This is a genomic window from Cellvibrio sp. ATLC23, from assembly GCF_057196725.1.
Window position 1 is genome coordinate 57,672 of the sequence record NZ_JBXUOS010000012.1, and the last position, 57,671, is coordinate 115,342.

General features: G+C 50.2%; 55 protein-coding genes (1 of these 55 only partly in view). 29 read left to right on the plus strand and 26 right to left on the minus strand.

The genetic code is table 11. The features are described from left to right. The first annotated feature begins 298 nt into the window (after nt 1-298). The 7 genes from AC2CG4_RS17030 (at nt 299) to AC2CG4_RS17060 (ending at nt 9,844) form a co-directional block, all read left to right on the plus strand. Nucleotides 299-961, plus strand: coding sequence for an SDR family oxidoreductase (locus tag AC2CG4_RS17030; RefSeq protein WP_484487412.1), 663 nt, complete (start codon nt 299-301; stop codon nt 959-961). A gap of 151 nt (nt 962-1,112) precedes the next feature. Next, nucleotides 1,113-2,108, plus strand: coding sequence for a Gfo/Idh/MocA family protein (locus tag AC2CG4_RS17035; protein WP_484487413.1), 996 nt, complete (start codon nt 1,113-1,115; stop codon nt 2,106-2,108). Between the two features lie 71 nt (nt 2,109-2,179). Continuing rightward, a complete protein-coding gene (locus AC2CG4_RS17040; RefSeq protein ID WP_484487414.1) occupies nt 2,180-4,414 on the plus strand; it encodes a DUF3857 domain-containing protein in 2,235 nt (744 codons plus the stop codon). 11 nt (nt 4,415-4,425) lie between these two features. After that, complete coding sequence (locus tag AC2CG4_RS17045; protein WP_484487415.1) at nt 4,426-5,844, plus strand: tetratricopeptide repeat protein; 1,419 nt, start codon at nt 4,426-4,428, stop codon at nt 5,842-5,844. Between the two features lie 40 nt (nt 5,845-5,884). Further along, a complete protein-coding gene (locus AC2CG4_RS17050) occupies nt 5,885-7,195 on the plus strand; it encodes an NAD(P)/FAD-dependent oxidoreductase (protein WP_484487416.1) in 1,311 nt (436 codons plus the stop codon). An 87-nt stretch (nt 7,196-7,282) separates the two neighbouring features. After that, entirely contained in the window at nt 7,283-8,227 is a 945-nt protein-coding gene (locus AC2CG4_RS17055; protein WP_484487417.1) for a prolipoprotein diacylglyceryl transferase, read from the plus strand. Between the two features lie 222 nt (nt 8,228-8,449). After that, the gene (locus AC2CG4_RS17060; protein ID WP_484487418.1) at nt 8,450-9,844 is read left to right on the plus strand and encodes a sensor domain-containing diguanylate cyclase; all 1,395 of its coding nucleotides are present in this window, start codon (nt 8,450-8,452) and stop codon (nt 9,842-9,844) included. A gap of 7 nt (nt 9,845-9,851) precedes the next feature. On the opposite strand, the gene AC2CG4_RS17065 is transcribed toward AC2CG4_RS17060, so the two are convergent. The 4 genes from AC2CG4_RS17065 to AC2CG4_RS17080 form a co-directional block, all read right to left on the minus strand. After that, nucleotides 9,852-10,370 carry a GNAT family N-acetyltransferase gene (locus AC2CG4_RS17065; protein ID WP_484487419.1) on the minus strand — a complete coding sequence of 173 codons (519 nt, stop codon included), beginning with the start codon at nt 10,368-10,370 and terminating at the stop codon, nt 9,852-9,854. Nucleotides 10,371-10,532: 162 nt separating this feature from the next. After that, nucleotides 10,533-11,567, minus strand: a complete 1,035-nt coding sequence (lipA, locus tag AC2CG4_RS17070) for a lipoyl synthase (RefSeq protein ID WP_484487420.1) — start codon at nt 11,565-11,567, stop codon at nt 10,533-10,535. 110 nt (nt 11,568-11,677) lie between these two features. Beyond that, on the minus strand, nt 11,678-12,298 hold the full coding sequence (lipB, locus tag AC2CG4_RS17075) for a lipoyl(octanoyl) transferase LipB (protein ID WP_484487499.1): 621 nt from the start codon (nt 12,296-12,298) through the stop codon (nt 11,678-11,680). A gap of 73 nt (nt 12,299-12,371) precedes the next feature. Next, entirely contained in the window at nt 12,372-12,644 is a 273-nt protein-coding gene (locus AC2CG4_RS17080) for an HP0495 family protein (protein WP_484487421.1), read from the minus strand. Nucleotides 12,645-12,848: 204 nt separating this feature from the next. Between AC2CG4_RS17080 and AC2CG4_RS17085 the strand changes: the two genes are divergently transcribed. From AC2CG4_RS17085 to AC2CG4_RS17110, 6 genes are all read left to right on the plus strand, one after another. Continuing rightward, the gene (locus AC2CG4_RS17085; protein WP_484487422.1) at nt 12,849-13,526 is read left to right on the plus strand and encodes an RDD family protein; all 678 of its coding nucleotides are present in this window, start codon (nt 12,849-12,851) and stop codon (nt 13,524-13,526) included. 7 nt (nt 13,527-13,533) lie between these two features. After that, on the plus strand, nt 13,534-14,523 hold the full coding sequence (locus AC2CG4_RS17090) for a stage II sporulation protein M (protein ID WP_484487423.1): 990 nt from the start codon (nt 13,534-13,536) through the stop codon (nt 14,521-14,523). Beyond that, nucleotides 14,520-16,139 carry a DUF4129 domain-containing protein gene (locus tag AC2CG4_RS17095; protein WP_484487424.1) on the plus strand — a complete coding sequence of 540 codons (1,620 nt, stop codon included), beginning with the start codon at nt 14,520-14,522 and terminating at the stop codon, nt 16,137-16,139. Before AC2CG4_RS17090 ends, AC2CG4_RS17095 begins: the two co-directional genes overlap by 4 nt. Continuing rightward, entirely contained in the window at nt 16,136-17,572 is a 1,437-nt protein-coding gene (locus AC2CG4_RS17100) for a DUF4350 domain-containing protein (RefSeq protein WP_484487425.1), read from the plus strand. Before AC2CG4_RS17095 ends, AC2CG4_RS17100 begins: the two co-directional genes overlap by 4 nt. Continuing rightward, entirely contained in the window at nt 17,565-18,593 is a 1,029-nt protein-coding gene (locus AC2CG4_RS17105; protein ID WP_484487426.1) for an AAA family ATPase, read from the plus strand. Before AC2CG4_RS17100 ends, AC2CG4_RS17105 begins: the two co-directional genes overlap by 8 nt. A gap of 157 nt (nt 18,594-18,750) precedes the next feature. After that, nucleotides 18,751-20,097, plus strand: coding sequence for a DUF58 domain-containing protein (locus tag AC2CG4_RS17110; protein ID WP_484487427.1), 1,347 nt, complete (start codon nt 18,751-18,753; stop codon nt 20,095-20,097). A gap of 64 nt (nt 20,098-20,161) precedes the next feature. Here AC2CG4_RS17110 and AC2CG4_RS17115 read toward each other — a convergent pair whose 3' ends face one another. The 10 genes from AC2CG4_RS17115 to AC2CG4_RS17160 all read right to left on the minus strand — a co-directional run bounded on the left by AC2CG4_RS17115 (nt 20,162) and on the right by AC2CG4_RS17160 (nt 30,399). Then, nucleotides 20,162-20,881, minus strand: coding sequence for a DUF805 domain-containing protein (locus AC2CG4_RS17115; protein WP_484487428.1), 720 nt, complete (start codon nt 20,879-20,881; stop codon nt 20,162-20,164). A gap of 89 nt (nt 20,882-20,970) precedes the next feature. Then, nucleotides 20,971-22,185, minus strand: a complete 1,215-nt coding sequence (locus AC2CG4_RS17120; RefSeq protein ID WP_484487429.1) for a D-alanyl-D-alanine carboxypeptidase family protein — start codon at nt 22,183-22,185, stop codon at nt 20,971-20,973. Nucleotides 22,186-22,297: 112 nt separating this feature from the next. Beyond that, nucleotides 22,298-23,203, minus strand: a complete 906-nt coding sequence (locus AC2CG4_RS17125; RefSeq protein WP_484487430.1) for a septal ring lytic transglycosylase RlpA family protein — start codon at nt 23,201-23,203, stop codon at nt 22,298-22,300. Then, nucleotides 23,203-24,243, minus strand: a complete 1,041-nt coding sequence (gene mltB, locus AC2CG4_RS17130) for a lytic murein transglycosylase B (protein WP_484487431.1) — start codon at nt 24,241-24,243, stop codon at nt 23,203-23,205. Before mltB ends, AC2CG4_RS17125 begins: the two co-directional genes overlap by 1 nt. A gap of 19 nt (nt 24,244-24,262) precedes the next feature. Continuing rightward, on the minus strand, nt 24,263-25,417 hold the full coding sequence (gene rodA, locus AC2CG4_RS17135; RefSeq protein WP_484487432.1) for a rod shape-determining protein RodA: 1,155 nt from the start codon (nt 25,415-25,417) through the stop codon (nt 24,263-24,265). Beyond that, the gene (gene mrdA / locus AC2CG4_RS17140; RefSeq protein ID WP_484487433.1) at nt 25,410-27,440 is read right to left on the minus strand and encodes a penicillin-binding protein 2; all 2,031 of its coding nucleotides are present in this window, start codon (nt 27,438-27,440) and stop codon (nt 25,410-25,412) included. The genes rodA and mrdA overlap by 8 nt, the downstream gene beginning before the upstream one ends. A 71-nt stretch (nt 27,441-27,511) precedes the next feature. Continuing rightward, entirely contained in the window at nt 27,512-27,988 is a 477-nt protein-coding gene (gene rlmH / locus AC2CG4_RS17145; RefSeq protein WP_484487434.1) for a 23S rRNA (pseudouridine(1915)-N(3))-methyltransferase RlmH, read from the minus strand. Between the two features lie 27 nt (nt 27,989-28,015). After that, nucleotides 28,016-28,348 (minus strand): ribosome silencing factor, encoded by a 333-nt coding sequence (rsfS, locus tag AC2CG4_RS17150; RefSeq protein WP_484487435.1) that lies wholly within the window; start codon nt 28,346-28,348, stop codon nt 28,016-28,018. A 75-nt stretch (nt 28,349-28,423) separates the two neighbouring features. After that, on the minus strand, nt 28,424-29,059 hold the full coding sequence (gene nadD, locus AC2CG4_RS17155; protein ID WP_484487436.1) for a nicotinate-nucleotide adenylyltransferase: 636 nt from the start codon (nt 29,057-29,059) through the stop codon (nt 28,424-28,426). A gap of 86 nt (nt 29,060-29,145) precedes the next feature. Further along, entirely contained in the window at nt 29,146-30,399 is a 1,254-nt protein-coding gene (locus AC2CG4_RS17160) for a glutamate-5-semialdehyde dehydrogenase (RefSeq protein ID WP_484487500.1), read from the minus strand. 283 nt (nt 30,400-30,682) lie between these two features. On the opposite strand from AC2CG4_RS17160, the gene AC2CG4_RS17165 reads away from it, so the two are divergent. The 5 genes from AC2CG4_RS17165 to AC2CG4_RS17185 all read left to right on the plus strand — a co-directional run bounded on the left by AC2CG4_RS17165 (nt 30,683) and on the right by AC2CG4_RS17185 (nt 35,081). Beyond that, on the plus strand, nt 30,683-31,243 hold the full coding sequence (locus AC2CG4_RS17165; RefSeq protein WP_484487437.1) for a glycine zipper 2TM domain-containing protein: 561 nt from the start codon (nt 30,683-30,685) through the stop codon (nt 31,241-31,243). 114 nt (nt 31,244-31,357) lie between these two features. Beyond that, nucleotides 31,358-31,723, plus strand: a complete 366-nt coding sequence (locus AC2CG4_RS17170) for a PepSY domain-containing protein (RefSeq protein WP_484487438.1) — start codon at nt 31,358-31,360, stop codon at nt 31,721-31,723. Nucleotides 31,724-31,795: 72 nt separating this feature from the next. Next, nucleotides 31,796-32,473, plus strand: coding sequence for a response regulator transcription factor (locus tag AC2CG4_RS17175; RefSeq protein WP_484487439.1), 678 nt, complete (start codon nt 31,796-31,798; stop codon nt 32,471-32,473). Further along, nucleotides 32,460-33,866: an ATP-binding protein gene (locus AC2CG4_RS17180; protein WP_484487440.1), complete on the plus strand. Its 1,407-nt coding sequence runs from the start codon at nt 32,460-32,462 to the stop codon at nt 33,864-33,866. The genes AC2CG4_RS17175 and AC2CG4_RS17180 overlap by 14 nt, the downstream gene beginning before the upstream one ends. Before the next feature lie 117 nt (nt 33,867-33,983). Beyond that, nucleotides 33,984-35,081, plus strand: coding sequence for a DegV family protein (locus AC2CG4_RS17185; protein ID WP_484487441.1), 1,098 nt, complete (start codon nt 33,984-33,986; stop codon nt 35,079-35,081). Nucleotides 35,082-35,141: 60 nt separating this feature from the next. Here AC2CG4_RS17185 and panD read toward each other — a convergent pair whose 3' ends face one another. Continuing rightward, entirely contained in the window at nt 35,142-35,522 is a 381-nt protein-coding gene (gene panD / locus AC2CG4_RS17190) for an aspartate 1-decarboxylase (RefSeq protein ID WP_484487442.1), read from the minus strand. Between the two features lie 55 nt (nt 35,523-35,577). After that, a complete protein-coding gene (gene panC / locus AC2CG4_RS17195) occupies nt 35,578-36,429 on the minus strand; it encodes a pantoate--beta-alanine ligase (protein ID WP_484487443.1) in 852 nt (283 codons plus the stop codon). 185 nt (nt 36,430-36,614) lie between these two features. On the opposite strand from panC, the gene AC2CG4_RS17200 reads away from it, so the two are divergent. After that, nucleotides 36,615-36,869 carry a type II toxin-antitoxin system Phd/YefM family antitoxin gene (locus AC2CG4_RS17200; RefSeq protein WP_484487444.1) on the plus strand — a complete coding sequence of 85 codons (255 nt, stop codon included), beginning with the start codon at nt 36,615-36,617 and terminating at the stop codon, nt 36,867-36,869. Further along, a complete protein-coding gene (locus AC2CG4_RS17205) occupies nt 36,862-37,128 on the plus strand; it encodes a Txe/YoeB family addiction module toxin (RefSeq protein WP_062062486.1) in 267 nt (88 codons plus the stop codon). Before AC2CG4_RS17200 ends, AC2CG4_RS17205 begins: the two co-directional genes overlap by 8 nt. On the opposite strand, the gene AC2CG4_RS17210 is transcribed toward AC2CG4_RS17205, so the two are convergent. From AC2CG4_RS17210 to rpsF, 5 genes are all read right to left on the minus strand, one after another. Beyond that, nucleotides 37,125-37,634, minus strand: a complete 510-nt coding sequence (locus AC2CG4_RS17210) for an MOSC domain-containing protein (RefSeq protein ID WP_484487445.1) — start codon at nt 37,632-37,634, stop codon at nt 37,125-37,127. The genes AC2CG4_RS17205 and AC2CG4_RS17210 overlap by 4 nt on opposite strands. Next, nucleotides 37,627-39,036: a replicative DNA helicase gene (gene dnaB / locus AC2CG4_RS17215; protein ID WP_484487446.1), complete on the minus strand. Its 1,410-nt coding sequence runs from the start codon at nt 39,034-39,036 to the stop codon at nt 37,627-37,629. The genes AC2CG4_RS17210 and dnaB overlap by 8 nt, the downstream gene beginning before the upstream one ends. A 161-nt stretch (nt 39,037-39,197) precedes the next feature. Then, on the minus strand, nt 39,198-39,644 hold the full coding sequence (gene rplI / locus AC2CG4_RS17220; RefSeq protein WP_062062498.1) for a 50S ribosomal protein L9: 447 nt from the start codon (nt 39,642-39,644) through the stop codon (nt 39,198-39,200). Nucleotides 39,645-39,656: 12 nt separating this feature from the next. Beyond that, a complete protein-coding gene (gene rpsR, locus AC2CG4_RS17225; protein WP_012488562.1) occupies nt 39,657-39,884 on the minus strand; it encodes a 30S ribosomal protein S18 in 228 nt (75 codons plus the stop codon). A 2-nt stretch (nt 39,885-39,886) separates the two neighbouring features. Beyond that, nucleotides 39,887-40,324, minus strand: coding sequence for a 30S ribosomal protein S6 (rpsF, locus tag AC2CG4_RS17230; protein ID WP_062062501.1), 438 nt, complete (start codon nt 40,322-40,324; stop codon nt 39,887-39,889). A gap of 305 nt (nt 40,325-40,629) precedes the next feature. Here rpsF and AC2CG4_RS17235 point away from each other — a divergent pair, with 305 nt between their 5' ends. Further along, entirely contained in the window at nt 40,630-42,435 is a 1,806-nt protein-coding gene (locus tag AC2CG4_RS17235; protein ID WP_484487447.1) for a carbohydrate-binding protein, read from the plus strand. Between the two features lie 65 nt (nt 42,436-42,500). Here the strand turns inward: AC2CG4_RS17235 and AC2CG4_RS17240 are convergent, their stop codons facing one another. After that, entirely contained in the window at nt 42,501-43,697 is a 1,197-nt protein-coding gene (locus tag AC2CG4_RS17240) for an AraC family transcriptional regulator (protein WP_484487448.1), read from the minus strand. Between the two features lie 287 nt (nt 43,698-43,984). Here AC2CG4_RS17240 and AC2CG4_RS17245 point away from each other — a divergent pair, with 287 nt between their 5' ends. The 6 genes from AC2CG4_RS17245 (at nt 43,985) to AC2CG4_RS17270 (ending at nt 53,376) form a co-directional block, all read left to right on the plus strand. Further along, nucleotides 43,985-47,212: a galactose-binding domain-containing protein gene (locus AC2CG4_RS17245; protein WP_484487449.1), complete on the plus strand. Its 3,228-nt coding sequence runs from the start codon at nt 43,985-43,987 to the stop codon at nt 47,210-47,212. Between the two features lie 264 nt (nt 47,213-47,476). Further along, nucleotides 47,477-51,070: a discoidin domain-containing protein gene (locus tag AC2CG4_RS17250; RefSeq protein ID WP_484487450.1), complete on the plus strand. Its 3,594-nt coding sequence runs from the start codon at nt 47,477-47,479 to the stop codon at nt 51,068-51,070. A 129-nt stretch (nt 51,071-51,199) separates the two neighbouring features. Then, complete coding sequence (locus AC2CG4_RS17255; protein ID WP_484487451.1) at nt 51,200-51,859, plus strand: PEP-CTERM sorting domain-containing protein; 660 nt, start codon at nt 51,200-51,202, stop codon at nt 51,857-51,859. Between the two features lie 58 nt (nt 51,860-51,917). Further along, complete coding sequence (locus AC2CG4_RS17260; RefSeq protein WP_484487452.1) at nt 51,918-52,664, plus strand: hypothetical protein; 747 nt, start codon at nt 51,918-51,920, stop codon at nt 52,662-52,664. 2 nt (nt 52,665-52,666) lie between these two features. Beyond that, nucleotides 52,667-53,044 carry a GFA family protein gene (locus AC2CG4_RS17265; RefSeq protein ID WP_484487453.1) on the plus strand — a complete coding sequence of 126 codons (378 nt, stop codon included), beginning with the start codon at nt 52,667-52,669 and terminating at the stop codon, nt 53,042-53,044. 2 nt (nt 53,045-53,046) lie between these two features. Then, a complete protein-coding gene (locus AC2CG4_RS17270; protein WP_484487454.1) occupies nt 53,047-53,376 on the plus strand; it encodes a hypothetical protein in 330 nt (109 codons plus the stop codon). 55 nt (nt 53,377-53,431) lie between these two features. On the opposite strand, the gene AC2CG4_RS17275 is transcribed toward AC2CG4_RS17270, so the two are convergent. Continuing rightward, nucleotides 53,432-53,626: a hypothetical protein gene (locus tag AC2CG4_RS17275; RefSeq protein ID WP_484487455.1), complete on the minus strand. Its 195-nt coding sequence runs from the start codon at nt 53,624-53,626 to the stop codon at nt 53,432-53,434. Nucleotides 53,627-53,852: 226 nt separating this feature from the next. Between AC2CG4_RS17275 and AC2CG4_RS17280 the strand changes: the two genes are divergently transcribed. Together AC2CG4_RS17280 and AC2CG4_RS17285 are read left to right on the plus strand one after the other, a co-directional pair. After that, complete coding sequence (locus tag AC2CG4_RS17280; protein ID WP_484487456.1) at nt 53,853-54,443, plus strand: transglutaminase-like domain-containing protein; 591 nt, start codon at nt 53,853-53,855, stop codon at nt 54,441-54,443. Between the two features lie 40 nt (nt 54,444-54,483). After that, complete coding sequence (locus tag AC2CG4_RS17285; RefSeq protein ID WP_484487457.1) at nt 54,484-54,969, plus strand: arsinothricin resistance N-acetyltransferase ArsN1 family B; 486 nt, start codon at nt 54,484-54,486, stop codon at nt 54,967-54,969. 4 nt (nt 54,970-54,973) lie between these two features. Here the strand turns inward: AC2CG4_RS17285 and AC2CG4_RS17290 are convergent, their stop codons facing one another. From AC2CG4_RS17290 to AC2CG4_RS17300, 3 genes are all read right to left on the minus strand, one after another. Then, nucleotides 54,974-56,101, minus strand: coding sequence for a helix-turn-helix domain-containing protein (locus AC2CG4_RS17290; protein WP_062062541.1), 1,128 nt, complete (start codon nt 56,099-56,101; stop codon nt 54,974-54,976). A gap of 117 nt (nt 56,102-56,218) precedes the next feature. Further along, nucleotides 56,219-56,398, minus strand: a complete 180-nt coding sequence (locus AC2CG4_RS17295) for a DUF3012 domain-containing protein (protein ID WP_484487458.1) — start codon at nt 56,396-56,398, stop codon at nt 56,219-56,221. Nucleotides 56,399-56,633: 235 nt separating this feature from the next. After that, a protein-coding gene (locus AC2CG4_RS17300) for a chitinase (RefSeq protein ID WP_484487459.1) crosses the window boundary here: on the minus strand, nt 56,634-57,671 show its 3' portion. Its footprint extends 615 nt past the window's final position; only the last 1,038 of its 1,653 coding nucleotides appear in the window; its start codon lies beyond the right edge, outside the window; it ends in the stop codon at nt 56,634-56,636.

Genomic DNA, 57,671 nt, shown 5'->3' on the forward strand with positions numbered 1-57,671 from the left:
AGGATTTACTTGTACAAGTAGTAACGCACTTACCTTGATTGATCATCGCAGCTGAGCGACGACACGCCCACCATCTAATCCAAACTTATATCGCCTTTTTATGTTCAGTAATTTGCCCCTGCCAATTAGTCGCTGGCGATAAAGGTAGCCAAACGCCTAATACCACCACCGACTAACACAAGGCGCACGAGCACAGCTGGTTAAACTCACGGTAAAAAATTGGCCGGAAATGATCACAAATCAGTTACGCTCTCGTGCATGAGCAACAGGCGCAATTTACAAGAGGAGCAAACACACTATGAAAACTGCACTTATCACCGGCGCGAACCGCGGCATTGGCTTGGCTTTATGCAAAACCTATCTGGCGCAGGGCTGGAATGTGATTGGCGTGTGCCGCACGGCATCGCCAGAATTGACTGAGTCGGGCGCGCGCGTGATTGCGGGTGTCGATGTGACCGATGCGCAGGCGCTTGCGCGTTTGGCAGATACGCTGAGTGAACGACCCATTGATCTACTAATCAATAACGCCGGTATTTTTCAACATGAAGCCTTGGGCAGTATTGATTACCAATCGATCCAACAACAATTTTTGATCAATGCCGAAGCGCCTTTGCGAGTGACTGAAGCCCTGCTCGGCAACTTGGCGGCAGGGGCAAAAATTGCGTTTATCACCAGCCGTATGGGTTCAATTGCCGATAATACCTCCGGCGGTTATTACGGTTACCGTATGTCCAAGGCCGCGCTCAATGCAGCCGCTATGTCGCTCGCGCGGGATTTAAAACCGCGCGGCATCGCGGTGGCGATTCTGCATCCGGGTTATGTGCAAACGGCGATGGTGAATTTTGGTGGTGATATTTCTGCCGATGAATCTGCCCAGCGCCTAAGCAAACGTATCGAAGGTTTAACGCTAGAGAACAGCGGCACTTTCTGGCATTCGAATGGCGAGACCCTGCCTTGGTAAGACGATGCTGCTAAAGCTGCGTTAAACCCTGTTTTTTCCGTATTTACCCCCTATGCGGCTCACCTCACGAGCCGCGCTTGCGCTACACTGAACCCCACTGCATTACCATTACAGCCAACACTATATTTCAGCTCTGCTCACAGGAACTCCTATGCAAAAACTCCGCTGGGGGGTGCTCAGCACCGCCAAAATCGGCCGCGAAAAAGTCATTCCCGCTCTGCAAAAATCTGCTCACAATCAGGTACTGGCGATTTGTTCACGCACTGAGCAAAGTGCGCGCGCTACTGCCGATAGCTTGGGCATTGAACGCGCTTACGGCAGTTATGAAGAACTTCTGGCCGATCCGGATATAGATGCGATTTACAATCCACTACCCAATCACCTGCATGTCGACTGGTCAATAAAAGCACTGCAAGCGGGCAAACATGTACTCTGCGAAAAACCGCTCGGCTTGAATACTGCCGATGCACAGCGTCTGGTCGATGCCGCGCGCGCTTATCCGCAGCTAAAAATGATGGAGGCATTTATGTATCGCTTTCATCCGCAATGGCAACTCGCCAAACAATTAATTGATGAAGGCCGCATTGGCAAATTGCACTCAGTGCATTCGCATTTTTCTTACAACAATCGCGATGCCGATAATATTCGCAACAAGGTAGATATGGGCGGCGGTGCATTGTTGGATATCGGCTGCTACTCAATCTCATTGTCGCGCTGGTTATTTAACGAAGAGCCAATGCAAGTGCTCGGTCAGATCACACCAATGCCCGGCGAAGAAGTGGATTGCCTTACCTCAGCGATTATGGAATTTTCCGCCGGTAGCGCCAGTTTTACCGCAGCCACGAAAATTGAACCAGTGCAATATGTAGAAGCAATCGGCGACGAAGGCAGCCTCTACCTTGAGCGCCCGTTTTACAACGATAGCGAAGAACTGGTGCAGCGCATTCGCATTACTCGCAACCGCGTGCAAGAAATCATTGAAGTGCCCGATAGCAATCATTACGGTGCGATGGGCGATGCGTTTGCGCTGAGTATTTTTAATAACACAGCGACTCCAACCCCACTGACCGATGCCATCGCCAATATGCAAGTCATTGATGCGATCTTTACCAGCGCCGCGCAGCGCCAGTGGATCAAACCTGAATAAACACTGCCGTCATAGCAATAACAAAAATTCGCTGCTATGTATTAAAAACCTATACGTCTTGGAGAGAATGCGTGTCAGATTTTTTAAGCAAATTACGTTGCCTGGGCTATTGGTTAGCGCTCAGCCTGTTAATAGCAAGTACACAGGCGTGGGCTGATGATAAAAAAACTGAACGCATTGCTCCCGCTTTAAAAACACTGGTGCGCAATTTCAAAGCGGACAACAACAGCGAAGCGCAAATTATTCTGCGCAAAACCCAGGTGCAGATCGACGAGCAATTAATGAGTCACGCCACTGCCTATGTGGCGATCTACATCAACAGCGATGAAGCAGTGCGCGACTACAGCCAGATCAGCGTGAGCTTTAACAGTTTTTATGAAGATATCGCACTGGAATTTGCCAATGTGCGCACGCCGGATGGCAAGATGGATAGCATCAAAGCGGACGCCACGCAAATTCAAAGCCCCACCGACGAAAACTTTTATCACGACCGCAAGGAGTTATTATTTTCGCTGCCCAACGTGCGCAAGGGTTCGATTATCGAATTTCAATATCGTTACGTTGATACCAAAAAAATGGTGCCCGACCAATGGTTCGACAGTTTCAGTTTCCACTGGTGGGAAGATCGCGCTGCCGGGCAAGGCTCGCGTGCAGACAGCATAGCGACCAGCGAATTACAGATCACCGCACCGGCGGCTATCACGCTGGTGAGTAGCGACACATCGCGCTACAACATCACGCAGCAACGCAGCACTAAAGGCGCACAGCAAATATTGACCTGGACGGGGAAAAATCTCGCCAAAATTGAACTGCAAAATGCCATGCCGCGCGAACACGATTACGCGCCCTATCTGCGCGTTGCCACTACCCCCAACTGGAACGATGTAGCGCGCTGGGCTGAGAGTTTGGTAGAGCCGCATCTGGTAAGCGATGCAAAACTCAACGCGTTAATTGCCAATATAAACAAAACTGCACTGACGCCTGAACAAAAAATCAAAGCAGTTTATCGCGCGATTCAAGATCGCGTGCGTTATGTATTTGCTCACGTAGGACGCGGTGGATATGAACCACACGATGCATTTGAAGTACTTAAAAATGGTTACGGCGACTGCAAAGACCAAACCGTATTGGCAGTAATGTTATTGCGCGAATTGGGCATAACCGCCAACCCGGCATTAATTGTTACACGAGGGCGCGGCCTACCCGATATGCAAGTACCGGGTGTGAGTTTTGACCATATGATTGTGCATATACCGGCACAACAGGGGCTGCAAGAAATGTGGATGGACACTACGGGCGAAACGAGTTTATACCCCGGTTTTTCGGTTGGTATAGAAGGTCAGCCTGCTCTGATTGTGAATAAAAACACTCAGGAAATTAGCATACTTCCCTCACGCGCAGCCAAAGAACATTTTGCCGAACTCGAACTGGTATTTGATAAGTTTACTGGCCGCGACGCGCAAGCCAGTTTCAAATTACATTTCGGTGGATTGTATGAGCAACGCTTGCGTAGCATGTGGCAGTATGCCAACGAGCGCGATAAATATTTTCGCGAATTGATTGGGCAAATTTATAACTCTGCCGAAGTAAGCGAATTAACCGCCAGTAATGCCGACAATTTATGGCTACCCTTTACCCTGAGTGGTCGGTTTACTTTTACCAATGTATGGGGCGGCAAACAAGAGCCAATCAATTACAGCTTTAGCATCACTCAACTCACCAATTTATTTGCCGATTTACGCAACCTGCACACAGCGCAAGACCGAAAACAACCTTATGTGATTGATCCGGGTTACAGCCTGCGTTCGCGCATAGTATTTACCAGCCCCGATAGCGATCACCATTTGCGCCTAAAAACCCAGGGTGAGAATATCGATAATGCCTATTACACCCTAACCCAGACTGGCAAACAGGAAAATAATCGCTACATCATCACTCAGGATCTCAGTGTTAAAGCGGTGAAGGTTCCGCTAAAAGACTATGGAAATTTCTATCAGAAAACCAATGAGCTGATTGAATCTAATGATTGGACTTTGAGTTATGAATACAACAAAACCGCCGCTGAATTAATCGCCTTGGAAAGCAATGGCAAAACCGATGTCGCCAGCTTAATTGCACTCACCAAACTGCATATTAAAAATGGCGCCTATGAAAAATCCCTTGCAACTGCGCAACAGGCAGTAAAAGCCTCACCCAAAAAAGCAGAAGCTTACTATGTATTAGGCTTAGCCCAAGGTTACAACCAACTGCTGCCAGAATCGGATGCGTCATTTAAAAAAGCAGAAGCCTTAGGCTACAAACTCTGAGGCGATAAATAATGTCACTCAAACGATTACAGTTAATCAGCGCAGCTTTACTGGCAGCAGTGCTACTAGGCGGCTGCAGCCAGCAGCCGCACATCAGTCAGACTCCGGCAAACAACAGTAGCGGGATTCAGGATAAAAGCGCATTAACAGAAATTGCAGCGCTGGAACAACAACTTAAACAAGCACCGAACAATGCCGAGCTGTATTACAAACTCGGCCTTGCTTATATTGTTGACGCGGAAAAAAATAAATCACCGCACAGCCGTGAACTGGCAATAAAAAATCTTCGCCATGTATTAACCTTGGTGCCGGGTAACCCCGCCACACTTAAGTTGCTCTACAATATTTATTACGAAGATATAGTTGCGGGCGATAAACAGGCGTTTACCAGCGCCAGTCATATTTTTAACCAACTCTCCAGCGCGACCAAGACAGAAGTGAATGCACCCTCGCTAGCGGTGTTTCTGCAGCGCTATCTTGCGCAACAAAAAACAGGCAACAAAAATCGCGCAGAGCTCTACCGCGCGCTGCTTGCGGCGATAAATGAACAACCGTCTAGCGATAAAGCTTACATCCAGCTCGCCAAAATGTATCGCGAAGAAAATTATTTTCCTCTAGCTCTCGCCACCCTCAAACTCGGCGCCGAACAAATAGCCAACTCCGGCGATTTATACCAAGCCATAGGCAATACCTATGAAGCCCGCGCCGAGGCCAGCGGCTGCAGCTACGAGCAAACAGCCTATCTGGGTGATGCCATTCAGTTCTATCAACAGGCAGTACCACTCGCCCCCGAAAGTGCGGAACTGCATTTCGCCTTAGCGCGTTTGTATTTGGATAAAAATCTTTATCAGCTAGCGTTGCATGAATCCAGCATTTTGGTTGAACTGGAACCCAGCGCGGAGAATATCGCTTTTAGTGCACAAAACTTCTCCATGCTGGGCAAGGAGCAAACTGCACACAAACTACTGGAGCAGGCACAGGCTCAAGGCCTCAGTGCCAGTGATTCTGCTTATCACGAAATTTACATGAACTCAGGCGAGTGGATGAAGGCAGCGCGGAGTTTTACTGACTATTTACAAGCGCAAAAAAATATTAGCGTTTATGCTTTTATCAAAGCCGATATTATTGGTCAACATGCCGATGTAGACTTCTCCACGTTGATAGCGCAGAAAAAAATGACCGTTAACAGCGAATGGGAAGGCGCTATTTATGCGTTCTGGACGGGCAAAATGACGCGCGCGCAATTTGAACGGCTGGCAACTAATCGCTGCGAGCGCACCGAATTCTTTTTCTATACCGGCTACCGCGATTACCGCGCCGGGCACACAGCTGCAGCACAGCAACAATTTTCTGCCGCCATCGAGCAAAACACCTATCGTTTTATCGAGCGGCCACTAGCGCAATATTTTTTAACTGCGCTTGGGCACTAGGGCGCCGTAACAATTTTCTACTTTAAACGCAGGTATAAACATGCAAACCACATTAACCAAACCGCGTATTGTTGTTGTCGGCGGCGGCGCCGGTGGCCTTGAATTGGCCACTAAACTTGGCGATAAGCTGGGCCGAAAAAACAAAGCAGAAATTACCTTGATCGACCGCAACACCACCCATTTGTGGAAGCCACTACTGCATGAAATTGCAGTGGGCACCATGGACGAAGACGTAGATGCAGTGAGTTATCGCGGGCACGCCAACGCGCACCACTTTTTCTTTCGCGTGGGCAGTATGATCGATCTCGACCGCGAAACTCGCGAAGTCGTATTAGCGCCGATGCAAGATGAAGACGGCGTAGAATTTTTGCCCTCTACGCGTATTCCTTACGATTATTTAATTCTTGCGCTCGGTTCTATCTCCAATGACTTTAATACCCCCGGCATTAAAGACCACTGCATATTTCTCGATAGCCCCAGCCAAGCCCATCGCTTTCATACCAAATTGCTCAACCGCTTTTTGCGCATTCAACGCTTAACCGGTGCAGAAGATTATGTGCGCATCGCGATTGTCGGCGCCGGCGCAACCGGAGTAGAACTCTCTGCTGAACTGCATCACGCAGTACATGAAATTCACAATTATGGTTTTAATGCAATTTCTAACGATCACTTGAAAGTAACAATCGTTGAAGCAGGCCCCAGAATTTTACCTGCGTTACCCGAGCGTATTTCCGCTGCCGCACACAGTGAGCTGACTAAAATTGGGGTTGATATCAAACTCAACACCATGATCACTTCCGCCACTAAGGAAGGTCTTCACACCAAAGACGGACAATTGATTGAAGCTGATTTAATGGTCTGGGCCGCAGGTATTAAAGTGCCGGATTTTATGGCAAATCTCGCGGGACTCGAAAGCAATCGCATCAACCAATTACACGTAAATGAATTTTTACAAACCACCCGCGATGCCACAATTTTTGCAATCGGCGATTGCGCCCAGTTCACCAATCCCGATGGCTCTCGCGTACCACCACGCGCACAATCTGCACATCAAATGGCAAGTGCGTGTTATAAAAATATTGTTGCACTACTCAACAACAAACCATTGAAAGCCTATAAGTACACAGATTACGGCTCACTGGTTTCACTCGCCAGCTATTCCACCGTCGGCAACCTAATGGGCAACCTCAGCAGCGGAAGCGTATTTATCGAAGGCCGCCTCGCGCGCATGGTGTATATTTCGCTTTATCGCATGCACCAAATCGCTATTCACGGTTTTGTTAAAACCGGATTGGTAATGGTCGGCGGCAGATTAAATAAATGGTTGCGTCCACGATTGAAGTTGCATTGATTTAAATCCTCCCCCTTTTTTCAAAGGGGGGATTCGCTTTTACCCAAACTAAAATTTTATCTCGGGCTCTGCCCGAAATTTATCGATATGGAAATTAACCCAATGTCCTACCCCTACCTCAGCGACTTAATCAATCATCTATTTGGAACCAACATCCAACTCCCCATTGCCATGTTCGGTGCATTCGTTGCGCTGGCCATTATTACCGCCGCATGGGTAGGCAAAAAAGAAGTTATCCGCTTCGAACAACTAGGCAAGCTTCCTAGAGTAGTCACCTCAGGCATTAACCCCATTGCCACGCACTTATTAATATCTGACCTTGCAACGATATGCGCGATATTCGGTGTAATTGGCGCACGCATTTTTCATCTGCTCGAATATCCGCGCGAATTCCTCCAAGATCCAGTCGCGATGATTTTTTCACGGGATGGCTTTTCAATTTACGGCGGACTTATTTTAGGAGCTATCGCAGGTGCAGTATTTTTAAAGAAGCGCGCAGTACCTATTATCCCAATGTTGGATGCTTTAGCACCGTCCATTATTTTAGGCTACGGTATTGGACGCATGGGCTGTCAGATATCTGGCGACGGTGATTGGGGCACTGTTGCCAACATGGCAATGAAGCCCAGCTGGCTACCCGATTGGTTCTGGGCGCAAACTTACGAAAACAATGCTGTCGGCAGCGTTATCCCAGCCCCCGGAGTCTATCCAACACCGTTTTATGAAGCGCTTGCTGCATTGTTAATATTTGCGTTTTTGTGGAGCATCCGCAAAACCCAGTACAAAACTGGCTTTCTTTTTTTTGTGTATCTTTTGCTGAGTGGTTTTGAACGTTTACTGATAGAGAAAATTCGCATCAACAGCGAATATCAGATTTGGGGATTAAGCTTTACCCAAGCAGAGTTTATTTCTACAGTACTGATTGCCACGGGGGTTATTGGGATAACAAAAACGACCAAAGTACAACTGGCAGCGAAAACATTCTTTTTAATTGTTATCTCGGCGGCTTTAACGGCCTGTATGTTTACCTAAGTGCATTTTTTAAGCGCAAGAAGCAGTTATAGATATTAGCTACTAAAAAAATTTTTTAAATTCTGATATCACACCAACACTGCCGACAGCACTGCATCACTCTATTTTAATTCTATAAATTAACCATCCGCTCACTATGAAACTGGCGTATTTTGATCATTATCACTAATCTTATAGTGTCGCATAAAAACACATAGCTGCAGTCTTCACGAGCATCTCCTTATGAATGGCATAGACGCAATCAGCCTACAAACACTGCTTGAAAATGCCCATATAGGTGTTGTGATACACCGCTGGGATACTTCTATTGTTTACGCCAATCCCACTGCGTTAAAACTGCTGCGTCTCACTCATGACCAAATTATTGGCCGGGATGTCATGGATCCGCAATGGCGCTTTGTTGATGATGGCAACCGGGTGTTGCACCACAATGAATTTCCCGTAAACAAAGTTAAACGCTTTAGAAGCCCCGTGGCCAATGAGGTGATGGGTGTTTTGGATAGTCACCGAAAAAAAGCCACCTGGTTTTTAGTCAATGCTTATATGGATACAGCGAACAAACTCGAAGATAGTTTTATCATCGTCACTTTTAATGATATCACTGAAAGCAAACATCTCTTTTCTTACGAGAACATTCTGCAAAACAGTCAGGATATTGTGATAGTTACCGAAGCCGATGATATAGATTCACCTACCGGCCCTAAAATTATTTACGTCAACGCAGCATTTGAAAAACTCACTGGCTACAGCGCGCAGGAAGCCATAGGTGAAACACCGCGCATCTTACAAGGCAAACATACCGATCCAGAAACTCTGGCGCGTATACGCACCGCTCTTGCCGAGAAAAAATCCATCCGTGAAAAAATTTTAAATTACAGTAAAACCGGTCACCCTTATTGGCTCGACATGAATATTTTCCCGCTGACCAATCGCTATGGCGAAATCACTCATTTTGCCGCAATAGAGCGCGACATTACCGAGCAGATGTATCACGCTGATCAGTTGGAAAAACGCAACAAAGATTTAAAACTACTAAAAGATAATCTCGAACAACTGGTATCACAGCGCACCGATGAATTGCGTATGGCCAACCAACAACTGGAACGTTTGGCTTTCAACGATAGCCTCACTAGCCTGCCCAATAGGCGCAGTTTTAATGACCACGCAGAAAAACAAATATTTCGCGCTCAGCGCAATAAATTTTTCTTACTGACCGGCATTTTGGATTTAGATAATTTTAAAAATATTAATGACACCTACGGCCATAGCGCCGGCGACCAGGTATTGATTAGCTGCGCAGAGTGCATCATGCAGTTTTTCCGACAGGAGGATATTTACGGGCGTATTGGCGGCGAAGAATTTGCATTTAGTATTATTATAGGCAACCCAAACGATGCAGAACTTATCTGCAATCGATTACTCGCCAGCCTAAGCGAAAAAAATGTCCCACTCGACAACCATCAACATTTAACTATCACTGCCAGTATTGGTTACAGCTTGGCTTCGCCTAATAGTGAAATATGTTTTGAAGAAGAAATGAAACGCGCTGATCAAGCGCTGTATCAAGCTAAAAATAATGGCCGCAATCAGGCAGTAGAATTTTTTACTGAAGAGTGAAATGGGATCAGCCAGCTAATCCCACTCGCATCACATTCACCTGGCGCCCACCGAGTTTGGTGCGGCGTACAATTTCCCAGCCGCGCTTTTGGTAGTAGTCTGTATAGTCGGTTGCGGAAAGCCAAAGCTCGTCCAAATCCAAATTCTGTGCGTATTTTTTTGCAGCATTAATTAACGCGTTGCCAACTCCTTGGTGGCGCAAATTTTCCATTACAAATAAATTACTTAACCAAACCGGACTGGGGCTGGCGACTTTGGGCATGCGTTCGCTGCTGCGATAGGTGTAATTAACAAGGCTTACGCAGCCGATGACTTGTTTGTTGTGCAGTGCAATTAAGGTTTTGGGGATAGCATTGCGCTGCACGTGCAACACCAAACGCTGTTGGCGCAGTGCGATGGAGGATTTCAAACCCTGCCGCTCGCATTCTTGATGATGCCATTGCGCAACCTGCGCAAAAAACTCCGGTTTTTGTTCCAGAAAAAAAATATCGGTGGCGATAACACTGGTGGGACTGAATAGATTCACGATGACTCGGCGCAACAAAAGTGTGAACTAACTAAAATGTAAACTAACTATAGCTTCGAAAGCTTAAAGATACGAAATCAGTAACGTTAGGCAGGTGACAGCGGCAGAGACAAAAAACTCCCGACTAGCGGGAGTTTTTGCTGCACAGTTCAAAGTAATAGATCAGACGTTTTTTGTTTCGCCAAACCATTTCACATCTTCGCCGTGGGCTTGTTTATCTGCGTGATACGAAGATCGGACCAGCGGGCCACAAGCAGCGTGTTTGAAACCCATTTCTTCGGCGAGTTTGGTGTACTCGGCAAATTCATCCGGGTGCACGTAGCGCTCAACGGGTAAGTGATCTTTTGACGGCTGCAAATATTGGCCGATGGTTAACATATCGATATCGTGATCGCGCATGTGCTGCATCACTTCGATAATTTCTTCTTTGGTTTCACCCAAGCCCACCATCAAACCCGATTTGGTTAATACATCGGGGCGACGCGCTTTATATTGCTTGAGCAGTTCGAGTGACCAAGCATAGTTGGCACCGGGGCGCGCTTGGCGATATAAACGCGAGACAGTTTCCATATTGTGATTGAACACATCGGGCGCTTCTTTTTCCAGAATATCCAACGCTATGTCCATACGGCCACGGAAATCCGGCACCAAAACTTCTACCTGTAATTTAGGGCTGAGTTCACGCGCTTCGCGAATACAATCAGCAAAATGTTGCGCACCGCCATCGCGCAGATCATCGCGGTCCACCGAGGTGATGACCACGTATTTCAAACGCATCTCGGCAATCGCTTCGGCGAGTTTGCGCGGCTCGTGTTCGTCGAGTGGGTTGGGTTTGCCGTGGCCTACATCGCAGAAGGGGCAGCGACGAGTGCAGATATCACCCATGATCATAAAGGTCGCGGTGCCACCGCTAAAACATTCACCCAAGTTCGGGCAGTTGGCTTCTTCGCACACCGACGATAATTTGTTTTTGCGCAGAATGGTTTTGATGCGATCCACTTCTGGCGATGCGGGAATACGCACGCGAATCCAGTCCGGCTTGCGCTGTACTTCTTCGCGGTCAGTGGCAATCACTTTGACCGGGATGCGCTCGACTTTGTCGGCATCGCGCAGTTTTTCACCCTGTTTGTAACGCTCGGTACGTTTGACCGGTTGCAGCTCGGGAACAAAGGTAGATACAGGTGGCAGATCAGACATAAAAAACTCTTTGCTGTTTCGACCTCATTGGAGGCACAGAGGGAGTCGGGTGAGGGATTGTGCGACCGTGCGCCACCATGGATGGTGGTGCCGAGCCTCCAGGGATGGATTTACGGCGTGTCGCACAAGCCCTCACCCGGCTCCCGACCAGATTCGATGGCGCGCATTGTACAGGTTTCATAAGCCAATTTCCGCGCAAATTCCGTAACAAGTTGATCTTGAACCTGCGCAAGACTTGGGGGATTGGGCATAAGGTCGCGCATTTGAGTCATCCTCAAGCCCTGATAACCACAGGGGTTGATCCGCCCAAAGGGCGCCAAATCCATGACCACATTCAACGCCAATCCGTGAAAACTGCAGCCGCGCCGCACCCGCAGGCCGAGTGAGGCGATCTTATCGCCATTAACATAAACCCCCGGGGCATCGGGTTTGGCGGCGGAATCTATGCCGTAATGGGCGAGCGTAGCGACAATAGTTTGCTCAATCGCCGTTACCAACTCGCGCACGCCGATCTTTAACCGGCGCAAATCCAGCAGTGGATAGGCCACCAGCTGACCTGGGCCGTGGTAAGTTACTTGCCCACCGCGATCCGTTTGCACCACAGGGATATCGCCGGGGAACAGCAGGTGCTCCGCCTTGCCCGCCTGCCCTTGGGTGAATACTGGCGGATGCTCCACCAACCACAGCTGATCAGCCGTTTCCGGCGTGCGCTGATTGGTGAAGTCGGTCATCGCCTGCCAGCTGGTTTGATAATCCTGCACGCCGAGGTTGATCACCTCCAGCGCAAGTGCCGCACGACTCAAGCTACATCACCATTTTGATGCGTTTGTGAATGCGCAGGTCTTCATGGATGGATTTTAACTGGGGTTCACCGGTCGCCGTAATCCACACTGTCAGCGACTGAAAGCGGCCTTTGCTGCTTTCGTTGATAGTGATGCGGGTTTGATCAAACCCAGGCGCATGGCGCTCCATCACCTCAATAACCAACTCATGCAATTCTTGCCCCGCCTCACCCAAGACTTTGATCGGGTAGTTTTCGCAGGGGAATTCAATTTTAGGGGGCTGTTGTTCGGACATAGTTAAAACCATTTTGAAGAGGGGCGAATTATACGGGTAGATGGGGACAAAATCCCGCATCGCAAGCTACAAACAGGGGTGATTAGCTATTCAGAAGCGGCCATATCCGCTATTCTCGCGACTTGTTTCCGCGCACAAAAAAACAATTTAAGCGACACAACCTAAAATAACATTAGATTCGCCGCTACATAAGGACAGCTGGATTTGTTACTCGATACCCGCCAATCGCTCGAAACCCCGGAAGGCGCCCTACTCCCGCTCACCCCTGCTGGCTTTGGCGTGCGTGTGCTGGCGCAGATGCTGGACATTCTGATCCGCTATGGAATAGTCATAGTCATATTTATCGTGCTCTCGCTACTGGGCAAGATGGGCACTGGCATCGCGCTGATTCTCGCGTTTTTACTCGAATGGTTTTACCCCGTCTATTTTGAAGTCAGTCGCCAAGGGCGCACGCCCGGTAAAAAGTGGATGGGCATCCGCGTAGTCAATGACGATGGCACACCCATTACCTTTGGCCCGTCTCTGCTGCGCAACCTTTTACGTTTTGTCGATTTCCTCCCCATGCTCTACCTCACCGGTATTATTGCCAGCTTGTGCAATCGCCAGTTCAAACGCTTGGGCGATTTGGCCGCCGGCAGCATGGTGATTTACGAGGCGCCGCCTGCGCTCGAACCCAGCTTTGAAGTGCGTGGCCAATTACCGGTTCCCGCCGATTTCTCTACCGACGAACAGCGCGCGTTACTCGCGTTTGCGGAGCGCAGTCAATATTTATCGGCCGAGCGTCAAAGTGAATTGGCGACGATTCTGTTGCCCGTTATCGGCAGCAAAGATCCGGTGATCGCCATCAAACAAATGGCCAACACCATGGTCGGCAAGCAGTAGGCATAGGATGAAACAAGGACAATTCGAACAACTCTACCAACCACTCTGGCATGTCATGGAGCTGGAAATTATCGAGTTGGAAAAACCCGATGGCCGCCTCAAGGGCAGTGAGTTGGCGAGTTTTGCCAGCCGCTATCGCCGTCTGTGCCATTTTCATGCACTCGCCAAAGATCGCCATTACTCCAGCCATTTGGTCGATAAACTCGGCGATCTAGTGGTGCGCGGCCACCAACAGTTGTATCGCCGCAAACAACCGTTTATGCAGCAGTTCACCAGTTTTATTGTGGCGGGATTTCCGCGCTTGGTGCGCGAGCAGCAACGTTATATTTGGTGGGCGACTGCGCTGCTGTATGTGCCCGGACTGCTGATGTTTTTAGCGATTTTGTGGCAGCCGGATTTGGTCTATACCGTCACCGCGCCCGAACAAGTAAGTTCATTTGAAAGCATGTACGACCCGGAAAACCGAACGCTTGGCAGCGCGCGCGAATCCGATACCAATGTGGAGATGTTTGGTTTTTACATCAGCAACAATATCAGCGTTGCCTTTCGCACTTTTGCTTCGGGAATTTTGTTTGGTGTCGGCTCGATTTTTTTTCTCGTCTACAACGGCTTGCTGATGGGCGCCGTCGCCGGGCATTTAACTAACGCAGAATTTACTCAAACTTTTTTTACCTTTGTGGTCGGGCACGGCAGTTTTGAATTAACTGCCATTTGCATCGCCGGTGCTGCAGGTTTAAAACTCGGCCACGCACTGCTCGCGCCGGGCAATCTCACCCGCAAAGAATCATTGCGGCGCGCTGGCGTTATCGCGATCAAACTCGTCTACGGCGTCATCATCATGCTGGTGATTGCCGCATTTATTGAAGCCTTTTGGTCATCCAACAATATTCTTATGCCCTGGCAAAAATATTTAGTGGGCGGATTTTTGTGGGCGGTAGTAATTGGTTATTTGGTGTTTAGCGGGCGCGGGCTGCGCGGTGAGCGAGGCCAAAGATGAATCTGGATCAGGTCACCATCGAAATTCGCCCGCGCAGTGCCTGGGAGGCGGTAGATTTAGGTTTGTTAATGGCCAAACGCTGGTGGCTGCCGATGATGAAAATCTGGCTGTTGGTTAGCTTTCCTTTTTTTGCCATGACACTGCTGCTGCCCGGCAATTGGTTTTGGGCAGGTGTGATTTTTATCTGGTGGTTAAAACCGGTGCTGGAGAGGCCACTCTTACACATCCTCAGCCACGCCGTATTTAACGCGCTACCGAATACACGCAGCACATTTAAATTATTTCCATCGCTTGCACTGAAACAAATTTTTGCCAGCCTGACCTGGAGAAGATTAAGCCCAACCCGCTGCATGGATTTACCCGTGTTACAACTGGAAGGATTAAGTGGCGCACGCCGTCAGGATCGTTTAGGCGTATTGCACCGGGAAGATTCATCGCCCGCCAGCTGGTTCACGTTTATGGGTTTTGCGCTGGAAGTATGTTTATGGGTCGGCATGATCAGTTTTATCTGGGCATTCATTCCGCGCGAAATTGATATCGAATGGGCCAATCTTTTTTTTGATCAGGAGTCAGCGCAACTTCACCGGCTGCAATTATTGATTTGGTATTGCGCACTCAGCCTCACCGCTCCGTTTTATGTCGCCTGCGGTTTTGCACTTTATTTAAATCGCCGTATTACCTTGGAAGCATGGGATATAGATATTGCTTTCCGCCGCATCGTCAATAAACGCAGCAGCACCAATTTACTCTCTGCTTTTATGTTGGCACTCACGCTTGGATTGACTGTGTTTGCCAGCGATGCCCAGCGCAATGTTTATGCAGAAGATCAACTTCCTACCATGGAAAATTCTAGCGCGGCAGAAGCGTACAGCGGCGAGGCGATTATCGACCAACCACTGGGTGAATACACTGAGTTGGATCGCCACCAGACACAGGAGTCTATTAAAGCCGTTCTGCAACAATCCGAATTTAGCCGCAAAGAAATGCAGCGCACACTGAAATTCGATGAACCAGAAGAAGAGGAAGACGAAGATGTCTCCAACTTCTGGAAAAAACTGTTTAAATTTTTGGATAACTTCGAAGGTTTTGTCACCGCAGCCAGTCTGTTGGAAATTCTGTTGTGGATCGGTGTCGCGGCGCTGATCGGTTTTGTTTTTTATCGCTATCGCCATTGGTTGGCGGCGCAGTTTGTACGCATCACCCCAACACCCGCCCCCAAAGCCAAACCAGTCACCTTGTTTGGTATGGATGTCACCCGCGAATCTCTGCCGGAAGATATCAGCGGCAACGCGCTGCGTTTATTAAACGCAGGCGATGTACGCGCGGCGCTCGCCCTGCTCTATCGCGCCAGTTTATTTCATATGATTTACAGCGGTGTCGATATTCACGATGGCCACACCGAACAAGAATGTGCGGAATTAATGCACCAACATTTTGCCAGCAATAGCGCAGCCCAAACCCGTGTCGCCTATTTTGCGGCACTGACCCGCGAGTGGCAGCGCTTAGCCTATGGCCATTTATTACCCAGCGCAGAAAAAGCGCAGCACCTGTGTGCCAATTGGAATAGTTGCTGGCTGCAACAAGGCCACAGCGCAGCACAAGGAGCGGCGCAGTGAGTAATAAAGCGAACAGTAAAATAAAATCCTTAACATCTGTGCAGCGTGGATTAATCATCAGCGCGCTAATCGCACTGGTAATCGGGCTGGGCTACTGGTGGTACACCACATTGGTGTGGGAAGAAAAAGAAATAGATTTGGGCTATTCCAAAGAGGCACGCCAAAATGATTTTCTCGCCGCTGAAATTTTTCTGCGCAAACAGGGCGTGCAAGCCACCACGGTAAAAAATCTGAGCCTACTCGACAAACATTCCTGGCGCAACCTTAAACTCGGCGCACAGGATACGCTGGTCATTATCAACGGCAACAAAACACTCACTCAGGAGCGTTACGATTCACTGTACGAGTGGGTCGAAAATGGCGGCACCCTTATCACCTCAACACAAAACCCGTTTATCGGCACCCACACCAGCGAAGAAGATTTACTGCTGAATGATTTTAATATCGAGCTGCCACCAGAAGAAAAGGATGCTGACACTCGCAATCTTCTAAAAAAACTGGCCGATGGTTTTGACGAAGAAGATAAGGATAAAAATGAAGATCCTGATGAAAAAACGGGCAGCGATAAAAACCAAATCGACAAACAAAAAAAAACCAAAAAAAAGAAACTAAAGAAAGAGGAGAAACCGGAAAATTATTATCGCTGCGCATTAAAAGAAACGCCCACACCCATCACCTTTGCCAGCGAGGAGCAGCCACTCAACTTCGATTTCAGTCGCGGCCGTCAATTTATCTATTACGATTACGTCGCACGCGATAATGCTACTGATGAAGATTCAGAAAGTGATACAGATGAAAGCGAATCAGAAGATGATGGTTACTACGATGAAACACACGAGCACTTACTCTATTTCGATATAGGTGAAGGCTCGGTCACGATTATGAGTGACAATCATATTTGGTCCAACCAACGCATCGACTGCCATGATCATGCCTATGGACTTTGGCGACTCATTAACCCCGAAGGCCGGGTATGGTTTTTAATTAATCAGGATGCACCATCGCTTGCCAGCATTTTATGGCGCAATGCCAGTTACGGGGTAAGTGCCGGCATCATCGCATTGATTTTATGGCTCTGGGCCAACAGCCTGCGCTTTGGCCCTGTATTAGTAGTTGAACAAACCGGGCGCCGCAGTTTGGCCGAACATATTTATGCCAGCGCTATGTTGCTCTGGCGCAAACAGCAGCACCCGCAATTATTAAATTTATTGCGCAAAGAAATTCTTGATCGTTTGGATGAACAGCATCCCAATTTAAATCAGCCATCGGGCGATCAGCGCTTGGAATTTTTACAACAATTAACCGGCATCACCCAAACCGATATTAAACAAGCACTTTTCGCCGACGGACTGCATCATCCCCAGGAATTTGCCGCAGCGATTGCACATTTGCAAACCATTAGAAAGCAGCTTTCAGGAGTCAACTATGACTGAGCTAACCAACAACAACGACAGCATTGAAATCAATAAAACAACGGACGCCGATGAAAGTTTGCAAAACCGGTTGCAGCAGGCAAGCACCGTTGCCAATAATTTATTGAATGAAATTAAAAAAGTATTGATCGGTCAGGATGCAGTGATCGAGCAGGTATTAATTGCGCTAATCGCACGCGGCCACGTATTAATTGAAGGTGTACCCGGGTTGGGTAAAACCCTGTTAGTGCGCAGCCTCGCCAAATGTTTTGGTGGGCAATTTTCGCGCGTGCAGTTCACCCCCGATTTAATGCCGAGCGATGTCACTGGCCACGCCATGTTTAATATGGCCAAACAAGAATTTGAAATTCGCAAAGGCCCTGCATTCACCAATTTATTGCTCGCCGATGAGATCAACCGCGCACCCGCCAAAACCCAAGCGGCATTGTTAGAAGTAATGCAAGAAGGGCAAATCACCATTGAAGGCGAATCGTTCAAAACCGGCGATCCCTTTATGGTACTGGCGACACAAAACCCCATCGAACAGGAAGGTACTTACCCGCTGCCGGAAGCAGAGCTTGACCGTTTTATGCTGAAGGTGATTATTGATTATCCGAGCGAGAGCGATGAGCAATTAATGTTGCGCCAAGTCTGCTCACAAGCTCAAGGCGGTTTTGGTTTGGAACATATCCTTACCCTATTAAAACCAGCCCACGTGTTAAGCCTGCAAAAGATTGCTGAACAAATCACGGTGGATGAACAAATTTTGCAATACGTAGTGAAACTGGTGCGCGCCACGCGCAGCTGGTCGGGTATTTCCCGTGGCGCTGGCCCGCGCGCGTGTATCGCCTTGCTCTCCGCCGCACGCGCTTATGCGCTGCTCAATAACAATTCGTTTGTCACACCAGACGATGTGAAAAAAATGTTTATCCCGGCACTGCGCCACCGGATTTTGTTATCACCGGAATTGGCGATTGAAGGTATTGCTGCCGAGCGGATCTTGCACAATATTTTGTTGCAGGTTGAAGCACCGAGACATTGATATCCATCAACCATCTCGCCCCCAGCGGAGTTTGGGCACGAGAAAAATTAAAAACTGGACTCCCGCTACACGAGAGTGACGACGGATATATTAAGTAGGGAGTCGTCATCCTCGCGCAGCGGGGATCCATAACAACACACAAGTGATTCACACAAGCATGAAACGACAATGGATTCCCAGCACCCGTTTGATCATTGCCTTTGCGCTGCTCGCCGCGCTGGTGTTTATCAACGCCTTTAGTGCTCATTATTTTAACTGGAGCGCGGCGGCTTATTTGCCGCAGGCGATATTCATTGCCCTGGTGGTTATCGCTCTGCTGGATTGGCTCTTATCGCGCCGCTTACCACCTGTGGAAATTACCCGCGAATTACCGGGTAATCTCGCGGTTGATAAGTGGACCGAGGTAAAACTGCGAATTCGCCATCAATTTACCGAACCACTTAAGATCAGTATTTTTGATGGTGTACCGAGCAATGCCAATTATGATCAGCTGCCGCTGCAAATTGAATTGCAACCCAACCAAATCAGCAGCAGCCACTATTCATTGCGCCCACTGGTGCGCGGCAGCTTGCAACTCAATAAAACCCACATTCAATTTTCCAGCCCGCTGAAATTATGGAATATTCGCTACTGGGCAGGCGACCTAACTGAAGCCAAAGTGTTTCCGGATTTTGTGGCGATTGCCAACTACGCCATTTTGGCAACAGAAAACCATACCAGCCAAATTGGCATCAAGAAAAAACAGCGGCGCGGTGCGGGCATGGAGTTTCATCAGCTACGAGAATATCGCCAAGGAGATAGTTTGCGTCAATTGGATTGGAAAGCGACATCGCGTCGCCAAAAATTAATTGCGCGGGATTATCAAGACGAACGCGACCAACAAATTGTATTGATGATCGACAGCGGCCGCCGCATGCGTACCAAAGACGATGAACTCAGCCATTTTGATCACGCCCTCAACTCCATGTTATTGGTGAGCTACATCGCGCTGCGTCAGGGCGATAACGTCAGTCTGATGAGTTTTGGCGGCGAAGCCAATAATAAACACCGCTGGATTCCACCGCAAAAAGGGGTGGAGCGAGTCAAAGTATTGCTCAATGGTATTTATGATCTGCACGCAAACCAATCCACTGCCGATTATATTTCTGCCGCCGAAAAACTTGCGATCTTACAGCCCAAACGTTCGCTGATCATTTTAGTCACCAATTCACGCGATGAAGACAACAGCGAACTATTGCTCGCCGTCAATCTGTTAAAAAAACGCCATTTGGTAATGGTCGCCAATATCCGCGAACAAATCCTCGATCAACTCAACGACACCCCGGTGCACACCTTTGATGACTCACTAAACTACGCCGGTGTCCGCCGCTTTCTGCATGAGCGCCGCGAATCCCATCGCAAATTAATCGCCTCCGGTGTATATGCCATTGACTGTACCGCGAATGAATTGGCCGTGCGCATTTCCAATGCCTATTTGGAAATTAAAAGTGCGGGAGTTTTGTAATTTAAATAAAGGGCAAAAAAATAAGGCAGCCGAAGCTGCCTTATGGATGTGATTCAGAGAGAACTTATTGCAGCGTTTCTGAATCAGCATCCTCGATCACATCCGCTTCTAGCGCAGCGTCATCTTCGATAATTTCTTCTGGCGTTTCATAAGAAATGCCATCTTCCAGGGCCTCATCACTATACATAGTATCTTCAACTGCACCATCTTCTGTATATTCTGTAGGATAAGCATCTGTATCCTGCGAGTTGTAAGAGGAGTCAAAACCTTGAGCGCGAGTCACATAATCTTGGTAGGCCGGCAATGCAATGGCAGCGAGAATACCGATAATTGCAACCAATACGGGCATAGACAGCGCTAGCACCCAATGCCAGGTTTTATTCGGCGGGGTTTGCAAACCATAATTGTTGCGCCCTTCAGTTCCCTTAAAGAATATTAAAATCACCAACAAATAAATGTTGGCAAACGGAATCAGGCATAACAGTGACAGCCAACCGGTTTTATTCAAATCATGCAAACGCTGAATCATCAGAATAAAACTAAAAACGATCATTGCGATATAAGCGATAGCGGCGAGTACAATCCCCACAACACTCGACACTAATGAAGCAACCAAACCAATCACGAGAAATACACCCAGCATCGCGAAGGTGAACAGCATGGAATGCGCCCAATAGCGCAGGCGGTTAATACGGGAAGCGGGAGAGAAAAATTTGATCTCGCCAACAGCTTGATCATCGGTCGTCAATTGACCTTCTGGGGTTTGGTAGGGATTAGTAGACACACATTACTCCTTAAATTGTTATAGTAAATGTTCCGGCTATTACTCTGAGCACTGCAACAGGGCAATAGCCAGTGGTTTGATTCTAACGATCAACTAAATAAATTGCGAAAAAATAGTTTCAAGTTATCGAGTAAACGGGCAAAAAATCCGGCTTCTTCTACTGCCTGTAACGCGACAATAGGTGTGTTCACTAATAACTGGCCATCCAACTCCACTGTAAGATTACCTAACTCCTGACCTACAGCAATCGGCGCTTTAATTACTTCATTGATATGCATATTGGCTTGTAGTGACTGCTCGCGACCTTTAGGTAAGGTAAGCACAATATTATTGGGAATACCCAGCGTAACCTCTTGCGTGGTACCCGCCCATACCCGCGCTGTACTCACTTGTTGCCCGGCTTGATACAGCGGAGTGGTTTGGAAATAGCGGAAACCGTAGGCCAATAGTTTTTGTGTTTCTGCCGCGCGAGCGCTTTCACTGGCAGTGCCCATTACCACCGCAATAAAACGGGTATTTTCACGTTTGGATGACGCCACCAAACAATAGCCAGCTTCTTCTGTGTGACCGGTTTTTAAGCCATCGACAGTCTCGTCGCGGTTCAACAATAAATTGCGATTAGGCTGACGGATATTGTTATAGAAAAAATATTTTTCCGCGTACAGCGGATAATGCGAGGGGTGATCATTGATAATCGCACGCGCAAGCACCGCTAAATCTTTTGCCGTAGTTAAATGCCCTTCTGCAGGCCAGCCAGTAGAGTTTTCAAAGTGTGTATTGGTCATACCTAACTGCGCAGCTTTTTGATTCATTGCATCGACAAATGCATCCTCATTACCCGAAACATATTCTGCGAGGGCAACGGACGCATCGTTACCTGATTGAATGATCACACCGCGCAACAAATCAATAACGGAAACTTGTGTACCCTCTCTGATATACATGCGCGAACCGCCCATCTTCCAGGCCTTTACGCTGATATTTACCATGGCGTCTTCAGTAATGCGCCCTTTCTCAATTTCATCGACCACCAAATAACTGGTCATCATTTTAGTCAGACTGGCAGGTGGCAGACGCTCTTCGGAATTATTTTCAGCAACAATATTGCCGGTAGTGGCATCAACTAAAATAAAACCAGTTGCGGCTAACTGTGGCGCTGCAGGAATAACTATGGGTTTTTGTTCGACAACTTGGCCAGGCGTAGGAGTGGGCAACACAGCGGAGGGAATGGGAGCTCCCGATTGCTGGGCAAAGGTTAAACCGGAACTGGCCAGCAACATGCAGGCAAATAATTTTTTAATCATGGCGATTAACACTCTGTAAAACGAAATGAAAAAGGAAGTTTGAATAGGCGAATTGTAACAATAAAGTAGCGGCGTGAATCAAACTTGAACCTGAGCCGCTACTAGTATTAGGCTACTGATACACCACGTGCGCTTGAAAAATTTTAATGCGTGTCAATTGATCCCGCGCATTCTGTAAACTTTTTGCATCTTTAAACGGGCCGACACGGACACGATGCACTTGTTTAGGTTGTGCAACCGAATGAATAGTGACCGGATAAGTCAAATTACTGCCCACACTTGCCGCAAATTGTTGTGCTGATGTTTTTTGGCTAAACGCGCCGACTTGCAAATAAGTACCCTCAGGCAATGCAGACTCAACATGCACAGGTGTTTTGTTATCGGCGCGGCGCGGAATAGGTGCAGCATCACCAGGCAATGCAATTTCAACTTCAACCCGACCCGTTCCGGTTTTGTGAATGCCAATGCGCTGTGCAGCGGCGTAACTCAAATCAACAATGCGCCCTTGATGGAATGGACCGCGATCATTGATGCGTACTACGACACTTTTACCGTTATCCAAATTTGTCACCCGCACATAGGATGGAATGGGCAAGGTTTTATGCGCGCCAGTCATGGCATACATATCGTAACGTTCACCGTTAGAGGTATTGTGTCCGTTAAATTTATTACCGTACCAGGAAGCGTAGCCGCGCTCGCGATAGGCGCTTTCATCCTCAATCAAGTAATAGGTTTTGCCCAGCACCGTGTAGGGATTTTTATTGCCAGCACGGGTGCGCGTTTCATAGCGTGGTACTGCATCGGGCACGTGGGATAAATCTATATCTTCGCTGGGACCAAAATCTTTATCATGTGAATAGCGACCATCATTTGGATTGTAGGGTGCATTGGGTTTAGTTGATGTCGCTGGCTTTTGTTTAGTGCCCGAACAAGCCGCTAAAAAAATACAACAGATAAATACCAACAGGATATTTATTTTTTGCACTCTGGGCACAGTGGCTCGGGCGATGAATAGCATTAGTGCACAGCTCCGGCTATTTTTTTAGTGTTTTTTTGCATTGCCTGTTTGATTTCCAAGCTCAAATCGTACACCGCCATGGCGTACATAGGACTGCGATTGTAACGGGTGATGGTATAAAAATTTTGCAAGCCGAGCCAATATTCCAAACCATTGACACCGTCAAACTCAATTGGAATCACCGGCGTGCGGTTAGCAATATTTTTAGTGGGAGCAACACCGTTTTTTTTCCAATCACTCACATTCATAGTGGGTTGCACTACTGTATTGAATGACTCGTTAGCCAGAAGTGTCGCACGCGACTTGGTTAACTTTGCCGGCACTACAACCGGCTTACCGGTTTGCCAGCCGTGTCGTTTAAAATAATTGGCCACACTGCCAATCGCATCGGTTGGGTTGTTCCAGATGTCGGTAAAACCATCGCCACTGAAATCTACCGCGTAATTGCGATAGCTAGAAGGCATAAATTGCCCGTAGCCCATTGCGCCTGCGTAAGAGCCCTTAAACTCCAACGGATTATGTTTTTGTTCGCGGGTGAGAATAAAATAATTCACCAATTCCGAGCGAAAAAACGGCGCGCGCGGCGGGTAATCAAACGCCAATGTGCTCAGTGCATCGATCACATACCAGCTGCCGGTATTTTTGCCGTAGTTGGTTTCTACACCGATAATCGCCACAATAATTTCTGCCGGTACACCGTACTCTTTTTCTGCACGCGCCAGTACAGCGCGATGTTCATTCCAAAACGCAACACCATTGGTAATGCGCATGGGCACGATAAAAATGGGGCGATACTCTTTCCAAGTTTTGGATTTTTCTGCCGGGCGCGCGATTGCATCCAGAATCGGTTGGCGTTTTTGCGCTTTGCTTAGGATCTGATTGACGTATTCGGCGCTAAATCCGTGCTGTTGCACCATTTCATCGACAAAGGCACCTGCCAACGGATGCTGACTGTAATCGGCTGCCGCAACAAAACTGAAACTCAAACCTGCAATAACACCCAAGCAGCGCTTGGAAAAACTGTGACAAAAAGACAGCATAAAACCTCATTGTTAAACGTTAAGCTTGGGGTGTCATTACCCGCTTTTTCTCGGTGGAGATGGCCATTAATAAACCAAAACCCGCAAACAGCGCGACAATGGCCGTACCGCCCTGACTAATTAATGGCAAGGGTACACCGACCACTGGCAGCATGCCGGATACCATCCCCATATTGACGAAGACGTAAACAAAAAAAGTGGAGCTCACGGCCGCCGCAAGTAAACGCCCAAAACTATTCTGCGAATTTACCGCAATCATTAACCCGCGAATAATCAGCATGGCGTAGATCGTCAGCAACAAGATGACGCCAAGCAAACCGAATTCTTCTGACATCACCGCAATAATAAAATCTGTATGGCCTTCCGGGAGAAAATCCAAGCGCGATTGGGTACCTTCCATCCAACCCTTACCTGACAGGCCGCCCGAGCCGATTGCAGTTTTGGACTGGATAATGTTCCAGCCAGTTCCCAATGGATCTTGCGTGGGGTCAAGCATGGTCAATACACGCTGGCGCTGATAATCGTGCAGCATAAAATGCCAAATCGGCCAGAGACTGGCGGCAAAGATAGCTACGGCAGCAGCGATGTACCGCCAGAGCAACCCCGAAAAAAATAGCACCATAAGACCTGATGTGGCCACCAAAATAGAGGTGCCCAAATCGGGCTGCTCGATAATCAGGGCGGTAGGCAAACCAATCAGCCCGAGCACCACAATAACTTGAGTAAAACGCGGCGGCAAAAAACCGCGACTGAGATAAGCGGCGACGGTAATCGGCATCGCCAGCTTCATCACTTCCGATGGCTGGAAGCGGAAACTGCCAATTTGCAGCCAGCGCTGCGCGCCCATGGAAATTTCACCAAACACTGTTACTGCCACGAGCAGTAACACTCCGCCAACATAAGCAAAGGGCGCCATGCGCCGCATAAACTCCACTGGAATCTGTGCCACGACAAACATAGTGATATAGGCAATCATAAAAAAGCCAGCTTGTTTCTCTACACTCGGCAAATGATGGCCGCTGGCACTGTAAAGCACCGTCAGGCCAATCACCGTGAGCAGCATCAATAACAGCAGCAAGAAAAAGTCGATATGCAATCGCTCGGCAAGGCGTGCGCGACGGCTGAACGCACTCGCCGCTTCCGGCATCCGCCGCAGGAAATCCTGTTTACTCATTACCGGCTCCTGACCTAGTGGTAGTGGCTGCCGATGAAGACGCTGCTGCTTTTGCAGCTTCTCCTGCCTCTTTGGCTAAGCGCACGGCTTTGCGTTCGGCGATATAGTTGTTGGCACGTTTGATAATCGCGGCGTGATGGAAACCCACCGGCGGGACAAATTCATCGGCAGCGAGGTAGTAACCCAGAATATGCGCATCCATTATTGCCCGCGCCACGGGTGCTGCCTGGCTCGATCCACCTTCAGCATTTTCCAGCATGATTGCAACTGCAATTTGTGGCGCCTCAATGGGTGCAAAAGCGACAAACAAAGCGTGATCGCGATGGCGCTCTTTCAGCGCCGCGGAGTTGTATTTGGCATTTTGCGCAATGGCCACAACCTGTGCGGTACCCGATTTACCCGCCATGCGGTATTCGGAACGATCTGATGCTTTGCGTGCCGTTCCGCGCGCACCGTGCATTACCTCTTCCATACCGCCGATAACCGCATCCCAGTATTCCGGCTTGGTATCAAACACTTCCTCAACAATCGGCTCGTGAATTTTATCGCCAATTTTCTGGATAAATTGTGGCCGGTAGCGGGTGCCACGGTTGGCAATGGTGCTGGTCATCACTGCCAGTTGCATAGGTGTTGCCAGCATATTGCCCTGACCAATGGAAATATTGACCGTATCGCCCGGGTACCAGGCCTCGCGTCTCGCGGCGCGCTTCCATTCGCGCGATGGCCAAATACCTTTGCGCTCATGGGGGATATCAATGCCGGTGAGTATGCCCATGCCAAAGAAATGACCATATTGGCTGATCTTATCGATCCCCATACGATTGCCCAGATCCCAGAAATAGGTATCGCAGGATTGGGAAATAGCGACTTTCAGGTCGACCCGGCCATGGCCGCCACCGGTTCTGGCAAGACTCCAATCGCGCCATAAACGTGAACTGCCGGGAAGGGTGAACACCCCGCGATCTGCAATGGCGCGGTGTACATCAGTAAAGCCAGAATCCAGCCCCGCCAGGCCCAGAACCGGTTTAACGGTGGAGCCGGGGGGATATTGCGCCTGTAAAAAACGATTAAACAGCGGTGTATCTATATCTTCATTGAGACTTTTGTAATCGCGATAGCTAATGCCAGTCACAAAAAGATTCGGGTCAAACCCTGGGTAGCTGACCGCCGCCAACACGCCACCGGTCTTGACATCAATTGCCACCACCGCACCACGACGACCGCGCATGGCGGCAACGGCAGTCTCTTGCAGACGCGCATCCAGATGCAGGCGTAAATCGCTGCCCTGACGGGAATCAATTCGATCCAAAATCCGCATCACCCGACCGCGCGCATTGGTTTCCACGTTCTGACTGCCCACTTCACCCAATAACACACCTTCGTAGCTCGCCTCTATGCCACTTTTACCAATGGCATGAGTGCCGGCATAACGTTGCAATTGCTCGGGGGTAAAGGAATTTACATCCCGCTCACTGATGCGTCCGGTGTAACCTATCACATGGGCAAACATATCGGCATGGGGGTAATTGCGTACCAACTCAGCGTTCACCTCCACGCCTTCAAGCAAATGCTGATTGACCGCAAGCTTGGCAATTTCATCTTCGGTAAGACGATAGCGCAATGGCACTGGGTCGAGCTTATGGCGGCGCTGTTTTTGGGCTTTATAAAATTTGCCCAAGTCCGAAGGGCTGATTTCAATCAGCGTTTTGAGCAGCTCGATTGTATTGTTTAATTCCGTGGCATCGCCGCTTACAACAGACAGTGTAAAACTCGCTTTGTTATCGGCCAGCAGCTCACCGTTGCGGTCAAAAATAAGCCCGCGAGTCGGCGGCACCGGCTGCACATGTACCCGGTTGCGATCAGATTGGGTGGCGTATTCTTCGTAGTTAACAATTTGTAAATCGTAATAGCGATAGAGCAATGTCGAGGCCAGCAGGAGCATAAACCCGGCCATCACCAGTATGCGGCTGCGAAATAATTTTGCCTCGCGCTGGTGATCTTTAAACTGTTGGGAATCTTGCATGCTCAGGCCAGAAACTCGTGTAGATCAAGGTTGATGTGGTTGTCGTCTGCTATTGGTTATTGGCCAAACAGTTATTTGTGGTACGGATGATTTTGTAAAATCGTACAGGCTCGATACAGTTGTTCGATCACCAAAATACGCACCAGTGGATGGGGCAGGGTAAGTGGCGATAGCGACCATTTAATCTTTGCCAGCGCCGAGCACACGGGCGCAAGCCCATCTGGGCCGCCAATTAATAGCGAATAATTGGCGCCGCTCATTTTCCAACCCGCCAGATTTTCGGCCAGCTGCTCGGTACTCCAGGGCTTGCCTTTGACCTCAAGGGCGATGACTTGTTCGTCTTTGCCGCCCTTTTCAATCATGGCCAGCATAGCCTCGCCTTCTTTTTCCATCGCTTTGGCGATATCGCTATTTTTGCTGCGCTGAGCGAGCGGCAATTCCACCATTTCCACTGTGACATCACGCGGCATACGCTTGGCGTATTCCGCATACCCCGCTTCCACCCAGTCGGGCATTTTGGTGCCCACGGCAATAATACGAATGCGCATAACAGCTATTTACTCACAGCGAATCAATTAACCGCGGCTAGCCGGTTTCATTGACCAGAGTTTTTCTAACTCGTAATAATCGCGCGCTTCCTGTTGCATCACATGCACGACGGTATCACCGTAATCCACCAAGACCCAATCGCCGGTTTCCAAACCTTCAACACCTAGCGCGCGAAAGCCCGCTTTTTTGGTTTCTTCCACCAGATTTTCCGCGAGTGAGCGCGAGTGACGGCTAGAGGTACCGCTGGCGATAATCAGGGTATCCATTACATCCGTGAGTTCATGTACATCGAGCGTCACTATGTCTTTGCCTTTGAGGTTTTCAAGGGCGTTAATGATCGCTTGGTTTAAATCAGACATTCAGTTACCTATAGATAAAAAACAAATAGAAAATACAAACAAAAATTTCAAAAAACAAAGATGAAAATGTGCAGGCTATTGATAGAGCTTGTGCGCACAGATGTAATTCCAAACACCCTCAGGCATCAAAAACTGCGGCGAACTGCCCGCGTGAATCTGTGCACGAATATCAGTGGCAGAGATAGGTAATAGCCGCTGCTCCAACAACACAATTGCACCAGCCGCTTGCTGGGCAATGGCATCGATCGGGCGGCGATGCACATTTAACAACTCCACCACCGCACCGGACTCCGGTAAAAACCAACCCGGCCGCGCCACCACAACTATATGTGCCAACTGCAGCAGTTGCCCCCAGTTGTGCCAAGTGTCGAGCGTGGCAAAACTGTCCATGCCCATACACAAACACAGGCTAACCTCAGCGCCGATTTCCGCGCGCAACTCACGCAGTGTGTCGTAAGTGTAAGAAGGTTTATCGCGCTGCAATTCGCACTCATCTATGACCAGCTCCGCACAATCCTGCAGCGCCAGTTTAAGCATTGCCACGCGCTCGTTTGCCGTTGCGCCCGGTGTAGGGCGATGGGGCGGTAAATAACAGGGCAGCAAACGCATCTCATCTAACTGCAACTGCTGTTTAAGCTCCAGCGCCATGCGCAAGTGGCCGATATGAATCGGATCGAAGGTGCCGCCGAAAATACCTATGAGTTTGCGCATGAAATTAACCCCCTCCCTGCCTCCCCCTTTGCAAGGGGGAGGAGTTGTAATCCCTCCCCTTTTTAAAGGGGGAGGCTAGGAGGGGGTTAAGCACGAATATGCCCATCGCCAAACACCACCCATTTTTGCGAGGTCAGACCTTCAAGGCCAACCGGGCCGCGCGCGTGGATTTTGTCGGTGGAGATACCAATCTCGGCACCCAAACCGTATTCAAAACCATCGGCAAAACGGGTTGATGCATTGACCATCACCGAGGCGGAATCCACTTCGGTAATAAAGCGGCGCGCGCGGGTGTAATCTTCGGTCACAATCGCATCGGTATGTTGTGAGCTGTATTGGTTGATGTGAGTTATGGCTTCATTCAAACCAGCGACAATTTTGATCGACAAAATCGGCGCGAGATATTCCGTCGCCCAATCTTCATCGGTTGCAACATTCGCCGCAATCAAAGCGCGGGTCTTGTCATCGCCGCGCAGCTCCACACCTTTTTCCGCGTAGGCAGCAGCGAGGCGCGGCAGAATTTGCGCAGCGACTTGTTCATTCACCAACAGAGTTTCCATCGCGTTGCACACACCGTAGCGATGGGTTTTGGCGTTCATGGCAACCGCAAAGGCTTTGTCCAAATCCGCTTTATCATCGAGATACACGTGGCAGATACCATCGAGGTGTTTGATCACCGGCACCTTGGCATCATTGCTAATGCGCTCGATTAAACCTTTGCCACCGCGCGGCACAATCACATCCACAAATTGCGGCATAGTGATCAGTTCACCCACTGCTGCGCGGTCAGTGGTAGCCACGACTTGCACTACATCGGCAGGCAAACCTGCGGCTTTTAAGCCTGCTTGCAAACAATTGGCGATGGCGCGGTTGGAGTGAATCGCCTCACTGCCACCGCGCAAAATGGCGGCGTTGCCGGACTTCAAACATAAACTGGCGGCATCGATAGTCACATTGGGGCGCGACTCATAAATAATGCCGACCACGCCGAGCGGCACGCGCATTTTGCCCACTTGAATACCACTGGGGCGATAACTCATATCGGTAATTTCACCGCAGGGATCGGCCAGTGAAGCGACCTGACGCAGACCTTCAATCATGCCGTCGATAGTCGCTGGCTTAACCGCCAAACGGTCGAGCATCGCAGCATCCAACCCATTGGCCTTACCGGCAGCCAAATCTTTTTGGTTTTCAGACACCAGCGTAATACGAGATTTATCCAGCTCGTCGGCAATCGCGAGCAGCGCTTTATTTTTTAACGCGGTAGGTGCAGCGGCAATTACGCGAGAGGCAAGGCGCGCTTTGCGGCCAAGTTCGGCCATATATTCTTTGACGTTCAATTCAGACATGAAACAACCTGTTACGGGTAATTCGGAAAAAATGGCCGCGATTATAACCTGAGTTGTGCTCAGTTTTGATGCCATCACTGGCTTTATTTCCGCGTTATTCATGCTTTGCATGGGTTATCGGTAGCGTATTCCACTCAAGACTGGAATTTGAGCGTTGCGATGAAGAGCACAATTTTGTCTCAGCGGATTTCAGTTTTCATTCAGGCTGACAGGCATAGTCTGGTTTCACCCCCCGGAAAACGGGAGCCACTATTTACCAAAGGGGAAGACCATCATGAAAAGCCTGTTACTCATCAGCACTTTGGCCAGCAGCCTGCTGCTGGCTAACAACGCTCTGGCTGATCGCGATTATCGCCACAAACACAAACATCACAAGCATCACCATCACACTTATCAGGTGGTTGAGTACACCGAATATGCGCGCGTTGTCTCCAGCAAGCCCATTTATCGCACTGTGGCTGTAGAGGTTCCAGTGGACTCCTGCCGCGTAGAAACCCTGGCTTACAGCGAACGCCAGCGCGGTGGTGACTCCTTTAAGGGCACAGTTGTCGGTGGCTTGATTGGCGCCGCGATTGGCCATGAAGTGGGGCGCAACGGCCACGCGACCGCCGCTGGCGGTTTAATCGGCGCCGCCATTGGCAATGATGTCGCAGGCGGCAGCCGCCGTGTCACCCGCTATGAAGACCGCGAAGTGTGCACCACTCGCTACCGCACCGAATACGAGCGCCAGCTGGTCGGTTACGATGTAGCCTATCGCTATGATGGTCGCATCTATCACACCGAAACCCGCCATCACCCCGGCGACCGCATTGTGCATAGCCGCGGCCGCCACTGAGTTAATGCACCCCCACTGCAAACGAATGAGCAAAGGTCAAATTGACCTTTGCCTCAACACGGGCGATAGTGAAGGTGAAACCGCTAACTAAACGCCTTCTTGTTGGGATTTGCCATGCTGTACTCAAGAATCTGCTGCTTGCGCTTCACTCAAGTGCCACTCATGCTTCTGGCGGCTCTGTGCCTAAGCTGCCAACTCTGTCTTGCCGAACCGGATTTACTCGGCGGCGATATGGGGCTAGCCTCCAGCGCTGCGGATAACAGCTTGATCGATAGCGATACCATAGCGCCGCCAGTAGAGCCCAGTATTTCACCCGCCGATGCCGCCGATCTGGTGCGCAACAAAGTTGGCGGGCAAGTGATGAGCGTCAAAACCCAACAAGGTGATACAGGGGTGATCTACGCGGTAAAAGTGCTCAATGCTGGCCGCATGCGCGTTATCCGGGTTGATGGCCAAAGCGGGCGCTTATTGAATCGCTGATGTGCTCAAGCCAAAACTGACAAAACCATAAACAATCACCTACTCCAATCTCAGCTATTTCAGGAATGATCCATGCGTATTTTGATCGTTGAAGACGAAAAACCCCTGCGCGAACAAATCCTCAGCCTGATGGCGACCGAAAAGTATGCCTGCGATGCCGCCGCCGATGGCCGCGAAGGCCTGTTCCTTGGCAGCGAATACGACTATGACCTGGCAATTATCGATTTGGGTCTACCCCTACTAGATGGCACCCAATTGATTCGCGAACTGCGCAGCAAAGAGCGCAACTTCCCGATTTTGATTTTGACCGCGCGGGGCAATTGGCAAGATAAAGTCAGCGGCCTGGAAGCAGGGGCCGACGACTACCTGACCAAACCCTTTCATCCGGAAGAATTGCGCGCGCGCATTCACGCTCTGCTGCGCCGCGCCAGCGGCCATGCATCGTCCGTATTGCGCTACGGCCCGATCGCGATAGATACCAGCGCCAAGCGGGTGTTCCGCGATGACGCGGAAGTAGAGCTGACCAGTTTTGAATACAACACCCTCACCTATCTGGCAATGCACGCGGGCAAAAACATCTCCAAGAGCGAGCTTACCGAACATCTCTACGCACAGGATTACGACCGCGATAGTAACGTGATCGAAGTATTTGTCGGACGTTTGCGTAAAAAGCTCGACCCGGATAGCAGCCTCAATCTGATCAGCACCCAGCGTGGCCTCGGCTACAGGTTTAATCTTGACAAGCAGTAAATCCAGTCGTCGCCTCGACTCGATTGCCGCCCGCCTGCTCTTGGCGTCGGCACTGTTACTGCCGTTGTTTTTGGGCTTGACCGGTTTCTTTCTTGACCGCGCCTTTGAGCAGAGCTTGGAAGTTGCCGAGCGCGCGCGCTTGCGCGGCCATATCAACCTGTTGATGAGTGTTGCCGAGCCCATCACCAAAAACACCAAAATTCACAGCTTGCGTATGCCGGTCACTCTCAGCGATGCAGACTTTGAACACCCCAACTCGGGGCTTTACAGCTATATTTTTGATCAGCAAGCCAAGCTGGTATGGCGCTCCAATTCTGCTGCACTAAGCGACCCACCGGACTACCATCGCATAGCCAAGAGCAACACCCCCGGCAAAATGCTGTTCAGCACCAAACTGCTGGGCGATAAGCTGCACTTTTTTGCGCGCTACACCGTCAAATGGGAAGACGCGCGCGGCAACCCCACACCATTCCACTTTTTAGTAGCACACAGCACCGATGATTACACCGCCGAACTCAAGGCGTATCGCAACGAACTCTGGCGCTGGCTGGGCGCAGCGGGGATCTTTTTACTGATTGCCCAAACTCTCATCCTGCGCTGGGGCCTTCGTCCACTGGGGCGTTTAGCGCAGGCGCTCAAAGCTATGCAAAGTGGTGATACCAGCAACATCGCCGGCCAACATCCAAAAGAATTACAAAAGATCGTCGATAACCTTAATCAGGTTTTGGCGCGTGAACAGGCACTGCGCCAGCGCTATCGCAACAGCTTGGCCGACCTCGCCCACAGCCTGAAAACCCCGCTCGCGGTGCTACAAAGCAAACTGGTGGAAGGTGCAGAATCCGACGGCGACTTGCAGCAAATTGCCAGTGAACAGGTCGCGCGTATGAATCAGGTAGTGACCTATCAATTGCAGCGCGCGGTTTCCAGCCAACAAAAAGGCACTTTCAGCCGCACCCGGGTAGAGCCCATCGCCCAGCGTTTATTTACCGCACTGCAAAAAGTCTATGCGCACAAAAAAATGGAGCAGGAGCTGGATTTAGCCCCCAACTCCATAGTTGCGGGCGATGAACAGGATGTAATGGAATTGTTGGGCAATCTGCTGGAAAACGCCTTTAAATACGGCGACAAACAGGTGCGCATGCGCTCCTTTATCGATGAGAGCCATTTGCGTATTGATATTGAAGACGATGGCCCCGGCGTCCCTGCGGATCAAACCGAGCGCATTTTAGAGCGCGGCCAGCGCTTGGATACATCCATTCCCGGCCAAGGTATTGGCTTGGCTGTCGCCGCTGAAATTGTGCAAAGCTATGACGGCAGCATCCGCATTTATCGCTCGGAATTAGGCGGTGCGCGTTTCAGCTTAACCCTCCCCCTACTCCCCGCAGACGACTAACCCCCCTCTTATAACCATTTTGCAGATTTTCGCCCGCCACTTGTGAGCTATGGCTTACACGTTTGTCATCTTCGCCGCACAACACTTTCCGCTATACCGCACAAATCATGGTGATTTATGCGACTACTGCTTTATTCAACCAAAGACGATACTGGCACCATCTGCTCAATGCTGCTCTCCGAACCAACAGCTGAGCGACAGGAACTCACAACCACGGATGGCACCAACAACTCTTACAACAATGCTGTAATCCAGTGGAGAAAGAAAATGTCATCCAGGACGTGTATTGCCGTAGATTCAACTTGCGACTTGCCTGCAAAATTTATTCAACAACACAACATTGAAGTGCTGCCCATTTATATCAATCACTCCAAAGGGCAGGAGATGGATTATCGCGACCCGCAGACCATGCTGAATTTTTACAAAAACCATTCGCGCGACGTGTATGGTTTGGCGCAATCCGACCCACTCTCGGTCAACGATATGACCAGCATTCTCAAAGAGCGTCTGCTGCCGAAATACGATTTAGTACAAGTCGTGACAATCAACAGCAAAAAGAGCGATGTGTTTAAACGCGTTTCTGAAGCGGCATTGGTAAACGAACCCAAATTCCGTGAACTGGAAAGAAGCGAAGGACGCGCGCCGTTCCGCATTCGCCTGTACGACTCCATGTCCATGTTTACCGGCCACGCATTGCTGGTGTATGAATTGGTGAAACGTATTCACGTGGATCAACTACCGCTGAATAAATCGATTCGCGAAATCGACAATATGCGCGATCAGGTTTATGGCTATTTAATTCCCAACGATTTGTCGTATATGCGTGAACGCCGTCACCTGCGCAAAGGCGACAACAATATTTCCTGGATTAATTTTAAATTGGCCAGCGCGTTAAACCTGCGCCCGATTGTGCAATTGCATCGCGGAGCGACCGATAAAATCGATACGGGCAAAGGCTTTTTGGGTGCGCTGGAAAAATTGTTGGTGCACGTTAAGAAACAAATTCAACAGGGTTTAACCAGCGAAGTGATTGCAATGAGCTATGGCGGCTTATTAGAAGAGATCAAAGACGAACCGATACTGGTTGAATTCCGCGAATTCTGTAAGCAATACAACGTAAAAACCATGCTATCGATGATGAGCATGACTGGCGCAATCAATGTGGGACCAAAATCCTTTGCGTTGTCATTTGCTACGGATAAAGATTTGGTGTGAAAATTTTTAATGTCCAGAAAAAAGGGTCGCAATGCGACCCTTTTTGCGATTACAGAAAGTTTAAGCAACCTGCATAGGAATTGTGTTGGTTGTACGGTTTACTGTGTTGTCCTCGTTTAAATATACGAGTTTAGGCTTGTGGTTGATCAGCTCCGCTTCGGTAAAGTGACCGTAAGTGGCGATGATCACACGATCGCCCACTGCCACTTTACGCGCAGCGGCACCATTCATTGAAAAAGTACCTGAACCCGGCTCAGCCAGAATAATGTAGGTGTGGAAACGCTCGCCGTTGTTGACGTTATAAATGTCGATTTGTTCGAACTCGCGCATACCGGCCAGCGCAACCAAATCCGCATCAATTGCACAGGAGCCGTCGTACCAGAGTTCAGCCTGGGTCACCTTGGCCATGTGTAATTTTGCTTTAAGCATATGTGAAAGCATGGAATCCTCCGGGGGAATCACTTGTGTAGTCGCTAGAAAAACTAACCCAGCACCCCTAGCCTAGAACTACAGAAACGTTGTCAATTAACCGCGCGCCTTGCGTATACATGGCGCCGAGTATAGTGATCTCCCGATCATCGTGTGCCGCCATTTCCAGTGTGCGGCTATTGCAAATACTGATGTAGTCCACGCGAAACCCAGCCGCTTCAATTTGCGCCTTTGCCTCGCTCACCAGCACTAAAAAATCGCGGCGACCATCTGCTATCGCCTGTTTGATTGCATTCAAACTGCGGTTCAGCACCGCCACTTTCGGGCGCTCATCGGCAGTGATGAAGCCATTGCGCGAACTCATCGCCAAACCATCGGTTTCGCGGAAGATCTCACCAGCGGTAATTTTAACCGGAATACACAAGTCTTCCACCATCCGGCGAATCACCGCCAGCTGTTGAAAATCCTTGATCCCAAATACCGCTTCATCCGGCTGCACAATATTAAACAACTTGGTGACTACAGTTGTCACGCCCTCAAAGTGACCGGGGCGACTCGCACCGCAGAGCACATCGGTCATGGTCGGCACTATCACACGAGTCTGCTCGGCCATACCATTGGGGTAGATTTCTTTTTCATCGGGGCAAAACAAGTAATTACAACCCACCGCATCCAGCTTGGCCGAATCGGCAGCGAGGGTGCGCGGGTACTTGTCCCAATCTTCATTCAAGCCAAACTGCAAAGGATTGACGAAAATACTGGTGACCACTACATCGCAATTTTGTTGAGCGATCTTCACCAGCTCGATATGCGCGCTATGCAGATTGCCCATAGTCGGCACAAACCCAATTCGCTTACCGACTTTACGCTCGGCAGCCAAGGCTTCACGAAGGGATTGGATATGGTGAAAAACCTGCATATTTATGCCTCAAACTACCCGTCAAATAGGCTTGGATTCGGGCGCGCGATAATACACGGTCAGGATTGAGAAGTATATTTTTCGGGCAAAAAACAACCAGCAATACAATCAACACGTACAACTTATTGCACAACTCCAGTTAACACCATAAACTTGTACAACAAACAAGACAACAGGTAAGCACCATGAACGTCACCACCTTTAGCGAAGCCAGAAACAATCTGAAAAGTGTGTTGGATAAAGTCGCTAATGATGCCGATTGCACCATTATCACTCGCCGTGACGCAGGCGATGCCGTTGTCATGTCACTCGATTACTACAACAGCTTGATGGAAACCGTGTACTTACTGCGCTCACCTGAAAACGCCGCGCATCTGGCCAGATCGATTGAACAATATCGCACAGGGAAAACAACCGTTAGGGATTTAGCGGATGACTAGACTGCTCGCATGGACGGATGCAGCTTGGAGCGACTATCTCTACTGGCAGGGACAGGATCGCAAAACGCTAAAACGAATCAACCAACTGATCAAAGAAGCACAACGCGACCCTTTTGAAGGTATTGGCAAACCCGAGCCACTAAAAGAAAACCTAACCGGTTTTTGGTCGCGACGGATTGATGATAGCAATCGCTTGGTTTACGCCGTTGATGACAGCTATTTAACCGTGATCGCCTGCCGCTACCACTACAAACTCTAAGATTCCTGCAGCGCGAGCCGGATTACCGCATCCCCGACTCGCATCACCCCACCCTGAATAACTTTGGCGCACAAGCCGCCATAACCAAACATTGCGGCAGTGCCGCCAGCGCCGAGATTTTCATCCATGCGTGAACAAGGGTGGCAAAGGGCATTGGTTTCGATAATCACCTCACCAATTTGCAGCCGCTGGTAGCGCAGCAAATTCATATTCATACCTGAGATGACCAGATTGCGCCGCAGCAGGCGTGGGTCAATAGACGGAAGACCAGTGTGCTGGCAAATCTGTTGGATATATTCACGGCTGATCAGCGTGACTTGGCGAGCCGATCCGGGCGTTTTTTTCATGCGGTGATCGCCGACCAAGCCCATACCTATAACGGCTTCGGCCTGTTCCACAACCATCACCTCACCGCGCCGCTCACCGCGCAAACCAATCCATTCCAATTTGCCGGGGGCGATATTGGCGCAGAGTTTATCCAGGAGGCGGGCTTGGCTATTATTCATAACCACCCTGACTGAGATACTCAGGCGCCAGATTATCAAATCGAGTGTATTTGCCGACAAACGCGGCGCGGCAGGTGCCGATTTCGCCGTTACGTTGTTTGCCGATGATGAGTTCGGCCATTCCTTTGTCGGGGCTGTCTTCGTTGTAGTACTCGTCGCGGTAGATGAACAGGATTACGTCGGCGTCCTGCTCGATGGCGCCGGATTCACGCAAGTCCGAGTTCATTGGGCGTTTGTTGGGGCGCTGCTCCACGCCGCGGTTGAGCTGTGAGAGCGCGATCATCGGGCATTCAAATTCTTTGGCGATACCCTTGAGCGAGCGCGAGATTTCGGAAATTTCCTGGGTACGACCTTCACCACCACCGGCAACGGTCATCAGCTGCAAATAGTCCACCATAATCATGCCGGGATTGCCGTGTTCGCGGGCGATACGGCGGATACGGGCGCGCATTTCCTGCGGATTCAAACCGCCGGTATCGTCGATAAACAGCAGTTTGTCTTTCATTTTGGCGACGGCGGACGACAGTTTAGGCCAATCCTCTTCGGTGAGTTTACCGTTGCGCATCTTGCCCTGGTCGATACGGCCAATGGACGACATCATCCGCATCACCAGCGCTGCCGAGGGCATTTCCATACTGAATACCAGCACCGGTTTGGGCTGATTAAATAGCGCGCCTTCCACAAAGTTGAGCGCCAGCGCGGTTTTTCCCATCGATGGACGCGCGGCGAGAATGATTAATTCCCCCGGCTGCCAGCCAGAGGTGCGCTGATCCAGATCGGTAATACCCGAGGGCACACCGGTGATATCGCTACCCGAGCGAAACAGTTCGTCAATGCGCTGTACGGTTTGTTTGAGTAAGTCGTTTACACCGACCAAACCGCCCTCTTTGGGGCGATCTTCGGCGATTTCCGCAACGCGCTTTTCGGCCAGCTGGAGCAGATCATCTGAATCCAGACCGGCGGGATTCATACTCGACTTGCTAATTTCTTGCGCCGCACCAATCAGTTGGCGCAGGGTTGAACGCTCGCGCACAATTTTGGCGTAAGCGGCAATATTCGCGGCACTTGGGGTGTTGTTGGCCATCTCGACCAGATAACCCAAGCCGCCAATACGCTCTAATTCATCGTGTTTGTGCAGCTCCTCAGAAAGGGTGATGACATCGAGCGGCTGACCGGCTTCTTGCAGCTCGATCATCATGCGGAAGATCAGCTTGTGATCTTCGCGGAAAAAGTCTGCCTCAGAGATGACTTCCAGCACCGCATCCAGGCGATTGTTATCGAGCATTAACCCGCCCAATACCGATTGCTCGGCTTCCACCGAGTGCGGCAAGGCGCTGTGGTTGGATAGCTCGCTCGCGAGGCGATCCTCAAAACTGGATGATTCGAAACTGGATTCAGGCATAGGTCGTTAAAACACTTGCGTAGTTATTTATCTAATCGATATTGATCGAATTGCGTGCAAAAAAAATCGGGCACTTCTAAACCCCGAAAGGGGTGTCGATAGTGCCCGATTTCATCTTGCTTGTCAGTAGAAGCCGACTCGCAGAACTGTGCGCCAAAGAATTACTCTGGAACAACAGCCAATTTAACAGCTTGGATCACTTCAGAGTGCAACTGAACATCGATCTCATATTGACCGATTTCACGCAGAACACCTTGTGGCAAGCGAACTTCTGACTTGGCAACTTCAACGCCAGCAGCAGTGATTGCTTCAGCGATATCGCGAGTACCGATAGAACCGAACAAACGGCCTTCGTCACCCGCTTTAGCAGCGATAGTCACTTCCAACGCAGCCAGCTTCTCAGCGCGAGCAGTCGCTTCAGCGATTTTGGCAGCTGCAGCAGCTTCCAAACCAGCGCGACGAACTTCGAAGTCAGCGATGTTTTTAGCAGTAGCAGCAACAGCCTTGCCTTGTGGCAACAGGTAGTTACGGCCGTAGCCAGACTTAACGGTAACCTTGTCACCGATAGCGCCTAATTTACCTACTTTATCGAGCAGAATAACTTCCATCTCTATTACCCCTTACTCGTGGCTGTCAGTGTATGGAATCAAAGCCAGGTAACGAGCACGCTTGATAGCAGTAGCCAACTGACGTTGGTATTTCGCTTTGGTGCCAGTGATACGGCTTGGAACGATCTTGCCAGTTTCAGTGATGTAGGCTTTCAGGGTTTCGATATCTTTGTAATCGATACGCTTAGTGCCTTCAGCGGTAAAACGGCAGAATTTGCGACGACGGAAAAAACGGGCCATGGTTATACCTCCTGCTCTTCTTCAAAATCATCTGCATCAGCGCCGTCTTCATCAGACAGGTCTTCTGCGTCATCACGGCGTTCGGTACGTGGTGGACGTGCCTTGCGCTCGCGGCCTTCTTTCTCGGCCTTCATGATGAATGATTCTTCAGTGATCGCAGCATCTTCACGCAGAACCATGCTGCGCAAAACGGCGTCGTTATAACGGAAGTTGGTGGTCAACTCTTCCAACACCGCGTCAGAGCACTCTACATTCATCATGATGTAGTGAGCTTTGTGAACTTTGTTGATTGAGTAGGCTAATTGGCGACGGCCCCAGTCTTCCAGACGGTGAACTTGACCACCATCGTTTTTGATAGAAGCGCTGTAACGCTCAACCATTGCTGGAACTTGTTCGCTTTGGTCTGGGTGAACCAGAAAAACGATTTCGTAATGACGCATTTATAGCTCCTTACGGGTTAAAGTCTCCCGCCTTATCAGTTAATAAAGAGGCAGTGAGACAAGGAGTAGCCAGTTTTCTGATCTGCACAACATACAGACCATTCCCCCCGGCTGGTTTGGGGTGCGGAATTGTACGGACTCACCCCTGTAGATGCAAGGATAAAAAGTGAGCGTCACTTTATACGATTGCCACTTCAGGCACTTGCCTAAAGTGAGTGGAAAGCGCCGCCCGATACCCGTTGAATGAAGGTGACCCGCTCTTGCAGGTCAAATTATTTCGTTAACACAACAACGGGAACACAATAATGAATAATTACTCTCTGGCAAAAACCCTTTTGGGCACCTTGCTCTGCTGCCAGCTAGCAGTCACAGCGCAGGCCGATGTCGCTCCACTTTCGGTCAATGGCAACAAGATTCTCGCCGGCGGCCAACCGGCTAGCTTTGCCGGCAACAGCCTGTTTTGGAGCAACAACGGCTGGGGTGGGGAAAAATACTACAACGCCGATGTGGTTCGCTGGCTGAAAAACGATTGGGGCTCGACCCTGGTTCGCGCGGCAATGGGGGTCGATGAGGGCGGCGGCTATCTGCAAGACCCGGTCGCCAACAAAGCCAAAGTTAAAGCTGTGGTAGACGCAGCTATAGCTAACGATATGTATGTGATCATTGACTGGCACACTCACCACGCCGAGAAATACACCAGCCAATCTATCGCCTTCTTTCAGGAAATGGCGCGCACCTACGGCAATCGCAATCATGTGATTTACGAGATCTACAACGAGCCGCTGGATAACGCCTCCTGGAGCGGAGTCATCAAGCCCTATGCGCAGCAAGTGGTGAATGCGATCCGCGCGATTGATCCGGACAACCTGATTATTGTCGGCACTCGCACCTGGTCACAGCGGGTAGACGAAGCGTCACGCGACCCTATCGCCGGTAAAAATATTGCTTACACATTGCACTTCTACGCTGGCGACCATGGCCAAGCGATCCGCGATTTTGCCCAGACTGCGCTCAATAACAATGCCGCGATCTTTGTAACTGAGTGGGGTTCAGTGAATGCCAATGGCGATGGCGGTGTTAACTACGGTGAGACCAACGCCTGGGTCGATTTTATGAAGCGCAACAACATCAGCCACGCCAACTGGGCGCTGAATGATAAACCCGAAGGTTCATCTGCGTTGGTTTCAGGCGCAAGTGCCAGCGGCGGTTGGCCAAGTTCACAACTGACCGCCTCGGGCGCGTTTGCCAAAGACATCATTCGCAACTGGCCACGCACTAGCGGTCCGGTCGATCCAACACCACCCTGCACTAGTGTTGGACTCGGCACCACCATTCAAGCCGAAGCCTGGTGCCAAATGTCCGGTGTGAAAACCGAGGCGACCAGCGATGCAGGCGGCGGCCAAAATGTGGGCTATATCGATAGCGGCGACTGGATGACTTATTCAGTCAATATCCCTACTGCTGGCACTTATAAAGTCAGTTACCGTGTTGCCGCACAGGCAGGCGGCGGGCAGATGCAGCTGGAGAAAGCCGGTGGTAGCCCGGTTTATAGCAACATCAACATCCCGGGCACCGGCGGCTGGCAAACCTGGCAGACCATTTCGCACAATGTGGTGCTGCCTGCAGGCGAGCAGCTGATCGCACTCTCGGCGATTACCGGCGGTTTTAATGTGAACTGGCTGAAGATTGAAAGCACCGGCACCACTCCCAGCCCGACCCCCATCGCCACCTTGCAAGCAGAGTCATTCAGCGCGATGAGCGGCATTCAAACCGAAGCGACCAGCGATACCGGTGGCGGTTTAAATGTGGGTTGGATAGATGCCGGCGATTGGCTCTCTTACGCCGGTACACCGGTGAATATCCCCAGCAATGGCAACTATGTGATTGAGTATCGCGTGGCCAGCCAGAATGGCGGCGGCAGTTTGGCATTTGAAGAGGCGGGCGGCGCACCGGTTCACGGTACTATCACCATCCCCGCGACGGGCGGCTGGCAGACCTGGATGACAATCAAACACACAGTCACCCTGAGCGCAGGCAGCCACAAATTTGGTATCAAAGCCAACGGCGGCGGCTGGAACCTGAATTGGATTCGCATCAGCAAGGCGAATTAATAGCAACAGAATCCAGTAAGTGAAGACTTTGGCCGCCTGCGGGCGGCCTTTTTATCGACTGTTGATTAAGACCTATGGATCCCCGCAAGCGGGGATGCCGACTCTCGTTTTAAATCGATGGCTTGTTTTCGATATTCCGAGGGCGTCATACCCACCATTCGTTTAAAAAACCGGTGAAACGCCGATTGGCTGTTAAAGCCGGACTTGTAGAGTATGTCCAGCACCGTATCACCTGCGCACTCCGGCGAAGCCAATAGGCGCTTGGCCTCCTCGACCCGCTGGCTATTGATGAACTCGAAAAAATTTTGCTGATAGTGAGTATTGATAATGGTTGATAACTCGCGAGGTTTTACCCCGATCTGCTCGGCAAACCGCTCCAGATTAATCTGGCTTTCCAGATGCAAGCGCAATTCGCCAATACCCCGCTCCACCGCCTGCAACTTGTCATCCACCTGAGGGATTTCCTGCAGGCGATCTTTTTCAGGTTCCGTTATTGCCACCAAATCCTGCTGCACTAGCTCGCGCGTATTGCGCCAGCCGAACAAAAACAGGGCATTAATCAACAGCACCGTTAAGTAGTTATTGATGATGCCGAGCAGATCGTTGGTCTCGCCACTTACATAGCCGCCTAAAAAATAGGCGATAAATGACCAGAGCCAGTGGATAAAAAAGCCCCCCAACACCAAGTCGGCCAGACGCAACTCACGCTCGGAAATAGTGGAATACATCTGTTTGAGCTGTTGGCGCAACCGATATTCGGTGTAGAAACAGGCGAACACATAGATGAGCGGGGAGCATTTCACCAAAAACCAGACAAATGCCAGCGCTGCGCGATCACCCCCTGAAAGTGACTCCCAGTGCCAGGGTAACCAGTCATAGATGCTCAGGTCGTAGGCAAAAATCACCCCCACTGCCAGCAAGGCGGGCAGCAGATGAATGCCATGGCGCCAGTGCCGCAAGTCGATTTCTTGTGATAGGGAACGCAGATAAAAGAACAGCACCGGCCCCTGCAATAGCAGGCACGCTGATAGCAAAGCAGGTATCCAGGGGTAACTGGCAATCGCCATGGCTTGGAAGCTGGTATTCCAGATGATCAAGGTGGTGCTGAGCGTACCCACCACCAACAGGAAAAAAATCTGTAGCAGCCACCGTGGTTGCCGCCGGCCACCGGGCAGTACTCCCAGGGCAATGCAGAGCAACAAAGTTTCCAAAATGGTCAAGGCAATGACCACTTCATGCAGATTCAACAACAAGCTTTTCATTATTTTTATGCTCCGGCACTTCGCAAGCTAATTAGGTTGCACAACCCATGGATCCCCGCATGCTGGGGTGGCGACTCCCTACTGGGGGGGGAATTATCGCCGCAATCACCGCTGTTCAACCTGTCCCACTTTGCGATTTCACTAAGTGGGGCTTCTCAGTTTTATACAAACCGCAAAAAACAGGAGGAATACTGACCCGCCTAGATGAAATAGTAGCCTGCATGCGGTGGACTGACACTGCAGATATAGAAAACAAAATGCTAACAATAACGATACGAGAGGCAAAAATGAAAAAACTCGCCAAGTCTGGCCTGCTCCCCCTTGCATTAATTTCATCCGGATTCTTACTCACTCAGGCTGCTCAAGCACAAACCTGCGGCTGGAATCAGGTATGGAAAGATGATTTCAACGGCACCGCGCTTGACCGCAATAACTGGTCGCTGGAGGTAAACGGCGATGGCGGCGGCAACGGTGAATTGCAGTACTACACCGACCGCCCCGAAAACATGTGGGTCAGCGGCGGCATGTTGAACATCAAAGCGATTCGCGAAGCCTATAACGGCAAGAGCTGGACCTCTGCCCGCCTGCGAACCAAAAATGCGCAAGACTGGACCTACGGCAAAATTGAAGCGCGCATGCGTGTGCCTAAAGCATCGGGCACTTGGCCAGCATTTTGGATGATGTCTACCGAATCCCAGCGCGACAGCCACGGTTGGCCGAACAACGGCGAGATCGACATCATGGAAGCGGCGGGCACCCATGAGGATATCAGCGGCACATTGCACTACGGCGCCTACTGGCCGTACAACGGCAACACCGGCTGGCCAAACCCTGACAATTTAATCGCTCCCGAAGCTGGTCGCAGCAAAACCGACTTCCATACCTATGCGGTCGAGTGGTACGAGGATCGCATGGTGTGGTCGATTGATGGCGTGCCCAAAATTTCCAGCTCGCGCACCAAACTCGACGGGGTAAACCCGGTGCGCTCCAATTGGGATTCGTTTTATAACCGCCCCTTCCACGTGATCCTCAATCTGGCGATTGGCGGCTGGTTCCCCGGTTTCCCCGATGGCAGCGAAGCGCCGGAACAACTGATGCAAGTCGATTACGTCGCCGTCTATAAAAATGACGATAGTTGGTCGGTTGAGGGCGACACCTATGTCTATCGCGGTGAAAACTACAAAAAATACCGCATCGATGGCCCCGCCAGTGCCAGCTATAACTGGTCGGTGCCCGCAGGGGTGACCATCCTCGCGGGTCAGGGTACCCGTGAAATCATTGCATCTATTGGCAACACGGCACGCTCCGGAAATTTCAGCGCAACCTTCAACTCCGGTTGCAGCCTCAAAACCGTGAGCAAGCCAGTAACTATCGAACAAGGCCGCACTCAAACTCTCGCCAGTTATGAAAGCGGGTTAGGGCTTACTCACCTGCAAAACGGCGTGGCTATGGGTGCAGGCGCGATTGTTAACAACCCAGCGCCGGGTGCCGTCAATACCTCCAGCAAAGTGCTGCGCTATGTGCGCGATGCGAGCCAACAGTGGGACAACCTCAAACTCAGCGGTTTTGGCAAGCTGAACGCGGGCGAATTGCGCTCTGGCCGCGCCAAGATTTTTGCCGATATTTACTACCCGGCATCGGCCACTAACCTGCTCGGTAAAGAGATCGGCGGCGGTTTGGAAAACAGCGCCGTAGTCAGCACCACCCCCAGTTGGGATGGCAATACCGGTCGCCTCGCACGCTTTAAAGGCACCATCGGCAAAGCCGGTGAATGGCATACGGTTGAGATAGGTTTTACCGGCACACCGGATTCAGGCATAGCCGCCAGCCAAGCCGATAACCTGGTATTGATGGTGGAAGCGGGCTTTAATCGCCCTGCCGACTTCTATCTGGATAACATCCGTATCGTCTGGCCGGACAATGGTTACACCATCAAACAAACCATTGCCAACTTTGACGGCACCAGCAATGGCGCAATCAAAGCGGCACCCTACACCAGTGGAGTACGCTCGATTGTCGCCAATCCGGCGCCGAACGCGGTCAATTCATCGCCAAATGTGCTGCGTTATGTGCGCGATGCGGGCGCCACCTACGACACCCTCGCCTTTAACGGAATCACCGGCATACCCGATGCGCTGGACGCACAACACGGCATGGTGCGGGTAGCAGTAGATGTTTACACCACCGCGCCAGTGGGCACGATTATCTCCATGAATCTGGAAAACGAGCTGCAAGTGAGCGCAGTAACTCCGGCAGATTGGCAAGTCGGTCGCCACAGTTTCTACCAAACCGAGACCACCAAAACCGGTCAATGGGAAACCCTGGAGTTTAACTACAACTTCGCGGCCGCACTGGGGGATTGGGCGAATAACAAAGCCTCTGCGCCTTTCACCGGTGTCGATCAATTGATCTTCCTCATCACCCCCGGCGTGGCCAGTACCGGCACCTTCTACTTCGATAACTTCCACGTAATGGCCTACAACAAAGATGCACCGGCCACTGCAGGCAGTTCATCGTCCAGCAGTTCGGTCGCCGCACCATCCAGCCTTGCCAGCAGCAGTAAAAGCTCAACAGCGCCGAGCAGCGTTGCACCGTCCAGTACGGCGCCATCTAGCACCGCTCCTTCAAGTACAGCTCCGTCAAGCGCAGCACCAAGCAGCTCCAGTACAGCCGCGTGCAGCAACTGCCCACCGGTATTGGTATCCCAAGGTCGCACCGTTACTGCCAGCACCGCGTTAACCGCAGCGGCGAATGCAGTAGATGGCGATGGTGGCACCCGCTGGGAGTCTGCGCACGCAGTTGACCCAAGCTGGATCATGGTGGATTTGGGCAGCACCAAAGCACTGAGCCAAGTGGTGATCGATTGGGAAGCCGCCAACGCGGCCAACTATCAAATTCAAGGCAGCACCAACGGCATGAGTTGGACCAATTTAAAAACCGTCACCGGCGGCACCTTTGGCACCCGTACCGATACTCACGCGGTGAGCGGCAGCTATCGCTATGTGCGCATTTACGGCACCGCGCGCAGCACCGGCAACCAATGGGGTTATTCCATCTGGGAACTGAAAGTCTACGCCCAAGGCGCGCCAGCAAGCAGCTCAGCGGCGAGCTCAAGCTTGGCACCGGCTGCACCGCTGAATATTGCCAGCGCCACGGCCAGTACCGCACTTACGCCAGCGGCTAATGCGATTGATAAAAACAGCGGCACCCGCTGGGAGTCTTACCATGCACTTGACCCAAGCTGGCTGACGCTGGATTTGGGCAGCGCCAAAAGCCTGAGCAGTATCGCGATTGATTGGGAAGCCGCTAACGCCGCCAACTATACAGTGCAGGGATCAAACGACAACACCAACTGGAGCACCCTCGCCACCCGCACCGGCGGCACCTTCGGCGAGCGCACCGACACACTGAACATCGCCGGCAGCTATCGCTATGTGCGTATTCACGCTACTGCGCGCAGCGCGGGCAACCAGTGGGGCTATTCCATCTGGGAAGTGCGCGTGCTGGGCTGGTAATCCTAACCACCTTCGTCATACCCGCTTGCGGGTATCCATAGGTTTTCACATCAAAAGCTGGACTCCCGCTCGCGGGAGTGACGATGTGTTTATAGCGCAGATCGCGCCAAGAACAACAAGCTCCCTCTCTCTGTTTCCACTGACCCGGTGGAAATAGAGGCTTTTTCACCCGGCATTGGCCGCGCCTGCTGCCAGTGCCAGGGTGATTTTTTTAACGGGTCATCAACTCCTTAGCTAATAAAAAATAATTCCCTTGGAGGAACTATGCATTTCCTACTACAAAAACAACCACTTACTGCGGTAATCATTAGCCTTGGGTTGGGCGCAAGCGCGGCACAAGCCCAAACCGCCTACAACGACCCCTGGTGGGCCAGCCCCAACAACAACACCAGTTTTGTCGACCAATTCGATGGCGTAAACATCAACCGCAACAAATGGCTGGTGGAAAAGAACATCTTTGTGAACGGCGAAGATATAGATTATCAAGACGTTGAATATCCCGCTGCCGACTGGACCTTCCGCGTTGGGCAACCAGATGCTGGCGCAAGCGATGGCAAAGTACTAAACCTCAAAGCGCGCTATATGGATGGTCAGATTCAGGACTACTACGGCGGCACGGCCGGTCAGGGCAAACCCCTGTTTATCCGCGCCGGTCGGATCGAATCGCAAATCGCCGATGACTCCACCTTTGTCTACGGCAAGTTCGAAGCGCGCATCAAAATGCCACCAGCACGCAACGGCGAATTCCCCGCTTGGTGGCTACTGGGTAACTTCCCCGATGTAGGTTGGACGGCTTGCCAGGAACTGGACATCATTGAGTTCACCGGCGCCAACGCCAGCAAAGCACCACAGACCCGTTGGTCAGCGCCCTATCCGGCTTACGGTGGCAATCCGTTCGGCACCACTTACGCGCAATTGGGCCTTAGCCCGAGCGACCAGTACGTTACCTACGGGGTGATCAAAACCCCGGAATATGTCGAGTATTACATCAACGGCGTGAAAACCTTTACCTGGTCAAAAGCTGAGCGCGGCGATCAGCCCTGGCCCTACCTCACGCCCATGCGCATGATCCTCAACCACGCCATCACCCACGTGGAATGGCCGGATGTGGGCAACTACAACAAGTTCAGCACCAACGCGAATGTAGCCAACAAAACCGGCTACACCCGCACCACCAACGGCGTGACCGAGTACGAGTACATAGACACCGCGGCCATGAACACCAATATCGGCCGCGCCGGTACGGATTTCCTTGTGGATTACGTTGCCCATTGGCCACTGCCCACTACCGATAGCTGGCACAAGTACATCGACGAGAGCAAATACAGCTTCTTCCGCCCGACTAACAACACCAAAGGCTTCTATTCATTGAAAGGCTGGATGGCACCCGTGTCGGTAACGGCCGATGCTTACTTGCAAGAAGGCGATAACGCCTACCGCGACAACAGCGCCAAAAACGCGGCCGATGGCTATGTTGGCTCCAAGTGGGCAACCCCGCGCGATGACAATATGCACTCGGTCACTATCGACTACGGAGTGGATAAACCGATCAAATACTTCTGGATTGAGTGGAGCTGGAACCTGCCCAAGTCCTATGACATCTACGGCAAAACCTCCACCGGCAACTGGGAGTTTATCCGTACATCGGATCAACAAAGTGTCGGCTGGGCGACCCATACCTTTGATGTAAACAAGACCTATCGCTACGTCAAACTGGTCACCAAAGGCCGTATCGATAAAGCCGAGCCAATCTGGCTGCTGGAATTCAAAGCCTTTGAAGATGTGGCCAATGTCTACCCAAAACCCGCTGGCACCGCACTGGTGGATCGCGCCGTTAACATGCTGGGCAATGGCAATTTCGCCACTGACCTGAACGGTTGGGTGGGTGAAAACTATGACGGTTCCGGTGCGGCCTATGCTGCTATCAACGGTGAAGCGCGCATTACGGCCGCCAACCAAGGCACTGGCGCTGGCTCTTATCAATTGCACACCCAGAGCTTCGGCCTGAAGCGCAACTATCGCTACCAAGTGAGCTTCCGCGCACGCGCTGCATCGCCGCGCAATATTCAAATGCGCCTGTCAGAAGACCAGCTGAACCCATCGGCGGCCGGTACCTATCTGTTACAAACGGTCGCCCTTGGCACCACCATGACCAACTACAGCTTCAATCTGGACTTCACCGGTGGCGATAACGCTGGCCGCCTCGCCTTTTTGTTTGGCGCCATGGGCAATGCGACCACCTTTATCGATGATGTGGTGATTCGTGAAATCGCCTATATCGGCTCCGGCGATCCCTTGGTTCCAGCAATCAGCGCCACTAATTTCACCGGCGCCAGTACTGGCTGGGAAACTGAATGGTGGGGTGCTGCAGCGCGCGCTGTGGATGGATCTACTGGCAACAAAGCCAGTGGCAAACCCGGTGTGGCAGACAATCAGGATCTGTGGGTTAGCGTCAATATCGACCCCAACTATGAAGTGAAAGAAGTGCTGGTAGCGGGCGATAAATCCGCGCCACGCAGTTTGGCGCAGTTCAAAGTGGAATACGGCACCGCCAACAACACCATGATCAACTGGACCAACAGCAATAACGATGGCACCTATGAAAGCTTCAGCAGCTTTAGTGCTTATCCTCCTGCTAACGAGCGCAATTTCCGCTTCTGGTTCCGCCCACCGGCAGGCCAAGTAGTCGAAGTCGCCGATGTGCAATTGATGGCGGTAGATTTAAAACCGCACCGCATTTACACCATCAATCTGGATGGCGCAGGCAGCATCGCTCCGGCAGGCACACTTCGCTACAGCAAAAACAATACTGACTCGGCGACTTACACCTTCACTCCTCCCGCAGGCCAGCAAGTGGCAAACGTGATTGTTGATGGCGTTTCGCTGGGCGCAATGAACAGCTACACCTTCAACGCGATCTCTGCGAGCCACACCATTGCAGTGTCGTTCACCGGTTCGGTGCCAGCCTCATCGGTTGCCAGCTCCAGTGCGCCGTCATCTACACCTTCAAGCATGAGCAGCTCTAGCGCTCCCGCTGCGGTATTGGTATCGCAAGGTCGCCCGGTGACTGCCAGCACCAGCATGATGCCAGCAACCAACGCGGTCGATGGCAATGCCGGTACGCGCTGGGAGTCCAACCACGGCGTAAGCCCGAGCTGGATCATGGTAGACCTCGGCTCTAACCGCAACCTGACCTCGGTAGTGATTGATTGGGAAGCCGCTAACGCAGCGGATTATCAAATCCAGGGCAGCACCAACGGCACCAGTTGGACCACTTTGAAAACGGTCACGGGCGGCGCCTTTGGCAACCGCACCGATACCAACGCCGTGAGCGGCAGCTATCGCTATGTGCGTGTGTACGCCACCGCGCGCAGTGCGGGCAACAACTGGGGCTACTCAATTTTCGAATTGAAAGTCTATGCACAAAGTGCGGCAGCGAGCAGCAGCTCAGCTTCCAGCACGGGCACGCCTGCGCTCTTAACGCCGGTGAGCGCCACTGCAAGCACGGCCTTAACCGCAGCGAGTAATGCGATTGATAAAAACGGCGGCACCCGTTGGGAATCAGCACACGCGATTGACCCAAGCTGGATTACGTTGGATTTAGGCAGCGCAAAAAATCTGACCCAAATTGCCATCGATTGGGAAGCGGCAAACGCGAGCACTTATAGCGTTCAAGGTTCGAACGACAATGCCAACTGGACCAACATCGCCAGCAAAACTGACGGCACTTTTGGTACGCGCACCGACACGCTCACCTTAAACGGCAACTACCGCTATGTGCGCATTAACGGCACCGCGCGCAGTGCAGGCAACCAATGGGGCTATTCAATTTGGGAGGTGAGACTGACCGGGTTTTAATTAACAAAAAATATTGTTTAAAGAAACAGTTTCAATTTATTCGGTCATACCCCGCCTGCAATATTTGCAGGCGGTTTTTCAACAACTAAAACAGCACTATCAAAAATCAACTAGAAGGACGAAACAATCATGCACAAGACCAAATCACTTTTATTATCCAAATCCTTTTTATTATCCAAGTCATTTTTGTTATCAACGTTACTGACACTTGGCCTCAGCAGTGCAATCAGCAGCCAAGCTGCGGTCATTACATTTGACGATTTACCTGCAACCGAATTGGATGCAATTCCCGCTGGTTACAACGGTTTTACCTGGGGTGAATATTTTTTAACAAACGTATCCTACGTGCACAAAAACACCCTGCCCGGCACCGGTTTTGAAACGGGTGTTGTCTCAGGCGATTACGCTGCGTTTAATTTTCTCGCCACCACCAGCATCATCAGCGGCGCGCAATTTGATTTTAACGGCGCTTATTTAACGGCAGCCTGGAACGATGGTTTGAATATTGAAGTCAGCGGTTTTTTAAACAACGCGCTGTTGTTTACCCAAACCGTCATCGTCAATACCAGCGCCGCTCAGTGGTTTGATTTTAATTTCCTCGGCATCAACTCCCTCAGCTTGCGCGCCTGGGGTGGAACTTCTATTGATGGCACCCAAGGCAATGACTTTTTTGTAATGGACAATTTCACCATCAACGAACCCACTTCAGTGCCCGAGTCATCCTCACTGCTATTGTTACTGCTCGGCATCGCCGGAATTGTAGTGGGCCGCAAAACCCAAAAAGCCTAATCAACAACAATTTGAACGTCCCTGCTTTGCCGCTACCAAGCGATTGGTAGCGGCGTTTTTGTTTTTGGGGTTAGAATGCCACCACCTATATCTGTCACGGATAAATGCAATGTGGAAGCCACTACTAATTATGTCTGCGTTATTTATCGCAGCCTGCAGCAGCACAAAAGTTCATGTTTACACATCGGGAGTTGACCAACACACCCAACAGCAACTGCTTCAATCGTTAAACAATGCAGGTTTCAAGGCTCATCAACAGACAACGCCAATGCAGCCCCTCAAAGAAGGTGCTTACATCATTTACACACCCAACTCTGGTTCAACGCAGATCAACCAACAAATTGAACAGATTTTAAAATCATTAAATTTACCTGCGCCCGAATCACGTCTGTTTAGTTTGGGCGAAGGAATTAGCGCACACCGATATACCAAAGGAAATATCGGCCTCTATGTGATCGCAAACACCACACAACCAACTGATAGCTTAAAAAAAATATTTGAAGAGAGTAGCATTCTGGATTGGGAACTTGGTTCGATCGGCTGCACTAAAAATTACATTCTGGACATCATGGGCGATAGTAAAATTTACATAAGCACACTGGACGATGGCACAGAAATAGCCTCACTCAACTGGAAAACCCAACATAAGCAGTTAGTGCTGACGAAATTATTTAAACGCTACGTTTACGATATCTCAGAAGAAAATAAAACCATAACACCGACTCAACAGTATCCTGAGCCATACGGCTGCCAATTCCGCAGCAACTTTGATACTGTCGTGCACGTAAAAAATATCGGGGATTAATAATGATCTATCAAGGCAGCTGCCATTGCGGCGCGATAACATTTGAAGTGGAAGCATCCGACGAAGTAGAAGTTGAAAACTGCAATTGTTCGATCTGTAATATGAGCGGGTTTTTACATTTGATTGTGCCACAGCGCAATTTTCGGCTGATCAGTGGTGAAGACAATCTCACCACTTACACCTTCAATACCGGTGTTGCCAAGCATAAATTTTGTAAAACCTGCGGTATCAAACCGTTTTACATCCCACGTTCAAACCCGGACGGTGTGGATGTAAATTTGCGCTGCTTAACCACGCAACCAAAAACGGTAAAAATTGTGGATTTTGATGGGCAGAACTGGGAGCAACATGCACACACTGTTGCGCATAAGAGTCGTTAATTATGGTCTCTACTTATCTAAAGCTATTTATTATCGGCTGTATTTTGGCAACTGGATTTATTGGTTCATACCTGATTTATCGCAAGCGGTTACACCCTCAGCTATGGTGGAAAATTTCACTGAAAGCTCTCGCTATTGGCATTGCGCTTTCGTTTATCACTTGCTTAGGCACCAGTCTATTTCTCTTTCTGGTAGTATTGTCTATTGCAGCTATTTTGTATTTAGCTGATGCAGCACAACAAGATGAAAACCTTGAACACATGCTGGTAGCGACTCTTGGTGGTCTATTGATTGGCCTAATTAATCTGGGAAGCATACTGCTCTGCTGCTAACCCCAATCTTCGAACGGATATTGCCCGCATTCCGTTACACTCCATGCAGGCTACGTCATGACTTGTAACCAAGAATCCGCGAAGGCAAAAACAATAGCGCACGTAAAAATGCAAAAATCGCCTCAAAGGTAATTCCAATCAGGCGAAACGGAATCGAGATTAACCAAACAATAGGCCAGAGCAACAACGCGAGCAGCGCCAATGGCCAGCAGACAACCCATAACAATAACCAGCAGATAAACGTCAACATACCCATTCCCCTTGCGTGCCACGATTGTTGGCTTAGATGCGGATTGCAGCTATTTGGATTCAGCTAATCGTTATTTAACTCCAAGAGGCCTGAGCCTTTGGCACAATTAGCTTATTTTTGACTATTTTTTGGCGCAATTGTGGCGCGATTAGTGTAATTGCGCCAATATCTGGCGCAATTAGTTTGAGCACGCTAAATAACCCACACAAAGCCCAAGGACTTAAAAATGCAGGCAGCAGACACCTCATTAACCCCGTATCTCTCAACCAGCTATTACATCGATTTTGATCACCCGCTTGTTAGCGACAAAGCACAGCAATTAGCGCGCAAACATCACGGCGAACTGGAATTAGCTAAAGCATGCTTTGAGTTCGTCCGCGATGAGATTCAGCACAGCTGGGATTTTCGTAAAAACCCGGTGACTTGCAAAGCATCAGATGTGCTGATGCACCGCACAGGCTATTGCTACGCTAAAAGCCATTTGCTGGCGGCGCTATTGCGGGCCAACAATATCCCTGCAGGATTGTGCTACCAAAGGTTGAGTGTCAGCATGGGGGGGAGCCCCTATTGCTTGCACGGGCTAAATGCTATTTATTTAAATAATTTTGGCTGGTATCGGGTCGATGCAAGGGGAAATAAACCTGGTGTCTCAGCACAATTTTACCCGCCAGAGGAAAAGCTTGCCTTCACCGTCAAAGGATCATTGGAAAGAGACCTTCCCGAAATATGGGCAACCCCCATGCCACGGATTGTCGAAACACTGGAAAAATACTCAACCGTAACAGAAGTCTACGAAAATTTGCCCGACATAGATTAAGGCGAATTATTAACGTTGAAAAACTACTTAAGGAATTATCATGCATATCCGCCACTACACCCCCAGTGATGCCGCAGCGATTTGCGAAATTTATAATCACTATATCGAACACACGGTTATTACCTTTGAAGAAATTCCACTCACCCTTGCACAAATGCAAGAACGTATTGCAGCTTATACCCAGCTCTACCCTTGGTTGGTATGTGAGGACGAAGGCAAGGTGCTTGGTTATGCTTACGCAAGCAAATGGAAGGAGCGAATTGCGTACAAACACACGGCAGAAATTACCGTGTATTTAAAACACGACACAACCCAAAAGGGTTATGGCAGCGCGTTGTACAGCGAATTGATCGCGCAGCTGAAAACCAAAGGCTGCCATGTTTTGCTCGGGTGCATTGCGATCCCCAACGAGGCAAGTGTGCGCTTACATGAACGTATGGGCTTCGAAAAAGTTGCGCATTTTGCTGAGGTGGGGCGCAAGTTTGATCGCTGGTTGGATGTGGGCTATTGGCAAAAAACCTTGTGAAGGGCTACTCGCCCTTCTGCCGAAATTCAGTTGGTGTCACGCCAACCATGCGTTTAAAAAAGCGATGAAAAGCTGAGGGGCTGTTAAAACCGGATTTATAGATAATCTCTAAAATGGTTTCATCTTTTAACTCTGGCAATACCAATAGGCGTTTGGCCTCTTCCACACGATAGCGGTTGATAAACTCAAAAAAATTCGATTGGTAATGCATTTTTAAGATTGCGGAGATGTCACGCGGTTTCAACCCTATCTGCTCCGCAAAACGCTCAAGATTGATATTGCTCTCCAAAAATAATTTGTCCTCGTTCATCGCCTTTTCGATAATTTCAACCTTGTGGTCCATTTTAGTGGGCTGCACCGGTTTGGCCACAGGTACCACATGTACGCTGAGCAGTTGGCGAGTATTAATTAAACCAAATACAAATAAACCGTTGACCAACATCACCGTAAGATAATTATCGATAATGCCGAGCGTATCACTCACCGATGCGCTCACCATGCCTTCCAACAAATACGCAAGCAGCGACCAGAGCCAATGCAAACAAAAACCGGCCAGCACAACATCGGCCAGTTTTAATTCAGACATGGCGATATCGGAATACAAATGTTTTAGCTGTTCGCGCAATCTGTATTCCGCGATGACACACGCGATGATGTAACCTAATGGCGATAGCTTTACCAGCGCCCAGACAAATGCCACCACTGCATTCTCGGTACCAACTAACTCAGTTGCCGGTTGCCATTCCACACTATCAATACCAAAAAAAGCCAGCAATAGAACCGCAACCAATGCCGGCGCAAAATGCAACAGATTGCGCCAGCGTAGCAATACCATTTGCTGCGAAAGCGAGCGCAAATAAAAGTACAGCACCGGCCCTTGCAACAATAAACAGGCAGCGAGAATAGCGACCACAAAAGGCGTGTGATTAATCGCTGCTGTTTTTAAATCGCCATTCCATACAATCAGAGTGGTCGTTAGCACCAGTGCAATGAGCAGAAAAAAACCGGACAAAATACGCCGGGGCTGCAGATGTTTGGCGGGCAATAAATTTAATAAAGCAGCCAGCACACAGCACTCTACCGCCGTGAGCACCAGCACCAGGTCGTGGATATTTAGAAAGTTGGTTTTCATCAGGCCTTTCTCATCTAGGCACGGCCAATTACCCTCGTGGCAGGGCGCTCTCTTTGGCGGTGGATTCTCATTATAAAATGCAGTGGCCGTCTCACAAATCGATTGGCTTCGCCGGGCCTATTTGAATACACAATGTTTGGCGTAATCCTTGGCTTCGTTCATGGTGAGGTCACCCTTGGGTTTTTCCGCAATGCTTTTACACCATTCAGGGCTACCAACTTCAGGAGCGCAGGCAGATACCAAGTGAGCCAAGGCAACAACCAATAGCAATTTAACCATTCTTAAAAAAACGTGCATATAAAATCCAAATTATTTGAGTTGTATAGATATTGCACCAGCAGTGGGAGCATGTAATACATGGCTGAGTCAGGGCAGCCATGGAATAAAAATTCCAGTGCAAGGATAGCAGAGCCTGCCGCTAAAGAACCTATTCACCCTACACATAGGCGATTTTGGCCATAAAAAAACGCCCGCTGGATTAGAGCGGGCGTTTCGGTTTTACATAAGGGCTTTAACCCTCATCAGTGAACAACTAGGGCAATGCTTTTAAATGATTGCCAACTGGCACAGAGAAGATGCGGCCATCTTTTACATCCCAGTTGATTGACCAGGTCATCACGCCACGGAAATCCGCGTAAGCTGCCAGCGGCGTGTTGCTACCGCAATTGCTGCGTTTCACCAAACAATCGACCGCTTTGTTAATGTCCGCCGTTGTCGCTTGACCGGAACCGGCAGCGCGTGGGCCAGAAGGCAAACCGAGAGCGACTTGATCCGGGCGCAGACCTTTAAAGTTACCGGCTGTGCCGTTGGCCAGGGGGAAACCTTCGATCAACATACGCGCTGAAGCTACCATCATATCCACCGTACCGGCTTGATAGGATTGCGCCGCATAAGGTGTCGCGAGACCGCCATTGTTGTACAACTGCACGTGCAACAAATCCAATTCATTGCGCAATTGGTCGATCATCGGCAAGTAAGCCCCCCAGATTCCGGTGTAAGCCACATAACCACCTTGCACATAAGGATGCTCAGGCGCCATTGAGACATACAAATCAGGATACATTGCATGGAGCTGTTTGATCGCCGATACCATGTTGCTGATCACTGGCGCACCGTGCATTACACCGGCACCGCTTTCCAGATCAATGTCCACGCCATCAAAACCGTACTCATTGATAATCGCCGCTGTGCTGTTGACAAAATTGGCGAGATTGGTGGAATTGTTCAGCGTCACAGTACCTTTTTCACCACCGTAGGAGAGCACAATGTTTTTACCCTGCGCACGTTTAGCGGCGACATCGGCAATAAATTGCGCTTTGTTCAACGCTGGATCCAAACGGAATTCCACACTGCCATTGCCAGCGTCATCCACAAAGGCGATAACAATCACATCCCACGATGCATCAACATCGGCCAAACGAATTACACCGCTGCCGTTGTCAAAGTTGTGCCAGTAACCCACCAACGCATGTTTTGGCAGAGCTGCAGCGTCACCTGGAACACGGCCATTGCCGGTAGAACTGGTAGATGACTTACTCGAAGATGCAATGCTGGAAGGTGCAACAGAAGA

Coding starts and splice junctions, on each gene's coding strand:
- AC2CG4_RS17030 (WP_484487412.1), top strand. CDS start 299: ATGAAAACTGCACTTATCACCGGCGCGAACCGCGGCATTGGCTTGGCT.
- AC2CG4_RS17035 (WP_484487413.1), top strand. CDS start 1,113: ATGCAAAAACTCCGCTGGGGGGTGCTCAGCACCGCCAAAATCGGCCGC.
- AC2CG4_RS17045 (WP_484487415.1), top strand. CDS start 4,426: ATGTCACTCAAACGATTACAGTTAATCAGCGCAGCTTTACTGGCAGCA.
- AC2CG4_RS17050 (WP_484487416.1), top strand. CDS start 5,885: ATGCAAACCACATTAACCAAACCGCGTATTGTTGTTGTCGGCGGCGGC.
- AC2CG4_RS17055 (WP_484487417.1), top strand. CDS start 7,283: ATGGAAATTAACCCAATGTCCTACCCCTACCTCAGCGACTTAATCAAT.
- AC2CG4_RS17060 (WP_484487418.1), top strand. CDS start 8,450: ATGAATGGCATAGACGCAATCAGCCTACAAACACTGCTTGAAAATGCC.
- lipA (WP_484487420.1), bottom strand. CDS start 11,567: ATGTCTGATCTGCCACCTGTATCTACCTTTGTTCCCGAGCTGCAACCG.
- lipB (WP_484487499.1), bottom strand. CDS start 12,298: ATGACCGACTTCACCAATCAGCGCACGCCGGAAACGGCTGATCAGCTG.
- AC2CG4_RS17080 (WP_484487421.1), bottom strand. CDS start 12,644: ATGTCCGAACAACAGCCCCCTAAAATTGAATTCCCCTGCGAAAACTAC.
- AC2CG4_RS17090 (WP_484487423.1), top strand. CDS start 13,534: ATGAAACAAGGACAATTCGAACAACTCTACCAACCACTCTGGCATGTC.
- AC2CG4_RS17095 (WP_484487424.1), top strand. CDS start 14,520: ATGAATCTGGATCAGGTCACCATCGAAATTCGCCCGCGCAGTGCCTGG.
- AC2CG4_RS17105 (WP_484487426.1), top strand. CDS start 17,565: ATGACTGAGCTAACCAACAACAACGACAGCATTGAAATCAATAAAACA.
- AC2CG4_RS17110 (WP_484487427.1), top strand. CDS start 18,751: ATGAAACGACAATGGATTCCCAGCACCCGTTTGATCATTGCCTTTGCG.
- AC2CG4_RS17120 (WP_484487429.1), bottom strand. CDS start 22,185: ATGATTAAAAAATTATTTGCCTGCATGTTGCTGGCCAGTTCCGGTTTA.
- AC2CG4_RS17125 (WP_484487430.1), bottom strand. CDS start 23,203: ATGCTATTCATCGCCCGAGCCACTGTGCCCAGAGTGCAAAAAATAAAT.
- mltB (WP_484487431.1), bottom strand. CDS start 24,243: ATGCTGTCTTTTTGTCACAGTTTTTCCAAGCGCTGCTTGGGTGTTATT.
- rodA (WP_484487432.1), bottom strand. CDS start 25,417: ATGAGTAAACAGGATTTCCTGCGGCGGATGCCGGAAGCGGCGAGTGCG.
- mrdA (WP_484487433.1), bottom strand. CDS start 27,440: ATGCAAGATTCCCAACAGTTTAAAGATCACCAGCGCGAGGCAAAATTA.
- rlmH (WP_484487434.1), bottom strand. CDS start 27,988: ATGCGCATTCGTATTATTGCCGTGGGCACCAAAATGCCCGACTGGGTG.
- rsfS (WP_484487435.1), bottom strand. CDS start 28,348: ATGTCTGATTTAAACCAAGCGATCATTAACGCCCTTGAAAACCTCAAA.
- nadD (WP_484487436.1), bottom strand. CDS start 29,059: ATGCGCAAACTCATAGGTATTTTCGGCGGCACCTTCGATCCGATTCAT.
- AC2CG4_RS17165 (WP_484487437.1), top strand. CDS start 30,683: ATGAAAAGCCTGTTACTCATCAGCACTTTGGCCAGCAGCCTGCTGCTG.
- AC2CG4_RS17170 (WP_484487438.1), top strand. CDS start 31,358: ATGCTGTACTCAAGAATCTGCTGCTTGCGCTTCACTCAAGTGCCACTC.
- AC2CG4_RS17175 (WP_484487439.1), top strand. CDS start 31,796: ATGCGTATTTTGATCGTTGAAGACGAAAAACCCCTGCGCGAACAAATC.
- AC2CG4_RS17185 (WP_484487441.1), top strand. CDS start 33,984: ATGCGACTACTGCTTTATTCAACCAAAGACGATACTGGCACCATCTGC.
- panD (WP_484487442.1), bottom strand. CDS start 35,522: ATGCTTTCACATATGCTTAAAGCAAAATTACACATGGCCAAGGTGACC.
- panC (WP_484487443.1), bottom strand. CDS start 36,429: ATGCAGGTTTTTCACCATATCCAATCCCTTCGTGAAGCCTTGGCTGCC.
- AC2CG4_RS17200 (WP_484487444.1), top strand. CDS start 36,615: ATGAACGTCACCACCTTTAGCGAAGCCAGAAACAATCTGAAAAGTGTG.
- AC2CG4_RS17205 (WP_062062486.1), top strand. CDS start 36,862: ATGACTAGACTGCTCGCATGGACGGATGCAGCTTGGAGCGACTATCTC.
- AC2CG4_RS17210 (WP_484487445.1), bottom strand. CDS start 37,634: ATGAATAATAGCCAAGCCCGCCTCCTGGATAAACTCTGCGCCAATATC.
- dnaB (WP_484487446.1), bottom strand. CDS start 39,036: ATGCCTGAATCCAGTTTCGAATCATCCAGTTTTGAGGATCGCCTCGCG.
- rplI (WP_062062498.1), bottom strand. CDS start 39,644: ATGGAAGTTATTCTGCTCGATAAAGTAGGTAAATTAGGCGCTATCGGT.
- rpsR (WP_012488562.1), bottom strand. CDS start 39,884: ATGGCCCGTTTTTTCCGTCGTCGCAAATTCTGCCGTTTTACCGCTGAA.
- rpsF (WP_062062501.1), bottom strand. CDS start 40,324: ATGCGTCATTACGAAATCGTTTTTCTGGTTCACCCAGACCAAAGCGAA.
- AC2CG4_RS17235 (WP_484487447.1), top strand. CDS start 40,630: ATGAATAATTACTCTCTGGCAAAAACCCTTTTGGGCACCTTGCTCTGC.
- AC2CG4_RS17240 (WP_484487448.1), bottom strand. CDS start 43,697: ATGAAAAGCTTGTTGTTGAATCTGCATGAAGTGGTCATTGCCTTGACC.
- AC2CG4_RS17245 (WP_484487449.1), top strand. CDS start 43,985: ATGAAAAAACTCGCCAAGTCTGGCCTGCTCCCCCTTGCATTAATTTCA.
- AC2CG4_RS17250 (WP_484487450.1), top strand. CDS start 47,477: ATGCATTTCCTACTACAAAAACAACCACTTACTGCGGTAATCATTAGC.
- AC2CG4_RS17255 (WP_484487451.1), top strand. CDS start 51,200: ATGCACAAGACCAAATCACTTTTATTATCCAAATCCTTTTTATTATCC.
- AC2CG4_RS17265 (WP_484487453.1), top strand. CDS start 52,667: ATGATCTATCAAGGCAGCTGCCATTGCGGCGCGATAACATTTGAAGTG.
- AC2CG4_RS17270 (WP_484487454.1), top strand. CDS start 53,047: ATGGTCTCTACTTATCTAAAGCTATTTATTATCGGCTGTATTTTGGCA.
- AC2CG4_RS17275 (WP_484487455.1), bottom strand. CDS start 53,626: ATGTTGACGTTTATCTGCTGGTTATTGTTATGGGTTGTCTGCTGGCCA.
- AC2CG4_RS17280 (WP_484487456.1), top strand. CDS start 53,853: ATGCAGGCAGCAGACACCTCATTAACCCCGTATCTCTCAACCAGCTAT.
- AC2CG4_RS17285 (WP_484487457.1), top strand. CDS start 54,484: ATGCATATCCGCCACTACACCCCCAGTGATGCCGCAGCGATTTGCGAA.
- AC2CG4_RS17290 (WP_062062541.1), bottom strand. CDS start 56,101: ATGAAAACCAACTTTCTAAATATCCACGACCTGGTGCTGGTGCTCACG.
- AC2CG4_RS17295 (WP_484487458.1), bottom strand. CDS start 56,398: ATGCACGTTTTTTTAAGAATGGTTAAATTGCTATTGGTTGTTGCCTTG.